54 protein-coding genes and 3 tRNA genes are annotated in these 55,282 nt (G+C 69.3%); 17 read left to right on the top strand and 40 right to left on the bottom strand.

The window, feature by feature from the left end; translation table 11 throughout:
* The first annotated feature begins 10 nt into the window (after positions 1-10).
* Positions 11-1,213, top strand: coding sequence for a cation:proton antiporter (locus QMK61_RS07435; protein WP_302071536.1), 1,203 nt, complete (start codon positions 11-13; stop codon positions 1,211-1,213).
* A 73-nt stretch (positions 1,214-1,286) separates the two neighbouring features.
* Here the strand turns inward: QMK61_RS07435 and QMK61_RS07430 are convergent.
* The 5 genes from QMK61_RS07430 to uvrC all read right to left on the bottom strand — a co-directional run bounded on the left by QMK61_RS07430 (position 1,287) and on the right by uvrC (position 4,276).
* A tRNA-Cys gene (locus QMK61_RS07430) sits at positions 1,287-1,360 on the bottom strand.
* A gap of 82 nt (positions 1,361-1,442) precedes the next feature.
* A tRNA-Gly gene (locus tag QMK61_RS07425) sits at positions 1,443-1,518 on the bottom strand.
* A 123-nt stretch (positions 1,519-1,641) separates the two neighbouring features.
* Positions 1,642-1,717 (bottom strand) — tRNA-Gly (locus QMK61_RS07420).
* A gap of 55 nt (positions 1,718-1,772) precedes the next feature.
* Complete coding sequence (gene pgsA / locus QMK61_RS07415; protein WP_302071535.1) at positions 1,773-2,381, bottom strand: CDP-diacylglycerol--glycerol-3-phosphate 3-phosphatidyltransferase; 609 nt, start codon at positions 2,379-2,381, stop codon at positions 1,773-1,775.
* Between the two features lie 68 nt (positions 2,382-2,449).
* Positions 2,450-4,276 carry an excinuclease ABC subunit UvrC gene (gene uvrC, locus QMK61_RS07410; RefSeq protein WP_302071534.1) on the bottom strand — a complete coding sequence of 609 codons (1,827 nt, stop codon included), beginning with the start codon at positions 4,274-4,276 and terminating at the stop codon, positions 2,450-2,452.
* A gap of 74 nt (positions 4,277-4,350) precedes the next feature.
* On the opposite strand from uvrC, the gene QMK61_RS07405 reads away from it, so the two are divergent.
* Positions 4,351-4,509, top strand: a complete 159-nt coding sequence (locus QMK61_RS07405) for a hypothetical protein (protein WP_302071533.1) — start codon at positions 4,351-4,353, stop codon at positions 4,507-4,509.
* Between the two features lie 5 nt (positions 4,510-4,514).
* On the opposite strand, the gene kdsB is transcribed toward QMK61_RS07405, so the two are convergent.
* From kdsB to QMK61_RS07380, 5 genes are all read right to left on the bottom strand, one after another.
* Positions 4,515-5,288, bottom strand: a complete 774-nt coding sequence (gene kdsB / locus QMK61_RS07400; RefSeq protein ID WP_302071532.1) for a 3-deoxy-manno-octulosonate cytidylyltransferase — start codon at positions 5,286-5,288, stop codon at positions 4,515-4,517.
* Positions 5,289-5,590: 302 nt separating this feature from the next.
* On the bottom strand, positions 5,591-6,901 hold the full coding sequence (gene aroA / locus QMK61_RS07395) for a 3-phosphoshikimate 1-carboxyvinyltransferase (protein WP_302071531.1): 1,311 nt from the start codon (positions 6,899-6,901) through the stop codon (positions 5,591-5,593).
* Positions 6,898-7,986 (bottom strand): prephenate dehydratase, encoded by a 1,089-nt coding sequence (pheA, locus tag QMK61_RS07390; RefSeq protein WP_302071530.1) that lies wholly within the window; start codon positions 7,984-7,986, stop codon positions 6,898-6,900. Before pheA ends, aroA begins: the two co-directional genes overlap by 4 nt.
* A gap of 59 nt (positions 7,987-8,045) precedes the next feature.
* Positions 8,046-9,131 carry a 3-phosphoserine/phosphohydroxythreonine transaminase gene (gene serC / locus QMK61_RS07385; protein ID WP_302071528.1) on the bottom strand — a complete coding sequence of 362 codons (1,086 nt, stop codon included), beginning with the start codon at positions 9,129-9,131 and terminating at the stop codon, positions 8,046-8,048.
* An 82-nt stretch (positions 9,132-9,213) separates the two neighbouring features.
* Positions 9,214-9,990, bottom strand: coding sequence for an FHA domain-containing protein (locus tag QMK61_RS07380; RefSeq protein ID WP_302071526.1), 777 nt, complete (start codon positions 9,988-9,990; stop codon positions 9,214-9,216).
* 102 nt (positions 9,991-10,092) lie between these two features.
* On the opposite strand from QMK61_RS07380, the gene QMK61_RS07375 reads away from it, so the two are divergent.
* Together QMK61_RS07375 and infA are read left to right on the top strand one after the other, a co-directional pair.
* On the top strand, positions 10,093-10,374 hold the full coding sequence (locus QMK61_RS07375) for a polyhydroxyalkanoic acid system family protein (protein WP_302071525.1): 282 nt from the start codon (positions 10,093-10,095) through the stop codon (positions 10,372-10,374).
* A gap of 133 nt (positions 10,375-10,507) precedes the next feature.
* The gene (gene infA / locus QMK61_RS07370) at positions 10,508-10,726 is read left to right on the top strand and encodes a translation initiation factor IF-1 (RefSeq protein ID WP_302071523.1); all 219 of its coding nucleotides are present in this window, start codon (positions 10,508-10,510) and stop codon (positions 10,724-10,726) included.
* A gap of 145 nt (positions 10,727-10,871) precedes the next feature.
* Here infA and clpA read toward each other — a convergent pair whose 3' ends face one another.
* Both clpA and clpS read right to left on the bottom strand, forming a co-directional pair.
* Entirely contained in the window at positions 10,872-13,145 is a 2,274-nt protein-coding gene (gene clpA / locus QMK61_RS07365; RefSeq protein ID WP_302071521.1) for an ATP-dependent Clp protease ATP-binding subunit ClpA, read from the bottom strand.
* A 59-nt stretch (positions 13,146-13,204) separates the two neighbouring features.
* Positions 13,205-13,531 (bottom strand): ATP-dependent Clp protease adapter ClpS, encoded by a 327-nt coding sequence (clpS, locus tag QMK61_RS07360; protein ID WP_302071520.1) that lies wholly within the window; start codon positions 13,529-13,531, stop codon positions 13,205-13,207.
* A gap of 88 nt (positions 13,532-13,619) precedes the next feature.
* Here clpS and QMK61_RS07355 point away from each other — a divergent pair, with 88 nt between their 5' ends.
* From QMK61_RS07355 to hflD, 3 genes are read left to right on the top strand one after another with little or no spacing between them, the layout of a single operon-like run.
* Positions 13,620-14,135: an NUDIX hydrolase gene (locus QMK61_RS07355; protein ID WP_302071518.1), complete on the top strand. Its 516-nt coding sequence runs from the start codon at positions 13,620-13,622 to the stop codon at positions 14,133-14,135.
* Positions 14,132-15,259: a tRNA 2-thiouridine(34) synthase MnmA gene (gene mnmA, locus QMK61_RS07350; RefSeq protein WP_302071517.1), complete on the top strand. Its 1,128-nt coding sequence runs from the start codon at positions 14,132-14,134 to the stop codon at positions 15,257-15,259. Before QMK61_RS07355 ends, mnmA begins: the two co-directional genes overlap by 4 nt.
* A gap of 10 nt (positions 15,260-15,269) precedes the next feature.
* Positions 15,270-15,893 carry a high frequency lysogenization protein HflD gene (hflD, locus tag QMK61_RS07345; protein ID WP_302071515.1) on the top strand — a complete coding sequence of 208 codons (624 nt, stop codon included), beginning with the start codon at positions 15,270-15,272 and terminating at the stop codon, positions 15,891-15,893.
* A 7-nt stretch (positions 15,894-15,900) separates the two neighbouring features.
* On the opposite strand, the gene QMK61_RS07340 is transcribed toward hflD, so the two are convergent.
* Positions 15,901-16,830, bottom strand: coding sequence for a LysR family transcriptional regulator (locus tag QMK61_RS07340; RefSeq protein ID WP_302071513.1), 930 nt, complete (start codon positions 16,828-16,830; stop codon positions 15,901-15,903).
* A 249-nt stretch (positions 16,831-17,079) separates the two neighbouring features.
* On the opposite strand from QMK61_RS07340, the gene acnA reads away from it, so the two are divergent.
* Complete coding sequence (gene acnA / locus QMK61_RS07335) at positions 17,080-19,830, top strand: aconitate hydratase AcnA (RefSeq protein ID WP_302071512.1); 2,751 nt, start codon at positions 17,080-17,082, stop codon at positions 19,828-19,830.
* Between the two features lie 180 nt (positions 19,831-20,010).
* On the top strand, positions 20,011-21,693 hold the full coding sequence (locus QMK61_RS07330; RefSeq protein WP_302071510.1) for an AMP-binding protein: 1,683 nt from the start codon (positions 20,011-20,013) through the stop codon (positions 21,691-21,693).
* A gap of 69 nt (positions 21,694-21,762) precedes the next feature.
* On the opposite strand, the gene QMK61_RS07325 is transcribed toward QMK61_RS07330, so the two are convergent.
* Complete coding sequence (locus QMK61_RS07325) at positions 21,763-22,134, bottom strand: PilZ domain-containing protein (RefSeq protein WP_302071709.1); 372 nt, start codon at positions 22,132-22,134, stop codon at positions 21,763-21,765.
* Between the two features lie 699 nt (positions 22,135-22,833).
* Between QMK61_RS07325 and QMK61_RS07320 the strand changes: the two genes are divergently transcribed.
* The 4 genes from QMK61_RS07320 to arsC are packed head-to-tail and all read left to right on the top strand — an operon-like array spanning position 22,834 to position 26,422.
* A complete protein-coding gene (locus QMK61_RS07320) occupies positions 22,834-23,748 on the top strand; it encodes a ScpA family protein (protein WP_302071508.1) in 915 nt (304 codons plus the stop codon).
* 28 nt (positions 23,749-23,776) lie between these two features.
* Positions 23,777-24,715 carry an SMC-Scp complex subunit ScpB gene (gene scpB / locus QMK61_RS07315; RefSeq protein WP_302071506.1) on the top strand — a complete coding sequence of 313 codons (939 nt, stop codon included), beginning with the start codon at positions 23,777-23,779 and terminating at the stop codon, positions 24,713-24,715.
* The gene (locus tag QMK61_RS07310; RefSeq protein ID WP_302071505.1) at positions 24,712-26,067 is read left to right on the top strand and encodes a pseudouridine synthase; all 1,356 of its coding nucleotides are present in this window, start codon (positions 24,712-24,714) and stop codon (positions 26,065-26,067) included. The genes scpB and QMK61_RS07310 overlap by 4 nt, the downstream gene beginning before the upstream one ends.
* Before the next feature lie 10 nt (positions 26,068-26,077).
* Entirely contained in the window at positions 26,078-26,422 is a 345-nt protein-coding gene (gene arsC, locus QMK61_RS07305) for an arsenate reductase (glutaredoxin) (RefSeq protein ID WP_302071503.1), read from the top strand.
* 87 nt (positions 26,423-26,509) lie between these two features.
* Here the strand turns inward: arsC and ftsH are convergent, their stop codons facing one another.
* Positions 26,510-28,447, bottom strand: a complete 1,938-nt coding sequence (gene ftsH / locus QMK61_RS07300) for an ATP-dependent zinc metalloprotease FtsH (protein ID WP_302071501.1) — start codon at positions 28,445-28,447, stop codon at positions 26,510-26,512.
* Positions 28,444-29,094 (bottom strand): 23S rRNA (uridine(2552)-2'-O)-methyltransferase RlmE, encoded by a 651-nt coding sequence (gene rlmE, locus QMK61_RS07295; protein ID WP_302071499.1) that lies wholly within the window; start codon positions 29,092-29,094, stop codon positions 28,444-28,446. Before rlmE ends, ftsH begins: the two co-directional genes overlap by 4 nt.
* Positions 29,095-29,178: 84 nt before the next feature.
* On the opposite strand from rlmE, the gene yhbY reads away from it, so the two are divergent.
* Together yhbY and QMK61_RS07285 are read left to right on the top strand one after the other, a co-directional pair.
* Positions 29,179-29,475: a ribosome assembly RNA-binding protein YhbY gene (gene yhbY / locus QMK61_RS07290; RefSeq protein WP_302071497.1), complete on the top strand. Its 297-nt coding sequence runs from the start codon at positions 29,179-29,181 to the stop codon at positions 29,473-29,475.
* A gap of 7 nt (positions 29,476-29,482) precedes the next feature.
* Positions 29,483-29,860 (top strand): Mth938-like domain-containing protein, encoded by a 378-nt coding sequence (locus QMK61_RS07285; protein WP_302071496.1) that lies wholly within the window; start codon positions 29,483-29,485, stop codon positions 29,858-29,860.
* Positions 29,861-30,040: 180 nt separating this feature from the next.
* Here the strand turns inward: QMK61_RS07285 and QMK61_RS07280 are convergent, their stop codons facing one another.
* From QMK61_RS07280 to surE, 4 genes are read right to left on the bottom strand one after another with little or no spacing between them, the layout of a single operon-like run.
* Positions 30,041-30,976, bottom strand: a complete 936-nt coding sequence (locus QMK61_RS07280; protein WP_302071494.1) for a peptidoglycan DD-metalloendopeptidase family protein — start codon at positions 30,974-30,976, stop codon at positions 30,041-30,043.
* A gap of 43 nt (positions 30,977-31,019) precedes the next feature.
* Positions 31,020-31,625 carry a DedA family protein gene (locus QMK61_RS07275; RefSeq protein ID WP_302071492.1) on the bottom strand — a complete coding sequence of 202 codons (606 nt, stop codon included), beginning with the start codon at positions 31,623-31,625 and terminating at the stop codon, positions 31,020-31,022.
* On the bottom strand, positions 31,625-32,320 hold the full coding sequence (locus QMK61_RS07270; protein ID WP_302071491.1) for a protein-L-isoaspartate(D-aspartate) O-methyltransferase: 696 nt from the start codon (positions 32,318-32,320) through the stop codon (positions 31,625-31,627). The genes QMK61_RS07275 and QMK61_RS07270 overlap by 1 nt, the downstream gene beginning before the upstream one ends.
* A gap of 2 nt (positions 32,321-32,322) precedes the next feature.
* Positions 32,323-33,108, bottom strand: coding sequence for a 5'/3'-nucleotidase SurE (surE, locus tag QMK61_RS07265; RefSeq protein WP_302071489.1), 786 nt, complete (start codon positions 33,106-33,108; stop codon positions 32,323-32,325).
* 148 nt (positions 33,109-33,256) lie between these two features.
* On the opposite strand from surE, the gene QMK61_RS07260 reads away from it, so the two are divergent.
* On the top strand, positions 33,257-33,802 hold the full coding sequence (locus QMK61_RS07260) for a Smr/MutS family protein (protein ID WP_302071487.1): 546 nt from the start codon (positions 33,257-33,259) through the stop codon (positions 33,800-33,802).
* Between the two features lie 376 nt (positions 33,803-34,178).
* Here QMK61_RS07260 and truD read toward each other — a convergent pair whose 3' ends face one another.
* The 16 genes from truD to QMK61_RS07180 all read right to left on the bottom strand — a co-directional run bounded on the left by truD (position 34,179) and on the right by QMK61_RS07180 (position 47,798).
* Positions 34,179-35,198, bottom strand: a complete 1,020-nt coding sequence (gene truD / locus QMK61_RS07255) for a tRNA pseudouridine(13) synthase TruD (RefSeq protein WP_302071485.1) — start codon at positions 35,196-35,198, stop codon at positions 34,179-34,181.
* A 132-nt stretch (positions 35,199-35,330) separates the two neighbouring features.
* A complete protein-coding gene (ispF, locus tag QMK61_RS07250) occupies positions 35,331-35,804 on the bottom strand; it encodes a 2-C-methyl-D-erythritol 2,4-cyclodiphosphate synthase (RefSeq protein ID WP_302071708.1) in 474 nt (157 codons plus the stop codon).
* A gap of 2 nt (positions 35,805-35,806) precedes the next feature.
* On the bottom strand, positions 35,807-36,496 hold the full coding sequence (ispD, locus tag QMK61_RS07245; protein WP_302071484.1) for a 2-C-methyl-D-erythritol 4-phosphate cytidylyltransferase: 690 nt from the start codon (positions 36,494-36,496) through the stop codon (positions 35,807-35,809).
* A gap of 1 nt (position 36,497) precedes the next feature.
* On the bottom strand, positions 36,498-36,824 hold the full coding sequence (gene ftsB, locus QMK61_RS07240) for a cell division protein FtsB (protein ID WP_302071482.1): 327 nt from the start codon (positions 36,822-36,824) through the stop codon (positions 36,498-36,500).
* Between the two features lie 16 nt (positions 36,825-36,840).
* Entirely contained in the window at positions 36,841-38,154 is a 1,314-nt protein-coding gene (gene eno, locus QMK61_RS07235) for a phosphopyruvate hydratase (RefSeq protein WP_302071480.1), read from the bottom strand.
* Positions 38,155-38,225: 71 nt separating this feature from the next.
* Entirely contained in the window at positions 38,226-39,059 is an 834-nt protein-coding gene (kdsA, locus tag QMK61_RS07230; RefSeq protein ID WP_302071479.1) for a 3-deoxy-8-phosphooctulonate synthase, read from the bottom strand.
* Positions 39,060-39,210: 151 nt separating this feature from the next.
* Positions 39,211-40,884, bottom strand: a complete 1,674-nt coding sequence (locus QMK61_RS07225) for a CTP synthase (RefSeq protein ID WP_302071478.1) — start codon at positions 40,882-40,884, stop codon at positions 39,211-39,213.
* A 178-nt stretch (positions 40,885-41,062) separates the two neighbouring features.
* Positions 41,063-41,410 carry a cytochrome o ubiquinol oxidase subunit IV gene (cyoD, locus tag QMK61_RS07220; RefSeq protein WP_302071477.1) on the bottom strand — a complete coding sequence of 116 codons (348 nt, stop codon included), beginning with the start codon at positions 41,408-41,410 and terminating at the stop codon, positions 41,063-41,065.
* Positions 41,410-42,036: a cytochrome o ubiquinol oxidase subunit III gene (gene cyoC / locus QMK61_RS07215; protein WP_302071476.1), complete on the bottom strand. Its 627-nt coding sequence runs from the start codon at positions 42,034-42,036 to the stop codon at positions 41,410-41,412. The genes cyoD and cyoC overlap by 1 nt, the downstream gene beginning before the upstream one ends.
* Before the next feature lie 3 nt (positions 42,037-42,039).
* Entirely contained in the window at positions 42,040-44,055 is a 2,016-nt protein-coding gene (cyoB, locus tag QMK61_RS07210) for a cytochrome o ubiquinol oxidase subunit I (protein ID WP_302071475.1), read from the bottom strand.
* A 4-nt stretch (positions 44,056-44,059) separates the two neighbouring features.
* A complete protein-coding gene (cyoA, locus tag QMK61_RS07205; RefSeq protein ID WP_345783623.1) occupies positions 44,060-44,995 on the bottom strand; it encodes a ubiquinol oxidase subunit II in 936 nt (311 codons plus the stop codon).
* A 374-nt stretch (positions 44,996-45,369) separates the two neighbouring features.
* Positions 45,370-45,705, bottom strand: a complete 336-nt coding sequence (locus QMK61_RS07200; RefSeq protein ID WP_302071474.1) for a hypothetical protein — start codon at positions 45,703-45,705, stop codon at positions 45,370-45,372.
* Positions 45,706-45,742: 37 nt separating this feature from the next.
* Positions 45,743-46,204, bottom strand: a complete 462-nt coding sequence (locus QMK61_RS07195; protein ID WP_302071473.1) for a hypothetical protein — start codon at positions 46,202-46,204, stop codon at positions 45,743-45,745.
* Entirely contained in the window at positions 46,188-46,796 is a 609-nt protein-coding gene (locus QMK61_RS07190) for an RHS repeat-associated core domain-containing protein (RefSeq protein WP_302071472.1), read from the bottom strand. The genes QMK61_RS07195 and QMK61_RS07190 overlap by 17 nt, the downstream gene beginning before the upstream one ends.
* Positions 46,793-47,518 (bottom strand): transglutaminase family protein, encoded by a 726-nt coding sequence (locus QMK61_RS07185; RefSeq protein WP_302071471.1) that lies wholly within the window; start codon positions 47,516-47,518, stop codon positions 46,793-46,795. Before QMK61_RS07185 ends, QMK61_RS07190 begins: the two co-directional genes overlap by 4 nt.
* Positions 47,460-47,798, bottom strand: a complete 339-nt coding sequence (locus QMK61_RS07180) for a hypothetical protein (RefSeq protein ID WP_302071470.1) — start codon at positions 47,796-47,798, stop codon at positions 47,460-47,462. Before QMK61_RS07180 ends, QMK61_RS07185 begins: the two co-directional genes overlap by 59 nt.
* Before the next feature lie 179 nt (positions 47,799-47,977).
* On the opposite strand from QMK61_RS07180, the gene QMK61_RS07175 reads away from it, so the two are divergent.
* Positions 47,978-49,783, top strand: coding sequence for an aminopeptidase P family protein (locus QMK61_RS07175; RefSeq protein WP_302071707.1), 1,806 nt, complete (start codon positions 47,978-47,980; stop codon positions 49,781-49,783).
* Between the two features lie 19 nt (positions 49,784-49,802).
* Here QMK61_RS07175 and QMK61_RS07170 read toward each other — a convergent pair whose 3' ends face one another.
* From QMK61_RS07170 to QMK61_RS07155, 4 genes are read right to left on the bottom strand one after another with little or no spacing between them, the layout of a single operon-like run.
* On the bottom strand, positions 49,803-50,753 hold the full coding sequence (locus QMK61_RS07170) for a fimbrial protein (protein WP_302071469.1): 951 nt from the start codon (positions 50,751-50,753) through the stop codon (positions 49,803-49,805).
* A 44-nt stretch (positions 50,754-50,797) separates the two neighbouring features.
* Entirely contained in the window at positions 50,798-53,560 is a 2,763-nt protein-coding gene (locus QMK61_RS07165; protein ID WP_302071468.1) for a fimbria/pilus outer membrane usher protein, read from the bottom strand.
* Between the two features lie 37 nt (positions 53,561-53,597).
* Positions 53,598-54,341 carry a fimbria/pilus periplasmic chaperone gene (locus QMK61_RS07160; protein ID WP_302071467.1) on the bottom strand — a complete coding sequence of 248 codons (744 nt, stop codon included), beginning with the start codon at positions 54,339-54,341 and terminating at the stop codon, positions 53,598-53,600.
* A gap of 59 nt (positions 54,342-54,400) precedes the next feature.
* Positions 54,401-54,967: a fimbrial protein gene (locus QMK61_RS07155; RefSeq protein ID WP_302071466.1), complete on the bottom strand. Its 567-nt coding sequence runs from the start codon at positions 54,965-54,967 to the stop codon at positions 54,401-54,403.
* Positions 54,968-55,282 lie beyond the last annotated feature (315 nt).

The following is a 55,282-nucleotide window of genomic DNA, read 5'->3' as shown; positions in this document are numbered from 1 at the left end:
GCGCTTCCGCATGCACCATGCCAGCGAGATCCTGCTCACCCTGTTCGTCGTGTTCGTGGCCGCCCAGGTGGGCGGCGAGATCGCGCAGCGCCTGAAGCTGCCCGGCGTGGTCGGCGAGATCGCCGCCGGCTGCGCGATCGGCCCCTCGCTGCTGGGCTGGATCACGCCGGACCAGGTCGCCGCCGGCACGCCGCTGGACGTGCTGTCCGAGCTGGGCGTGGTGCTGCTGCTGTTCGCGGTGGGCCTGGAGACGCGGCTGGAGGACCTGAAGAAGGTCGGCCGCTCCGCCTTCCTGGTCGGCGTGCTGGGCGTGCTGGCGCCGTTCGCGATGGGCGCGGCGTGGGCGCACGCCAGCGGCTTCAACTGGGACAAGTCGATGTTCGTGGCCGCCGCCTTCGTGGCCACCTCGGCCGGCATCACCGCGCGCGTGCTGCAGGAACTCGGCGTGCTGCAGCGGATCGAGAGCAAGGTGATCCTGGGCGCGGCGGTGATCGACGACATTCTCGCCATGCTGCTGCTCGGCGTGGTGGTGTCGCTGCAGGGCGGCGAAGGCTTCGACCCGCTGCACCTGCTGATGGTGCTGGCCGGCGCCGTGGGCTTCATCGCGGTGATCGGCTGGGGCGGCGCGCGGGTGATGCGCTGGAATTCGAGCTGGCTGGACAAGCCGCGTCATGCGCAGTCGCCGCTGCTGATCGTGCTGGCGCTGTGCCTGGGCCTGGCCTGGCTGTCCACCCGCTTCGGCCTGGCCGCGATCATCGGCGCCTTCCTCGCCGGCATGATCGCCTCCGAGACGCGCCAGCAGCACACGCTGGAGAAACAGACCCAGCCGCTGCTGGTGCTGCTCACGCCGTTCTTCTTCGTGATCACCGGCAGCAAGATCGACCTGCACCAGCTGGCCGGCCTGGACGCGCTGCTGATGCTGCTGGTGGTGACCCTGATCGCGATCGTCTCCAAGCTGGTCGGCGGCTTCCTCGGCGCCCTGTCGCTGGGCCGGCGCGGCGCCACCATCGTCGGCTTCGGCATGGTGCCGCGCGGCGAGGTGGGCGTGGTGATCGCCAGCCTGGGCCTGTCCGCCGGCGTGTTCAGCGACCGCGTCTACGCGATCATCGTGGCGATGTCCCTGCTCACCGCGATGGTGACGCCGCCGGTGCTGGCCTGGTTGCTTCGTCGCGCGGGCGCGGAGCCGCAACGGTCGGAAGCATCCGGCCGGTAATTGCCGGCACGGCGCGGACTGCAGCCCGCGCAACAAAAAAGCAGCCGGGCGAAGCCGGCTGCTCGATGTGCAATGGAGGCCAGGGTCGGAATCGAACCGGCGTACGCGGATTTGCAGTCCGCTGCATGACCACTCTGCCACCTGGCCATTGCATGCGATGCCGCCGGAAAAACGCCACGGCACCGCCTGAAAAAACAAAACCCCGGGAGACCGAGGCTTTGCGGAAAACTGGAGCGGGAAACGAGACTCGAACTCGCGACCCCGACCTTGGCAAGGTCGTGCTCTACCAACTGAGCTATTCCCGCATCGGAGCCCATCATCTTAGCAGAAGAACTGCGTATGGGAAGCCCCCTTGCGCACGGCCCACTGTCCGTTTTCCTGCCTCGGAAACGGCGAAGCCCCGGCAGAACCGGGGCTTCGTGGGAAACTGGAGCGGGAAACGAGACTCGAACTCGCGACCCCGACCTTGGCAAGGTCGTGCTCTACCAACTGAGCTATTCCCGCATCGGAGGCGCGCATTCTAATACGCCGAAACGGATCGTCAAGCCTTCCGCCGGCGTCACGGCTGCGGCTCGTCCGGCCGCAGCCGCGGCTTGTCGCCGCGCAGGGTCGGCCAGGCCGCGTGCAGGTAGTACAGGCCGGACCAGATCGTGAGCACGCCGGCGATCACCAGCAAGGCCTCGCCGATGTGGTACAGCCGCAGCGCCTCGGCTTCCTTCTCGTGCTGCACGATCAACACCACCAGCGCCACCATCTGCATCACCGTCTTCAGCTTGCCGATGAAGGCCACCTTCACCGTGGCGCGCATGCCGATCTCGGCCATCCATTCGCGCAGCGCCGACACGCTGATCTCGCGCCCCACGATGATCGCCGCCGTCACCGCCATCAGCACGCCCGACCAGCCGGCCGGGTGCGACTCCACCAGCAGGAACAGCGTCACCGCCACCATCAGCTTGTCGGCCACCGGGTCGAGGAAGGCGCCGAAGGCCGAGGTGAGCGCGAGCCGCCGCGCCAGGAAACCGTCCAGCCAGTCGGTGACCGCAGCCAGCAGGAACACCACCGCGGCGGTGATGTTGTGACCGTGGAACGGCAGGTAGAACACCACGATCATCACCGGCAGCAGCGCCACGCGGAACAGGGTCAGCCAGGTTGGAAGATTGATTCGCATGGGTCTCTGTCCACGGGGTCGGCCCAGTGTCGCACGGTTCGCATCGGGATCGCCGGCGACTATGCCGCTCAGCCGTGCAACGCCGCGTAAATGCGCTCGGCCAGGCCGCGGTCGATGCCCTTCACCCGCATCAGTTCCTCCACGCCGGCGGCCTCCACCCCGGCCAGGCCACCGAAGGTCTTCAGCAATGCCGAGCGACGGCGTGCACCGACGCCGGGCACGTCTTCCAGCACGCTGCGCTCGCGCGCCCTCTCGCGCCGCTTGCGATGGCCGCTGATCGCGAAGCGGTGCGACTCGTCGCGCACCGCCGCCACCAGGTGCAGCGCCGGCGAGCTCGGGCCGGGATGAACCTCGCGCCCCTGGTCGACCAGGATCAGGGTCTCCTCGCCCGCGCGCCGCGCGGGTCCCTTCGCCACGCCGACCACGTGGATGCCGGCGACGCCGAGTCCCGCCAGCACCTCCAGCGCCTGCGCCACCTGGCCCCGGCCGCCGTCGATCAGCAGCACGTCGGGCCGGGCGCCCTCGCCCTCGGCCACCTTGCGGAAGCGGCGGGTCAGCGCCTGGTGCATGGCCGCGTAGTCGTCGCCCGGCGTGATGCCGGTGATGTTGAAGCGGCGGTAGTGCGATTTCTCCGGCCCTTCCGGCCCGAACACCACGCAGGAGGCCACGGTCAGCTCGCCGCGGGTGTGGCTGATGTCGAAGCATTCGATGCGCCGCGGCGGCTCGGGCAGCTCCAGCAGCTTCTGCAGGTCCTCGAAGCGCGTGCCCAGGGTCTGCCGGCTGGCCAGGCGCTGGGTCAACGAGGCCTGCGCGTTGCGCTCGGCCATCTGCAGGAAGCGCGCGCGTTCGCCGCGCACGCGGCTCCTGATCTCCACCGCGTGGCCAGCCTGCTGCGCCAGCATCTCGGCGAGGATCGACTCGTCGGCCAGCGTCTCGCCCAGCACCAGCTCGCGCGGCACCGGGCGTTCCAGGTAGTACTGCGCCACGAACTGCGCCAGCACGTCGGCCGGCTCGGCGTCCAGCGGCAGGCGCGGGAAGAAGTCGCGCGTGCCCAGGCTGATGCCCTCGCGGAAGAACAGCACGCTGACGCAGGCCAGGCCCGCCTCGATGCGGCAGGCGATCACGTCCATGTCGGCGCTGGCGCCCTGCACGTGGTGCTGCGCCTGCAGCTGGCGCAGCGCCGCCACCTGGTCGCGCAGCGCGGCAGCGCGCTCGAAGTCCAGCCTGGCGCTGGCCTGCTCCATCGCCGTGGCCAGTTCCTCGATCACCGCGCTGCTGCGCCCTTCCAGGAACATCTCGGCGTGGCGCACGTCGTTGCGGTAGTCCTCCACCGAGACCAGCCCCACGCAGGGCGCAGTGCAGCGCCCGATCTGGTACTGCAGGCAGGGCCGCGAGCGGTTGCGGAAGTAGCTGTCCTCGCACTGGCGCACCTTGAACAGCTTCTGCATCAGGCCGAGGCTCTCGCGCACCGCGAAGGCGCTGGGATACGGTCCGAAGAAGCGCCCCGGCAGGTTGCGCGCGCCGCGGTGGAAGGCCAGCCGCGGGTAGTCCTCGCCGCCCGACAGGTAGATGTACGGGTAGCTCTTGTCGTCGCGCAACATGATGTTGTAGCGCGGCTTGAGCGACTTGATCAGCTGCGATTCCAGCAGCAGCGCCTCGCCCTCGGTGCGCGTCACGGTGATCTCGCAGCGCGCGATCTGCGCGATCATCGCGGCGATGCGCGGCTCCATCCGCGGCTTCAGGAAGTAGCTGCCCACGCGCTTCTTCAGGTTGCCGGCCTTGCCGACGTACAGCAACTCGTCGTCCGCGTCGAAGTAGCGGTAGACGCCGGGCGAGGTGGTCAGGGTGCGGACGAAGGCCTTGCCGTCGAAGGCCTGCGGCGATGTGGGCTGCATGGATCGATTCTAGCCGGTCCGGTGGACGATTCGCCGGTATCATGGGCTCCGGTTTTCGCTGCCGGAGACGAGGCATGGGCTGTCTGCCGATACCGGTGCTGTTCGTGCTCGGCGTGCTGCTCGGCTCGCTGCTCGGCGGCGACCGCGGCGCGCTGTGGGGCGCCGGCATCGGCCTGCTGCTGGGGCTCGGCCTGGCCGGCGCCTTCGTGGCCCTGGTGCGCCGTCGCCGCTGAGCGGCTCAGCACCCGGCGCGCAGCCAGCGCTCGGCGCGCTGCAGGTCGGCCTCGGTATCGATGCCCGGCGGGAACGGCTCCGGCGCCAGCCGCACCGCGATGGCGTGGCCGTGCTCCAGCACGCGCAACTGTTCCAGCGACTCGGCCTGCTCCAGCGGCGTGCGCGGCAACCGCGTGTACTGTGCGAGGAAGCCCGCGCGGTAGGCATAGATGCCGATGTGGCGCAGGAACGGCACGTCCGCCGGCAGCGCCTCGCGGTCCGTGGCGAACGCGTCGCGCGCCCACGGCAGCGGCGCGCGGCTGAAGTACAGCGCGCGGCCATCCGCACCGCGCACCAGTTTCACGATGTTGGGATCGAACAGCTCGTGCGCGTCGGCGACCGGGGTCGCCAGCGTGGCCATGGGCGCATCGTCCTCGGCCAGCGCGCGCGCCACCTCGCGGATGCCGGCGGCGGGAGCGAACGGCTCGTCGCCCTGCAGGTTCACCACGATGGCGTCGTCGGCCCAGCCGCACAGCGCGGCGCACTCGGCCAGCCGGTCGCTGCCGGAGGCGTGGTCGGCGCGTGTCATGCACACGTCCACGCCCTGCCCGTCCAGCGCCGCGGCCACGCGCGCATCGTCCACCGCCACCACCACGCGGGCGGCGCCCGCCTGCATGGCGCGCTGCGCCACGCGCACCACCATCGGCACGCCGTCGATGGCGCGCAGCGGCTTGGCCGGCAGGCGGGTGGAGCCGTAACGGGCGGGAATGGCGACGATGAAGGGCGGGACGGCAGGCATGGCGGGCTCGGACGGAAACCGGCTGCGACTTTAACCGAAGTGGCGCAGGTGGCCGTGGCGACATCGATCTCCCAGCCGTTCGTGCCGAGCGTAGCCCGCGCAGCGGGCGGAGTCGAAGCGCCGCCGCATGCGGCGCCTGTCGCCAGGGTGCCCTTCGACTCCGGCCTTCGGCCTGCGCCCAGGTAGAACGGGTTTGGGGTAGACCCAATGGGAGAGAAGAACCAGACGCTACATGGTGCCCACTCTCTCCCGGCGGGCGAGGGTTCGGCCGGAGCGCTGCGCCCCGTGCCGCCACGCCGCCGTCAGCCCACGGCGTCCAGCGCGAACCCGCTGCCGTTGGCCAGCGCCATGAAGCCCGGGAACGAGGTGGCCACGTGGCGGCAGTCGTTGATGCGCACCGGCGCCTGCGCCACCAGCCCGGCCACGGCGAAGCTCATCGCGATGCGGTGGTCGGTGAGGCTTTCCACCACGCCGCCGCCAAGCGAGCCGCCATGGATGGTGGCACCATCGGGGGTTTCGTCCACCGTGATGCCCAGCGCCCGCAGACCGGTCGCCATGGTGGCCAGGCGGTCGGACTCCTTGACGCGCAGCTCGGCCGCACCGCGGATGACGGTGCAGCCTTCGGCTGCTGCGGCGGCGACGAACAGCGCCGGGAATTCGTCGATCATGTCGGGCACCAGCGCCTCGGGCAGCTCGACACCGTGCAGCGGCGCATGGCGGACCACCAGGTCGCCGACCGGCTCGCCGCCGCTGGTCCGTTCGTCCTCGACGCGGATGTCGGCGCCCATCAGGCGCAGCGCCTGGAGCAGGCCGGTGCGTCGCGGGTTGAGCCCCACCGCGGGCAGGCGCAGCCCGGAACCGGGCACGATGCTGGCGGCGACCAGGAAGAACGCGGCGGAGGAAAAATCCGCCGGCACCTCGACATCGGTGGCGCGCAGCGCATGGCCGCCCGACAGCCTCGCCCGGCCGGGCATGAAGTCGATCGGCCAGCCGAACGCGGCCAGCATGCGCTCGGTGTAGTCGCGCGTGGGATGCGGCTCGATCACCTCGGTCTCGCCCTCCGCATACAGGCCGGCCAGCAGCAGCGCGGATTTCACCTGGGCGCTGGCCACCGGCAGCTCGTAGCGGATGCCGTGCAGGCGCTGGCCGCCGCGCACGTGCAGCGGCGGCAGGCCGTCGTGCGTGTCGATGCGCGCGCCCATCGCGAACAGGGGATCGGTGACGCGGCGCATCGGCCGCTTCGACAACGAAGCGTCGCCCACCAGGGTGCTGTCGAACGCCTGCCCCGCCAGCAGCCCAGCGAGCAGGCGCATGCCGGTGCCGGCGTTGCCGCAATCCAGCGGCCCGTCGCTGCCGCGCAGGCCGTGCAGGCCCACGCCGTGCACCACGCGCTCGCCCTCGCGTGGCGCCTCGATGCGCACGCCGAGCCGCTGCAGCACGGCGGCGGTGGCGCGGGTGTCCTCGCCCTCCAGGAAGCCGTGGATGCGCGACGTGCCTTCCGCCAGCGCCGAGAACATCAGGGCACGGTGCGAGACGGACTTGTCGCCCGGCACCCGCACGCTGCCCCGCAGCGGCCCCGCCGGGCGGCTGCGCCAGTCCAGCCGCCCGCTCACGGCAGCGCTACCGGGTAGGAGCCGAGCACGCGCAGCTGCGCCACGGACTGTTCGATCTCCTTCACCGAGGCCTGCAGCGCCTCGTCCTGGATGTGGCCGGACACGTCGATGAAGAACGCGTACTGCCACTTGCCCGAATGCGCCGGGCGCGATTCGATGCGGTTGAGGCTGACGTCGTGCCGCGCGAACGGACTGAGCACGTCGTACAGCGCGCCGGGCTTGTCGTTCACCGTGATCAACAGCGAGGTGCGGTCGTTGCCCGACGGCGGGAACAGGCTGCGGCCGATCACCAGGAAGCGGGTGGTGTTGTCGGCGCGGTCCTCGATGCCGGTGGCCAGGGTCCTGAGGCCGTAGACCTTGCCGGCCGTCTCGCCGGCAATGGCGCCGACGTCGTCGGCGTGCCGTGCCAGCCGCGCCGCCTCGGCGTTGCTGCTCACCGCCTCGCATTCCACGCCGGGCAGGTTCATGCGCAACCAGGTCTTGCACTGCTGCAGCGACTGCGCGTGCGCGTAGACGCGCTTGATGTCCTCCAGCCGCCCGGCCATCGAGTGCAGGCACTGGTGCACGCGCAGCTCCACCTCGCCGCAGATGCGCGCGTCGGAGGTGAGGAACATGTCCAGGGTCACCTGGATCATGCCCTGGCCCGAATTCTCCACCGGCACCACGCCGAAGTCGGCATGCCCGGCGGCCACTTCCTGGAACACTTCCTCGATGCTGCCCAGCGGCAGGCCGTAGGCGGCGTGGCCGAAGTGCTTGCGCACCGCCTGCTCGCTGAAGGTGCCTTCCGGGCCCAAGTAGCCTATCTTCAGCGGATCCTCCTGCGCCAGGCAGGACGACATGATCTCGCGGAACAGCCGTACCATCTCGGCGTCGGGCAGCGGCCCCTGGTTGCGGTCTACCACCATGCGCAGCACGTGGGCCTCGCGCTCGGGGCGGTAGTAGTCGATGGCGGACAGCCCCTCGCCCTTCACCTTGGCCACTTCGCGCGCCCAGTTGGCGCGCTCGGAGATCAGCTCCTGGATCTGCCGGTCGATGCTGTCGATGCGGTCGCGCACCTGGGACAGGGGGTTCTTCGTATCGCTCATCTCGGGTGTCTGGAAGGAAAGCCGTCCAAATGCGGAAATGCCATCATGCCTGAAAAAGCTCAGCCGTGCCGTGCGGCGAAGTCGCGCATGAACGCGACCAGCGCATCGACCGCCTCCGGCGGCACCGCGTTGTACAGCGAGGCGCGCATGCCGCCCAGCGCCTTGTGGCCCTTCAGCGCCATCAGCCCGGCGGCCTCGGATTCCCTCAGGAAGTCGGCGTCGAGCGCACTGTCGTGCAGGGTGAACGGCACGTTCATGCGCGAGCGCGCGGCCGGGTCGACCGGATTGCGATAGTAGCCGCCGGAGCCGTCGATGGCGGCGTACAGCCGTTCGGCCTTGGCGCGGTTGCGCTCGCCCATCGCGGCGAGGCCACCCTGCTCCTTCAGCCATTGGAAGGTGAGCCCGGCCAGGTACCAGCCCCAGGTGTTGGGCGTGTTGAGCATGGAATCGGCGGCGGCGTATTCGGCGTAGCGGAAGATCTTCGCCATCGGCCGCGGCGCGCGCTGCAGCAGGTCGCGGCGCACGATCATCAGCACCAGGCCGGACGGGCCGATGTTCTTCTGCGCACCGGCGTAGACCAGGCCGAAGCGCGACACGTCCAGCGGCCCGGACAGGATGCTGGAGGACATGTCGGCGACCAGCGGCACCCCACCCACCTCGGGCACGTCGCGGTATTCCACGCCGTGAATGGTCTCGTTCGGCGTGTAGTGCACGTAGGCCGCGTTCGGGTCGAGCCTCCATTCCGCGCGCGGCGGCAGGCGCAGGTAGCCGTCGGCCTGGCTGCTGGCCGCCACGTTCACGCGCACGTAGGCGGCCGCCTCGCTGGCCGCCTTGGCGCCCCAGTGGCCGTTGACGACGTAGTCGGCGACGTCGCCCTCGCCGGCCAGGTTCATCGGGATCTGCGCGAAGTGCTGGGTGGCGCCGCCCTGCAGGAACAGCACGGCGTAGTCGGCGGGGATCGCGGCCAGTTCGCGCAGGTCGGCCTCCACCTGCGCGGCCATCGCGACGAAGCGCTTGCCGCGGTGCGACTGCTCCATCACCGACATGCCGCTGCCGTCCCAGTCCAGCAGCTCGCGCTGCGCGCGTTCGAGCACCGGTCGCGGCAGCGCCGCCGGACCCGCGCTGAAGTTCCACACCTGTGTCACCGGTCGATTCCCGTAGCTGCGTGATCGCCGCATTATGCCGCGCCGCAGCAACGGCGCGTCAATGGCGATTCGGCACAAGCGCTCAGAAACGCACCAGCAACACCAGCGCGATGCCGAGCGCGATCACCGCGGCGGTGGCGATCAGCCACCACACCTCGCCGCGCGGGCCGGCCGCCGCTTCCGGCAGCGGCGAGGCCGGCGGCTCGGGCGGCGGCACGATCTCCGGCTCCGGCTGCATGCCCGGCGCATCGACCACGAAGCGGTGCATGGCCACGCCGATCTGGTCGTCCGGCGCCAGCGCCACGGACGCCTGCACGGCCACGCCGTTGAGCAGCAGCGGATAGCGCGGCGAGACCTGTGACCCGTTCTCCAGCAGCAGGCGGCCGTCGCGCCAGCCCACGCGCAGCGAGGCGAGCTCGTCCTGCGGCAACTGCAGCGGCAGGCGCCCGCCCGGGCCCAGCTCCAGCCGCTCGCGCACCGGCAGCACGCGACCGGACAACGGCCCGGCCACCGCGCGCAGGGCCACCGTGCAGCGTTGCGGCGGCGGCACCTCGGGCGGCTCGTCGCCCCCCCGGGCCGTATCGGCGCACAGCAGCAGGCGGCAGCTGCCCACGCTCAGCACGTCGCCGGGACGCAGCAGGGCGCGCTCGCGCACGGGGCGTGCGTTCACGTAGATGCGTCCGGCATCGGGCAGCACCTGCAGCACCAGGCCGCGCCGGTCCTGCCGGATGCGCAGGTGGTGCGCATCCGCCTGGCTGGCGTCCAGCACCAGGTCGTTGTCCGGCGCGCTGCCGATGCGCAGCTGCGGCTGGGACCAGCAAAAGGGTTCGCGGGTGGATTGGGGAAACTCGATGCGCATGAGGGACAACCGGCTGACCGGCGCACTCTAGCAGGATGCCGCGCGCACGCCGCCAGCCGCTGCTCGCGTATCATGGCGCGCCCAGCCGCCCCGAGCCTCGCCATGCCCAGCATCGACATCCGCCGCCCGCATGCCCTGCCCCCCGCCGAAGCCCGCGCCGTGGTGGACAGGGTCGCCGCGCGCATGCGCGAGAAATTCGGCATGGAAGGGAACTGGCAGGGCGACACCTATGCGTTCTCCCGCCCCGGCGTGAAGGGCTCCATCGCGGTGGGTGCGGACGAGATCCGCGTCGGTGCCGAGCTGGGCCTGATGCTGGCCCCGCTCAAGGGCATGGTGGAGCAGGAGATCCGGCGCAAGCTGGACGAGCACTTCGGCGCCGCCTGACGACAGGCAACCACCCGCCGGGCATCCGGCAGCGGCCGACCCGGCAGGCTGACGAATCTTTAACCACCCTTGCGAACGTGGCATAATCGACGGCTTACGCGGCCACGACGGCCGCGCGCGACCCCGGGAACACATGGCCAAAGACGACGTCATCGAAATGGAGGGCACGGTCCTCGAGACCCTGCCCAACACCATGTTCCGCGTGCAGCTGGAAAACGGGCACGTGATCATCGCCCACATCTCCGGTCGCATGCGCAAGCACTACATCCGCATCCTGACCGGCGACAAGGTCAAGATCGAGATGACGCCCTACGACCTCACCAAGGGCCGCATCACCTACCGCATGAAGTAAGGGCGGACCATCCGTGCGCCGGGCGGCCCGCCGCCGGCGCGGCATCGCCGTCCGGGTCCATCGACCGCAGCACGGAAGCGGCCAGGCAGAAGAAAGCCGGAGCGGTTTCCCGCCCCGGCTTTTTCGTGCGCGCGTCCCGGCGTGCTCAGTCGACCACGGCCGGCAGCTTCTCGGCGGCCTCGGTCTCCACGCTCAGTTCGCCGTCCCGCACGCCCAGCTTCACCTTGCCGCCGTCAGCCAGCTTGCCGAACAGCAGCTCGTCGGCCAGCGCGCGCTTCACCTTCTCCTGGATCACGCGGGCCATCGGGCGGGCGCCCATCTGCGGGTCGAAGCCGTGCTCGGCGAGCCAGCGGCGGGCGTCGGCGTCCACGTCCAGGCCGACGTGCTTGTCGGCCAGCTGGGCCTCCAGCTCGATCAGGAACTTGTCCACCACGCGCAGGATGTGCTCGAAGTCCAGCGCGTTGAACTGGATGATCGCGTCCAGCCGGTTGCGGAACTCCGGCGTGAAGCTGCGGCGGATCACCTCCATCGCGTCGGTGGTGTGGCTCTGCTCCACGAAGCCGATGCTGCGCCGCGCCGCCTGCGCCGCGCCGGCGTTGGTGGTCATCACCACGATCACGTTCTTGAAGTTGGCCTCGCGCCCGTTGGTGTCGGTGAGCACGCCGCGGTCCATCACCTGCAGCAGGATGTTGTAGACGTCCGGGTGTGCCTTCTCGATCTCGTCCAGCAGCAGCACCGCGTGCGGATGCTTGGTGACCGCCTCGGTCAGCAGGCCGCCCTGGTCGAAGCCCACGTAACCCGGAGGCGCGCCGACCAGGCGCGAGACCGAGTGCGCTTCCATGTACTCGGACATGTCGAAGCGAATCATCTCGATGCCCAGTTGCAGCGCGAGCTGGCGGGTGACCTCGGTCTTGCCCACGCCGGTCGGGCCGGCGAGCAGGAAGCTGCCGATCGGCTTGGACGGGTCGGCCAGGCCCGAGCGGGCCATCTTGATCGAGGCGGCCAGCGCCTCGATCGCCGTGTCCTGGCCGAACACCACCATCTTGAGGTTGCGCTCCAGGTTCTTCAGCACGTCGCGGTCGGAGGCCGAGACCTGCTTGGCCGGGATGCGCGCCATCTTGGCGACGATGTACTCCACCTCCGGCACGTCGATCCGGCTGACGCGCTGGTCCTCCGGCAGCAGGCGCTGGCGCGCGCCGGCCTCGTCGATCACGTCGATCGCCTTGTCCGGCAGCAGGCGGTCGGGAATGTGCTTCACCGACAGGTCCACCGCGGCCTTCAGCGCCTCGTTGGTGTAGGCGACGTTGTGGTGTTCCTCGAAGCGGCTCTTCAGGCCCTTGAGGATCTCGATGCTGTCGGCCACGCTGGGTTCGACCACGTCGATCTTCTGGAAGCGGCGCGCCAGCGCGCGGTCCTTCTCGAAGATGCCGCGGAATTCCTGGAAGGTGGTCGAGCCGATGCAGCGCAGCTCGCCCGAGGCCAGCATCGGCTTGATCAGGTTGGACGCGTCCATGGTGCCGCCGGAGGCCGAACCGGCGCCGATGATGGTATGGATCTCGTCGATGAACAGGATCGCGCCCGGCTGCTTCTTCAGCTGGCCGATCACGGCCTTGAGGCGCTTCTCGAAGTCGCCGCGGTACTTGGTGCCCGCGACCAGGGCGCCGAGGTCCAGCGACCAGATCACGGCGTTCTCCAGCACCTCGGGCACCTCGCCCTCGACAATGCGCTTGGCCAACCCTTCCGCCAGCGCGGTCTTGCCCACGCCGGCCTCGCCCACGTAGAGCGGGTTGTTCTTGCGGCGGCGGCAGAGCACCTGGATGGTGCGCTCGATCTCGTCCTGGCGGCCGATCAGCGGGTCGATCTTGCCTTCCAGCGCCAGCTCGTTGAGGTTGCTGGCGTACTCGGCGAGCGGATTGCCTTTCGACTCGCCGCCCTCCTCGCCCTCGCGCTCGACGCCGGACGAGCCCCCCACCGCCGGTTCGTCGCCGATCTTGGCGATGCCGTGCGAGATGTAGTTGACCACGTCGAGCCGGGTGATCTCCTGCTGGTGCAGGAAGTACACCGCATGGGAATCCTTCTCGCCGAAGATCGCCACCAGCACGTTGGCGCCGGTGACTTCCTTCCGCCCGGAGGATTGCACGTGGTAGACCGCGCGCTGCAGCACTCGCTGGAAGCCCAGCGTGGGCTGGGTATCGCGCTCGTCGCCGTGCGGCAGCACCGGCACGGTCTCGGCGATGATCTTCTCCAGCTCGGCCGACAGGCGCGGCAGGTCGGCGCCGCAGGCGCGCAAGGCGCCCAGCGCGGACTGGTTTTCGGTGAGCGCGAGCAGCAGGTGCTCCACGGTCATGAACTCGTGGCGCTGTTCGCGGGCCTGCTTGTAGCACTGGCCGATGGTGACTTCGAGATCCTTGCTGAACATCCGGACCGTCTCCGTTCAATGCGATGGGCGCTTGCCCGATGACCACGAAATGGGGGCGCTCAGAGCTTTTCCATAGTGCACAACAGGGGGTGCTGATGGGCGCGTGAATATTCGTTGACCTGGGTGACCTTGGTCTCGGCCACCTCGCGGGTGAACACGCCGCATACCCCCTTGCCGCGGGTATGCACGTGCAGCATCACCTGCACCGCCTTTTCCTGGTCCAGCCCGAAGAAGCTGCGCAGCACCTCGACCACGAAGTCCATCGGGGTGAAATCGTCGTTGAGCAGCACCACCTGGAACAACGGCGGCCGCATCACCTCGGGGCGCGAGGTTTCCACGGCCAGGCCGTGACCGTTGCCGTGCTCGTGTTCGGGTTCGTGAGCCATGACGCCTCTGGGGAAGATCTCGATGCCGATTATACGCCGCGGCGCTTCCGAGCCAGCGGCGGCAAGGCATGCAAGGTGATGGCACAATATGGCCTTTTCCAGTCCCCCTTCCGCCGTGCCCGGATCGCCTCCCGCCCCCAGCGAACGCTGGCGCCCGCATGTCACCGTCGCCTGCGTGGTGGCGGACGGCGCGCGCTACCTGATGGTCGAGGAAGAGGTGGACGGCCGGCTCGCCTACAACCAGCCCGCCGGCCACCTGGACGAGGGCGAGAGCCTGGTCGCGGCGGCGGCGCGCGAGGCGCTGGAGGAGACCGGCTGGACGGTCGAGCCGCAGCACCTGGTCGCCGTGCACCAGTGGCGCAGCACCGAGCATGGGGAGGCGGTGCTGCGCTTCAGCTTCGCCGCCCGTGCGGTGTGCCATGACCCGGCGCGCCCGCTCGACGCCGGCATCCGCCGCGCACTGTGGCTCACCCGCGACGAGATCGCCGCGCTGGGCGGGCGCCTGCGCAGCCCGCTGGTACTGCACAGCATCGACGCCTGGCTGGCCGGTTCGCGGCTGCCGCTGGACGCATTGCACTGGCTGTCCGACCCGGCCGCGCCATGAAGGTGATGCTGGGTATCTCCGGCGGCGTCGACTCCTCGGTGGCGGCGCTGCTGCTGCAACAGGCCGGCCACGAGGTCGAGGGCCTGTTCATGCAGAACTGGGAAGAAGACGAGCGCAACGGCCCCTGTACCGCCGACGCCGACCGCAAGGACGCCGTGGCCGTGTGCGGGCGGCTGGGCATCCCGTTCCATGCGCGCAATTTCGCCGCCGAGTACTGGGACGGCGTGTTCGGGCACTTCCTCGCCGAGTACCGCGCGGGCCGCACGCCCAACCCCGACGTGCTGTGCAACCGCGAGATCAAGTTCAAGACCTTCCTCGACGAGGCGCGCGCGCTGGGCGCGGAGAAGATCGCCACCGGCCACTACGCCCGCGTCGATCACCGCGACGGCGAGTACCGCCTGCTGCGCGCCGTCGACACGGCCAAGGACCAGACCTACTTCCTGCACGCGCTGGGCCAGGCGCAGCTGTCGGCCACGCTGTTCCCGGTCGGCGAGATCGACAAGCCGCGGGTGCGCGCGATGGCCCGCGAGGCGCAACTGCCCACCCACGCGAAGAAGGATTCCACCGGCATCTGCTTCATCGGCGAGCGCGACTTCCGCAGCTTCCTGGCGCAGTACATCCCGGCCCGGCCCGGCGAGATGCGCACGCCGGAAGGCACGCGCGTCGGCGAGCACCAGGGCGCGATGTACTACACCCTCGGCCAGCGCAACGGGCTGGGCATCGGCGGGCGCCAGGGCGCCAGCGGCGAGCCGTGGTACGTGGTCGGCAAGGACGTGGCCGCCAACGTGCTGTATGTGGCGCAGGGCAACGCCAACCGCTGGCTGGATTCGCGCCGGCTGCGCAGCGAGGCGCCACAGTGGGTGGCTGGCCGCGCGCCGGCCTCCCGCTTCCGCTGCACCGCCAAGACGCGCTACCGCCAGGCCGACCAGCCCTGCGAGGTGCTCGTGCTGGACGGCGCCCTTGAAGTCCGCTTCGACGCCCCGCAACGTGCAGTGACGCCTGGGCAGTCGGTGGTGCTCTACGACGGCGAGGCCTGCCTCGGCGGCGCGGTGATCGCCGCCACCGACGCGCCCTATGGCGGCCTTCCCCCCATTACGGAACGAGAGTTGAACGACGGTGCTTGAAGCCTTTGCCATGAACGAGGAGCGCGTGCTCGCCCTGGCCGGCCTGTTCCAGGCCACCGCGCTGGCCCAGCAGCTGGCCAACGAGGGGCGCTGCGACGAGCAGGCGCTGGAAGCCAGCCTGGCCAGCGTGTTCCGCATCGACGCGCCCTCGGTGGTCGGCGTCTACGGCAACGTCGGCGGCGTGCGGCTGGGCCTGCGCACCCTGATCGCCCAGCTCGACGAGACCGGCCGCGACATGGCGGTGACGCGCATGGCGGTCACCGTGCTGCGGCTGGAGCGCAGCCTGTCGGCCCGGCGCGAGCTGCTCGACCGGCTGCAGCAGGGTATCCTCGCCGCGAAGCGCCAGGTGGACCATTTCGGCCAGGCCTCGCCGCAGGTGAGCGGCCGGCTGGCGGAGCTGTACGCGTCCACCCTCTCCACGCTGAAGCCGCGCGTGATGGTCACCGGCAACCCGCAGGTGCTGCAGCAGGCGGCCGTCGTCGAGCGCGTGCGCGCCAGCCTGCTGGCGGCGGTGCGCTCGGCGGTGCTGTGGCGGCAGGTCGGCGGCCGCCAGTGGCAACTGCTGCTGCACCGCAGCCAATGCAGCATGCTGGCCCGCGGCCTGCTCACCGGCACCACGCTGGACAACGGCTGAGAGCCGGTCAACCGCCCAGCCGGCGCAAGCCCGGCAAGCGCGCGGCCAGGCCGGCCAGCAGGTCACCGAACAAGGCCAGGTCTTCACGCCAGGGCATCGCGTCGCGCCAATACAGATCAATCTCGCGGCCCTGCTCCGGACCCTTCAGCCGCGCCAGCACGATGTCGGGAATCGAGGCCAGCCGCCCGCAGGCCAGCGCGGGCACCAGCGCGTAGCCGCCGCGCAGCACCACCAGGGCCGCCAGGCTTTCCAGGCTGACGTCCTGGACGTGGCCGTGCTCGGCGCCGTCGCCGGGCAGGCCCTCGGCATGGCTCTCGGCCATCAGCGTGGCCTCGCCGGGATCGAGCTGCTCCAGCGCCACCTGGCGGCGCCCGGCCAGCGGGTGGTCGGCGCGCAGCATCAGCTCCCACGGCTCGAAGAACAGTGGCCGCACCGCGATGCCGCTGGCCGGCTGCATCGGCGGCGCCAGCACCGCGTCCAGTTCGCCTTCGTGCAGGCGCCGCAGCAGGCCGCGCGGCTTGCCTTCGGAAAGGCTCAGCCGCGCACCCGGGAAATGCTGCGGGAACGGCGCGATCAGGTGCGGCAGCAGGTAGGGGCCCAGCGAGGCCGGCACGCCCAGGCGCAGCTCGCCGCCGAAGGCGGCGGCGCCGGCCCGCGCCACCTGCTGCAGGTGCTCGGCGGACGCCAGCACGGCGTCGATCTGCTGCAGCAGGCGCTGGCCGCCCGCGGTGGGCACGACCTTGCGCCCGCCCCGCTCGAACAGCGGCGCGCCCAGCGCCTGCTCTACCTTCTGCACCTGGTGCGACAGCCCGGACGGGCTGATGTGCATGGCCCGCGCCGCGCTGTTGAAGCTGCCGTGGCGATGCACCGCCTGCACCAGCGCGAGGTCGCGCAGCGAGACGGCCGCCAGGTTCAACGAAATCATCGAATGCTGCATGTCATCAAATGCGTTTGTGCGCGACGGCGCGCGGTCCCATGCTATGCGGCAACCCCACCACATGCCCCGGCGAAGACGCAGTCTACCCGTGCGGAACGGTGCCGCCGCAAGGCGCGCGGACGATCCACGCCCCCCCGCTGCTTAACGGCGCCGGCGCGTTTGCGCGATAATCGCGGCCTTTTCCGGCCCGAGCGGCGTCCGCGCCGCCGCCCTCCCCATCCCAGCCGCAGGATCCAGCCAGGAGTTCCCATGAAAGATTCATTCTCGGTACGCGACACGCTCGAAGCCAACGGCAAGCGGTACAGCTTCGCCAGCCTCGCCAAGCTGGGCCAGCGCTTCGACATCAAGCGCCTGCCCTACTCGATGAAGATCCTGCTGGAGAACCTGCTGCGCCACGAGGACGGCGTCAATGTCACCACCCGGGAGATCGAGGCGGTCGCCAACTGGGACGCGAAGAAGGAACCGGATACCGAGATCGCCTTCATGCCGGCCCGCGTGGTGCTGCAGGACTTCACCGGCGTGCCCTGCGTGGTGGACCTGGCCGCGATGCGCGACGCCGTGGTGAAGCTGGGCGGCGACGCCACCCAGATCAACCCGCTGGCGCCGGCCGAGCTGGTGATCGACCACTCGGTGCAGGTGGACGTGTACGGCAGCGAGTCCGCCCTCGAGAAGAACGTCGAGATCGAGTTCGAGCGCAACCAGGAACGCTACGCCTTCCTGCGCTGGGGCCAGAAGGCGTTCAACAACTTCAAGGTGGTGCCGCCGCGCACCGGCATCGTGCACCAGGTGAACCTGGAGCACCTGGCCCGCGTGGTGTTCACCCGGGAAGGCGCCGACGGCCACTGGGCCTACCCCGACACCGTGTTCGGCACCGACTCGCACACCACCATGATCAACGGCGTGGGCGTGCTGGGCTGGGGCGTGGGCGGCATCGAGGCCGAGGCCGCCATGCTGGGCCAGCCCTCGTCGATGCTGATCCCGCAGGTGGTGGGCTTCAAGCTCTCCGGCAAGCTGTCCGAGGGCGTCACCGCCACCGACCTGGTGCTCACCGTCACCCAGATGCTGCGCAAGCTGGGCGTGGTGGGCAAGTTCGTCGAGTTCTTCGGCCCCGGCCTGAAGCACCTGGCGCTGGCCGACCGCGCCACCATCGGCAACATGGCGCCGGAATACGGCGCCACCTGCGGCATCTTCCCGATCGACCAGGAGGCGCTGAACTACCTGCGCCTGTCCGGCCGCGACGAAGCCCAGATCACGCTGGTGGAGGCCTATGCCAAGGCGCAGGGCCTGTGGCACGACGAGAACACCGCCGAGCCGGAATTCACCACCGTGCTCGAGCTGGACCTGGCCGACGTGAAGCCCTCGATGGCCGGCCCGAAGCGCCCGCAGGACCGCGTGCTGCTGGAAGGCGTGCAGCAGAACTTCCACGAGGTGATCGGGCCGCTCACCGCGAACCGTCGCCCGCGCGACAACGCCACCGCCAACTTCATCGCCGAAGGCGGCTCGTCGGCGATCGGCAATCCCGCCAATGCGCTCACCAACGGCGGCGTGCTGGTGGAGAAGGACGGCGAGAGCTTCAAGATCGGCGACGGCTCGGTGGTGATCGCCGCGATCACCTCCTGCACCAACACCTCCAACCCGGCGGTGATGCTGGGCGCCGGCCTGGTCGCCAGGAAGGCCGCGGCAAAGGGCCTGAAGGCCAAGCCGTGGGTGAAGACCTCGATCGGCCCGGGCTCGAAGGTGGTCACCGACTACCTCGAGCAGACCGGCCTGCTGAAGGAACTGGAGAAGGTCGGCTTCTACATCGTCGGCTACGGCTGCACCACCTGCATCGGCAACTCCGGCCCGCTGCCGGCGGAGATCAGCAAGGGCATCGCCGAGGGCGACCTGGCGGTGGCCTCGGTGCTCTCCGGCAACCGCAACTTCGAGGGCCGCGTGCACCCGGAAGTGAAGATGAACTACCTGGCCTCGCCGCCGCTGGTGGTCGCCTACGCGCTGGCCGGCACGCTGGACATCGACCTCACCAAGGATCCGATCGGCACCGGCAGCGACGGCCAGCCGGTGTACCTGAAGGACATCTGGCCGAGCAACAAGGAAATCTCCGACACCATCGCCGGCGCGATCAGCCCGGCCATGTTCGAGAAGAACTACGCCGACGTGTTCAAGGGTGACAGCCGCTGGAACCGGATCGCCTCGCCGGACGGCGCGGTGTACGCGTGGGACGATTCCACCTACATCAAGAATCCGCCCTACTTCGACGGCATGACGATGGCGCTGAACGCGGTGGAGGACATCCACGGCGCCCGCGTGCTGGGCCTGTTCGGCGACTCCATCACCACCGACCACATCTCGCCGGCCGGCTCGATCAAGAAGGACAGCCCCGCGGGCCGCTTCCTGATCGAGAAGGGCGTGCAGCCGAAGGACTTCAACTCCTACGGTTCGCGCCGCGGCAACGACGACGTGATGGTGCGCGGCACCTTTGCCAACATCCGCATCAAGAACCTGATGCTGGACGGCGTCGAGGGCGGCTACACCCGGCACGTGCCCTCGGGCGAGCAGATGGCGATCTACGACGCGGCGATGAAGTACAAGCAGGAGCAGACCCCGCTGGTCGTGATCGCCGGCAAGGAATACGGCACCGGCTCCAGCCGCGACTGGGCGGCCAAGGGCACCCTGCTGCTGGGCGTGAAGGCGGTGATCGCCGAGAGCTTCGAGCGCATCCACCGCTCCAACCTGGTCGGCATGGGCGTGCTGCCGCTGCAGTTCAAGGACGGCGAGAACGCCAGGTCGCTGGGCCTCACCGGCGACGAGAGCTTCGACATCACCGGCCTGGACGGCGGCGAGTCGAAGACCGCCAAGGTGGTCGCCACGGGCAAGGACGGCAGCCGGAAGGAGTTCTCCGTGCACGTGCTGCTGCTGACCCCGAAGGAGCGCGAGTTCTTCCGCCACGGCGGCATCCTGCAGTACGTGCTGCGCCAGCTGGCCGGCAAGAAGGCCGCCTGAGCGCAACCGCGGGACGCGTGAATCCCGGCCGCCCCGACCCCGCGTCGGGGCGGCTTTTTTGTGGCCGCCGGACGGCGCGGCGCGGCTTGCCGCTGTACGCGGGCGTATGCTCCAATGCCGGCGGGGGCGTCGCCATCTCCACTCGCCTTGGCGACCACGATTCAGGAGTCGAGCAAGCACATGAGCAACGAGCGTCCGTGGCTGGACCACTATCCGCAAAGCGTGCCCGCCGAGATCGACCTCGATGCCTATGCCTCGGCGGTCGCCGTGCTGGAGGAAGCCTTCCTGCGCTTCCGTGACCGCCCGGCCTTCGCCAACTTCGGCAAGCAGCTCAGCTACGGCCAGATCGACCAGCTCAGCCGCCAGTTCGCGGGCTACCTCACCGGCGTGCTCAAGCTCGGCAAGGGCGATCGCATCGCGATCATGCTGCCGAACGTGCTGCAGTACCCGATCGCCCTGTTCGGCGCGCTGCGCGCCGGCCTGGTGGTGGTCAACACCAACCCGATGTACACCGCGCGCGAGCTGAGGCACCAGCTGGAGGATTCCGGCGCCAAGGCCATCGTGGTGCTGGACAACTTCGCCGCCACGCTGCAGCAGGTGGTGGCCGAGACGGACGTGAGGCACGTCGTCACCACCGGCATCGGCGACCTGCTCGGCTTCCCCAAGGGCGCGCTGGTCAACTTCGTGCTGAAGCGCGTGAAGAAGATGGTGCCGGACTACGACCTGCCGCAGGCGGTGCGATTCCGCGACGCACTGGCGCAGGGGGCCGCGCATCCGCCGCCGAAGGTCGAGCTCGGCCATGACGACCTCGCCTTCCTGCAATACACCGGCGGCACCACCGGCGTGGCCAAGGGCGCCATGCTGACCCATGCCAACATGGTCGCCAACATGCTGCAGGTGGGCGCCTGGATCGGCGACGCATTGAAGCCGGGCGAGGAAGTCGCCATCGGCGCCTTGCCGCTGTACCACATCTTCTCGCTGACCGCCTGCGGCATGGTGTTCGTGCGGTTGGGGGCGCGCACGCTGCTGATCACCAATCCGCGCGACATGCCCGGCTTCGTCAAGGAACTGAAGAAAACGCCCTTCTCGATCCTGCCCGGCGTCAACACCCTGTTCAACGGCCTGCTCAACACGCCCGGCTTCGCCGAGGTGGATTTTTCGCGCCTGAAGATTTCCCTCGGCGGCGGCATGGCGGTCCAGCGTTCCGTGGCGGAACGCTGGAAGAAGGTGACCGGCTGCACGCTGGCGGAAGCCTACGGCCTCACCGAAACCTCGCCCGGCGTGTGCATCAACCCCACCGACCTGCGGGACTACAACGGCTCGATCGGCCTGCCGCTGCCCAGCACCGACGTGGCGATCTGGTCCGAGGACAACCGGCCCCTGCCGATCGGCGAGGTGGGCGAGCTGATGGTCCACGGTCCGCAGGTGATGCGGGGTTACTGGAACCGCCCCGACGAGACGGCCAAGGTACTGGGCGCCGACGGCTGGCTGCATACCGGCGACATCGCCAGGATGGACGCCAACGGCTACGTCTACATCGTCGACCGCAAGAAGGACATGATCCTGGTGTCCGGCTTCAACGTGTATCCGAACGAGGTCGAGGACGTGGTGATGCAGCACCCCGGCGTGCTGGAAGTGGCCGCGATCGGCGCGCCCGACGAGCATTCCGGCGAGGTGGTGAAGCTGTTCGTGGTGCGCAAGGATCCCAACCTCACGGTCGAGGCGCTGAAGCAGTTCTGCCACGACAACCTCACCGGCTACAAGCGGCCGAAGGTCATCGAGTTCCGCGATTCCCTGCCCAAGAGCAACGTGGGCAAGATCCTGCGCCGCGAGCTGCGCGACGCGAAGAAAACCGGCACCTGAGCGCCTTCCGCGCCTGGCACGCAAACGCCCGCTTGCGCGGGCGTTTTCTTTCCGGCAATGGCGTGCGGCCTACTCGTCCTGCCATTGCTCCAGGATGTCGGCGTAGCCGCCCAGCAGGTTCCACAGCGGCACCTGCTTGTCTTCCGGGATGCGCGTGTAGGCGAAGCCGATGTGGCGCGGCGAGACGCGCGCCACCTGCGCTTCCAGGTGGATGTGCAGGTCGTGCCCGAAGATCATGTCCAGCATCCAGCTCTGGCCCGGTTCGCCGTGCCAGCCCAGCGGGCGGCGCAGCAGGGCGCCGGTGGCCGAGATGTCCACCAGCTCGGTGGGATGCGATTCGTTGCCGCGGCTCATCAGCACCGTGGTCTGGATGCGCATGCGCGCCGGCCGCAACTGCTCCATCCCTGGACCCTCCCTGGCTTCCTCGTCGTTCATCGCCATCATTTCGTCTCCCGTCCGCATCGCGAATCCAGCGATGCGCCTGGTGTCACCCCGGCCTCCGCATGCCCGGCGGGTTCGATCTTCCCCGCCGGCACCGGTCTTCGCCAGCCCCTCCCCGCGCGCACTCCCGGAAAGTGAAGCAGCGCACGGGAGTGGGCAAGCAAAATGTGTGCCTCATCACGCAATACGCCTCGCGGCACGCGGGATGGCGCAAGTCCGGCACGCATGCGGCCAGCAACCGACGCAACGGGTCACTTGCTGCCCATGCCCCCGCCGGCCCGCCACGGCAGCGTATGCCGGCGCTGGACTTGGCACGGCGCAGCCATTACCCTGTAGGCCACGCGTGGCTTCGCGGCCAGCCGCTGACCGATCGCCTCCGGCAGCCACCGCGACCACGGATTCCGTAGTCGACCGCTCGAACCGCTCGCACCGCCTGCGCGTTGCGCCGCCCCATGCCCGTACCGCGGCCGCCGGCCGTCTGGACACATGGCGCCGCGACGCCGGGCCTGGCCGAAGCCGCACTGTCGTGCTTCGCCAGCCACGTCCGCGACGACACTCCTGCGCACCGACCGGTAATCGAACACAGGCCTTTCCCATCCGGAACGGACGCCTCGCGGGGTCCGCCGGCCAGCGGCAGGGTCCGGGTGGTTTGAACGAACGCACTGCCAGCCGCCATGCGCGGCCCGACGACATGCATCGATGAGCACTGAGCCAGAGCCTCAGCCGGCAGCACAGCCACAGGGCGCCTTCGCGCCGGTCCCGCAGCAGCAGGAAATGCCGCTGGCGATCGTGCGTGGCGAACCGGTGCTGCAGATGCCGCAGGATCTGTACATCCCGCCGGACGCGCTGGAAGTCTTCCTGGAGACGTTCGAGGGCCCGCTGGACCTGCTGCTGTACCTGATCCGCCGCCAGAACCTGGACATCCTGGACATTCCGATTGCCGAGATCACCCGGCAGTACATGGAATACATCGACATGATGCGGGACGTGATGCGGCTGGAACTGGCCGCCGAGTACCTGCTGATGGCCGCGATCCTGGGCGAGATCAAGTCGCGCCTGCTGCTGCCGCGGCCGCCCGCCGAGGAAGGCGTGGAGGACGACCCGCGCGCCGAGCTGGTGCGCCGGCTGCAGGAGTACGAGCGCTTCAAGAAGGCCGCCGAGGACATCGACGCCCTGCCCCGGCTGGAACGCGACACCGTGGTGGCGCAGGCCGATACCGGCGAGCGCAACGTGGTCCGGCTGCCGCCGCCGCTGGACCTCAAGGAAATGCTGCTGGCGCTGAAGGACGTGCTGCGCCGCGCCGAGCTGTTCGGCCACCACGCGATCAGGCGCGAGGCGCTGAGCGTGCGCCAGCGCATGGGCGAGCTGCTGAGCCGGCTGGACGGCTCGGCGTTCAGCCGCCTCGAATCGCTGTTCGACGTCAGCGAGGGACGTCTGGGCGTGGTCGTCACCTTCCTCGCCATGCTGGAGCTGGCAAAGGAAATGCTGGTCGAGATCGTCCAGGAGGAGCCGCTGGCGCCGATCTACGTGCGCGCCAGGGCGGCCAGCCGCGAGGACGCCCTCGAAGAATCGCCCGAACCCGCCGCCGATACCGCGGCGGCATCCGCCGACTAGGCGACGCCACAGTCATCCCAGACAGGCCATGCAGATCGAGCAACTCAAACCCATCATCGAGGCGGCCCTGCTCGCCGCCAGCCAGCCGCTCACCGTGGCGCAGCTGGGCGACCTGTTCGCCGAGGAGGACGAGGTCGGCCGCGACGACATCGCCCGCTCGCTGGAGCTGCTGGCGCAGGAATGCGAGGGCCGCGGCGTCGAGCTGAAGGAAGTGGCCTCCGGCTTCCGCTACCAGGTGCGCCAGTCCGTGCACCCATGGATCTCGCGGATGTGGACCGAGAAGCCCAGCCGCTACTCGCGCGCCCTGCTGGAGACGCTGGCGCTGATCGCCTACCGCCAGCCGATCACCCGCCCCGAGATCGAGCAGATCCGCGGCGTGGTGGTGTCCAGCAACATCATCAAGACGCTGGAGGAACGCGAGTGGATCCGCGTGGTCGGCCACCGCGACGTGCCCGGCAAGCCCGCGCTGTTCGGCACCACCCGCGCCTTCCTCGACTACTTCAACCTGAAATCGCTGGACGAGCTGCCGCCGCTGTCCGAGATCCGCGACATGGAGGACCCGCAGCTGCGCCTCGACCAGGAGCCCCTGCCGGTCCCGGTGGCGAAGGACCTGCCGGTCGATCCCGACGAAGCCGACGAAACCGCCGCGGACGCCGGCGAAGCCACCGACGACGCGATCGTGGCCCACGTCGAGGCCCCCGAAACCGCCGAGGCGGCTGACACCGGCGCTCCGGCCGGCGACGAAGCCGCTTCCGACCACGACACCGCTGCCGCCGACGCGCGCGACACGGACACCCCTCCGGCCCCGGCCGACGCCGAAGCCGCACCCGACCACGACGCCTCCGACGCCGACGCGCATGACGAGGACGCCATCCCATCCATCCCCACTGCCGCCGAGGCAGCGGACCGCGCGGACGCCGGCGATACCGGCGACGCCGAGCAAGACACCGAGGAGCAACGCGCATGACTGCGCCGCAGAAATCCGTCCTGACCCTGAAGCGCGCGCCGCGCAACGAAGACACCCCGACGCTGGAGGAACGCCTGCACAAGGTGCTCGCCAACGCCGGCCTCGGCTCGCGCCGCATGCTGGAACAGCGCATCCAGGCCGGCGAGGTCGAACTCAACGGCAACCCTGCCGGTACCGGCGCCAGCGTGCACGCCGGCGACCGCGTGGCGCTGGACGGCAAGCAGTTCGTGGTCGCCACCGACAGCCGCGACGCCACCGAGGTGCTGGCCTACCACAAGCCCGAAGGCGTGATGACCACCCGCGACGACCCGGAGGGCCGCCCCACCGTGTTCGAACAGCTGCCGCGCCTGAAGGGCGCGCGCTGGATCGCCGTGGGCCGCCTGGACATCAACACCACCGGCCTGCTGCTGCTCACCACCGACGGCGAGCTGGCCAACGCACTGATGCATCCGAAGAACGGCATCGAGCGCGAATACCTCTGCCGCGTGCACGGCGAGGTTCCCGACGAGGTGGTCGAGAAGCTCAAGGCCGGCGTGGAGCTGGAAGACGGCCCCGCCCGCTTCGACGAGATCGCCGTGATCAGCCGTGGCGGCAGCCACAGCTGGTTCCGCGTGGTGATCCGCGAGGGCCGCAACCGCGAAGTGCGCCGGCTGTGGGATTCGCAGGGCTACCTGGTCAGCCGGCTCAAGCGCATCCGCTACGGCAACGTCGAGCTGCCGCGCCTGCTGCGCCGGGGCGACTGCGAGACGCTGGGCGAGGACGCAGTGAGGCAGCTGCGCCAGCTCAGCGGCCTGGGCGCGCCGCAGCCGGTGCTCACGCTCAGCCCGGTGCTTCACCAGCGCCGCGCCAGCCGCAGCGTCACCGAATACCGGCCCGAGCGCGGCGCGCCGAGCGCCTGGAGCGGCGCCTACCACGACGAGGCGCGCGAGCTGCGCGCGTTCGACCGCATCCGCGAGGAGCCGGCGCGCGGCCGCCAGAAGCAGCGCCGCCCCGGCAAGGAAGTGAACGGCAACGTCGCCCGCCCCGAGCGCCCGGCCGGCGCCAACCGCCGCAAGAACAAGCGCGGCGTGGCCCCGGGCCAGGAACTGCCCTCGGTGCGCACCTGGTTCGCCGGCGACAGCCGCGACGGCGGCCGGCCGGCGCCGGGCGGCAATCGTCACGCCGGTGCCGCCAACAAGGGGCCCGGCCGTGGCCAGAACGCCGGCGGCCGCCCGCAGCAGGGCCGTGGCGGCAATCGTCCGCAAGGCCAGGGCGGCAACCGCCCCCAGGGCCACGGCGGCAACCGTCCGCAAGGCCGCGGCGGCAACCGCCCGCAGGGCAACCGCGGCCAGCGCCCCGGCGGCAAGCACTGAGCGCCCGCCGGTGGTCCGCATCTACCACAACAGCCGCTGCTCCAAGTCGCGTGCCACGCTGGCGCTGCTGGAGCAGCGCGGCGAGCCGGTCGAGGTGGTGAACTACCTCGACACGCCGCCCAGCGTCGCCGAGCTGAAGCGGCTGCTGGGCCTGCTCGGCCTCACCGCGCGCGGACTGATCCGCACCGGCGAGGACGAATACGCCACGCTCGGCCTGGACGATCCCGCCCTGGACGAGGACGCGCTGCTGGCGGCGATGGCCGCCCATCCGCGGCTGATCGAGCGCCCCATCGTGGTGGCCAACGGCAAGGCCGCGATCGGCCGGCCGCCCGAGGCGGTGCTGGCCATCCTCTGACCGCCTGCCCTGGCGTATCGCGACAACCAACGAAAACGAAAAGGCCGTCCGGGAGGCGGCCTTTTCGTTGCAAGCGCTGCAGCAGGCTCAGAGATGGCTCTGCGTGGCCGGGTCGCCCACCTTGGCGCCGGCATCGCCGCCGCGCGGCGGCGGGGGCGGCGGCGTGCTACCGGTGCCGGACTTGCCCCAGTCGGCCGGCGGTCCCGGGACGCGGCCGGCCATGATGTCGTCGATCTGGCGCGCGTCGATGGTCTCGTACTGCAGCAGCGCGTCGGCCATCACGTGCAGCTTCTCGATGTTCTCGGTCAGCAACTGGCGGGTGCGGCCGTAGGCGGTGTCCAGGATCTCTCGCACCACCTCGTCGATCTTGCGCGCGGTCTCGTTAGAGACGTTCTTGTGCTGGGTCACCGAACGGCCCAGGAACACCTCGTCCTCGTCCTCGCCGTAGGTGACCGGGCCGAGCTTGTCGGACAGGCCCCACTTGGTGGCCATGTTGCGCGCCATCTTGGTGGCCCGCTCGATGTCGTTGGACGCGCCGGTGGTGACCTTGTCGGCGCCGAAGATCAGCTCCTCGGCCACCCGGCCGCCGTACAGCGAGCACAGCTGCGACTCGATCGCCACCCTGTTCATGCTGTACTTGTCGCCCTCGGGCAGGTACATGGTGACGCCCAGCGCCCGACCGCGCGGGATGATGGTGACCTTGTAGACCGGGTCGTGCTCCGGCACCAGGCGGCCCACGATGGCGTGGCCGGCCTCGTGGTAGGCGGTGAGCTTCTTCTCGTCCTCGCTCATCGCCATCGAGCGGCGTTCGCTGCCCATCAGGATCTTGTCGCGCGCCTTGTCCATGTGGACCATGCGCACCTCGCGCGCGTTCTCGCGCGCGGCGAACAGCGCCGCCTCGTTGACCAGGTTGGCGAGGTCCGCGCCGGAGAAGCCCGGCGTGCCGCGGGCGATCACCATCGGCACCACGTCGCTGGCGGTGGGCACCTTGCGCAGGTGCACCTTGAGGATCTGCTCGCGGCCCTTCACGTCCGGCAGGCCGACCACCACCTGGCGGTCGAAGCGGCCCGGGCGCAGCAGCGCCGGGTCGAGCACGTCCGGGCGGTTGGTGGCGGCGATCACGATGATGCCTTCGCTGCCCTCGAAGCCGTCCATCTCGACCAGCAGCTGGTTCAGGGTCTGCTCGCGCTCGTCGTGGCCGCCGCCGAGACCGGCGCCGCGATGGCGGCCGACCGCGTCGATCTCGTCGATGAAGATGATGCACGGCGCGTGCTTCTTGGCCTGCTCGAACATGTCGCGCACGCGGCTGGCGCCCACGCCCACGAACATCTCGACGAAGTCGGAGCCGGAGATCGAGAAGAACGGCACCTTGGCCTCGCCCGCGATGGCCTTGGCCAGCAGGGTCTTGCCGGTGCCGGGCGGGCCGACCATCAACACGCCGCGCGGGATCTTGCCGCCCAGCTTCTGGAACTTGCCCGGGTCGCGCAGGAACTCGACCAGTTCGCCGACCTCCTCCTTGGCCTCGTCGCAGCCGGCCACGTCGCTGAAGTTGACCTTGATCTGGTCCTCGCCCTGCAGCTTGGCGCGCGAGCGGCCGAAGCTCATCGCGCCGCGGCCGCCGCCGCCCTGCTGCATCTGGCGCATGAACCAGATGAACACGCCGACGATCAGGATCACCGGCAGCCAGCTCACCAGCAGGCTGAGCAGGGAGAAGCCGTTGCCGGCGTCCTGCGTCACGGTGACGCCCTTGCCTTCCATCTTGTGCACCACGTCGCTGCTGGACGAGCCCAGCCAGGGCGCCACGGTGCGGTAGGTACTGCCGTCCTTGAGCTTGCCGGTGATGGTGGCCGGGTTGTCGGCGCTGATCGTGGCGGTGGCCACGTTGCCGTTGTCCACGCTCTGGACGAAGCTGCTGTAGGGCAGTTCGGACGAGCCGCCGCCGTGCGGGTTGAAGCTCTGGAACACCGTGATCAGCACGATGGCGATGACCACCCAGAGCAGCAAGGTCTTGACTGTTTCGTTCATGCGCGGTTCTCGCCGTTCTGCCCGCCCGGGGCCTTTCGCCCCGTGGCAAGCGCATATACCTCCCGCGAACGCGCGCGCGAGGCCTTGGGTTTACGCATGGTCACGCGCGCGAACTCGGCGCGCAAGCTGCGCAGGTAATCATCGAAGCCGGCGCCCTGGAACAGCTTGATCAGGAACGCGCCGCCCGGCTTCAGCCATTGCCGGGAAAAGTCCAGCGCCAACTCGGCCAGGTCCATCGCCCGGATCTGGTCGGCCAGGGCCACACCACTCATATTGGGGGCCATGTCGGACAGCACAAGATCCAGCTTCTGCCCGCCCAGCCGGCTTTCCAGCTCGCGCAGCACGCTTTCCTCGCGGAAATCGCCCTGCAGGAAGTCCACCCCGGCGATGCCCTGCATCGGCAGGATGTCCAGCGCCACCACCGTGCCGCTGTCGCCCAGCCGCTGGCGCACCAGCTGCGACCAGCCGCCCGGCGCCGCGCCCAGGTCCACCACCCGCATGCCGGGCTTGAGCAGGCGGTCGCGGTCGATCAGCTCCTCGAGCTTGAACACCGCGCGCGAACGCAGACCCTCCGCCTGCGCCTTCTTCACGAAGGGGTCGTCGAAATGTTCCCGCAGCCAGCGGGAACTGCTTTTGCTGCGGGACATGGTCGGCGACGGCCACAGATACGGGGGATCGGGCACGCATGATACCCTTTGCCGTCCCCCGACCGCGAATCCGAGACTGAACGCATGGCCCTTTCCCCCTCGCAGCGGCGCTACCTGCGCAGCCTCGCCCACGACCTGAGTCCGGTCGTCCTGCTCGGCGCCAAGGGCGCCACCGAGGCGGTGCTGAAGGAGCTGGACGGCGCGCTCAGCCACCACGAGCTGGTCAAGGTGAAGCTGTCCGGCGGCGACAAGGAAGAGCGCGAGGCGCAGATCGCCTTCCTCGCCGAAGGCACCGGCGCCGAGAACGTGCAGCAGATCGGCCACACCGTGGTGCTGTTCCGCCGCAACGAGGACGAGCCCAAGCTCGCCCTGCCGCGCTGAGGCGGCCGTGGATCTCTCGCTCGACCGCCCCGGCGACTACCTGTTCGTGCGCCGCGTGGACGCGCACGCCATCACCGTGGTCGACCGCGAGCTGCGCCGCAGCTTCCTGCTCACCCCGACCCGGGCGGTGGAAGACTGGCCGGTGGCCGATGCCCGCGCGCTCGACGCCGGCCACGTCGATGCAATCCTGGCGCTGGAGCCGGAACTGGTGATCCTGGGCACGGGCACGCGGCAGGTCTTCCCCGCGGCCGCCTTTATGGCCGGCTTCCTGCGCCGCGGCATCGGCGTGGAGGTGATGGACAACGCCGCCGCCGCGCGCACCTACGACCTGCTCGCCGGCGAAGGACGCCGCGCCGTGGCCGCCTTCATCCTGCCGGAAGGCTGAGCGGCGCGACGGCTTCCGGCCGGGCCTCGCGGAATCTGTTCCCAAGGCTGTCGTCCACACGCTCGCGGCATCCACCCTCAAGGCCGTCATTCCCGCGAAAGTGCACTGCTGCCCGGAATAGGTGTTGATGCCGGTTAAGAGCTTGCATCGAAGATCGGCAAACAGGCTCTCAGGGTTCCCCTAACGCGACGGCAGGTAGTCCATCGGATCGACCGGGTTGCCGTCCTTGCGGATCTGGAACTCCAGCTCGTCGCGCGAGGCGCCGGTGGAGCCCATCTCGGCGATCTGCTGCCCCGCCTTGACGCGCTGGCCCTCGGTCACCAGCCGCTTGCGGTTGTGCCCGTAGGCGGACAGGAAGCTGTCGTTGTGCTTGATGATGACCAGTTCGCCGTAGCCGACCAGGCCGTTGCCGCTGTACACCACCACGCCGTCGGCCGCCGCGCGCACCGGGTCGCCGGCCTTGCCGGCGATCTCGATGCCGGGGATGGAATCGCCGCCGCGGAAACGCTTGACCACCGCGCCCGAGGCCGGCCAATGCCAGCTCACCCCACCCACCGAGCGGCTGCCGCCGGTGCTGGCCACCGGCGTGGGCACGGGCGGCAGCGCGGCATGCACCGGTTCGCCGGCGACCGGCACGGTGGTCGAAACCGGCTGCGCCGGCGCCGCTATGGACGTGGCCGCCGGAGCAGGCGACGCGGCCTTCGCCACGCTCGTCCCCGTGGCCGGCGTAGGCGTCACCGTCTGGAACACCGGTGCGGCGGGCGCTGGCGGCGCGCTGGCCGGACGGGCGGGGTGGCCGTGGTGCGCGGTCGTCGCGACGGCCGTTCCCGCACCCGGCTGCGAGAGGCGCAGTTCCTGCCCCGGCCAGATCGTGTACGGCGCCGCGATGCCGTTCCAGCGCGCCAGGTCGCGGAAGTCCACGCCGTTGCGGAAGGCGATGGAGTACAGCGTGTCGCCGTGCACCACGCGGTAGCTGCCGCCCGGCGCCCGTGCGGGTGCCGTGGCGTGGGCCACGGTCGCGTGCGCCCCGGGCGCCGGCTCCACCACCACCGTGCTGCAACCGGCCAGCGCCCCGGTCAGGGCCACCGGCGCGAGCCATCGACGGATCAGTTTCATGGCCTTGAGCATAGCGGGGGAATGCCTCCTTTTCATGCGCCCGTCACCGCAGGAGAAACCATCCGGCCAGCGCCGCCAGCACGGCCAGCGCGCCCCAGCCGATCCATTCGATGTGCCGGTGCAGGATGCGCTCGGCGCGCTCGCCGAACAGCCGGATCAAGAGCGCCAGCAGCCACACCCGCTTGCCGCGCCCCAGCGCGACGCAGACCAGGAACGGCAGCACCGGCACGCCGACGATGCCCGAGGCCCAGGTGATGAACTTCATCGGCACCACCGGCTGCAGCGCGGCCAGGAACAGCACCATCAGCAGGCCCAGCCAGTGCTGGTTCATCTGCGTGCGCAGGTGCTCCACGCCCTGCTCGATCGGCGCCAGCAGGTGCAGCGAGCCCAGCAGCGGGCTCAGCGCGTGGAACGCCCAGTGCCCCAGCGCATAGCCCACCAGCGAGCCCAGCAGCGAGAACAGCAGGCTGATGTTGGCGTAGAAGAAGGCGCGGTGCCGGCGACCCAGCATCATCGGCGCCAGCATCACCTCCGGCATCACCGGGAAGATGAAGGCCTCGACGAAGCTCAGGCCGCACAAGTAATAGACCGCCCGGGGGTCCCGCGCCCAGCCCAGGGCGCGCGCGTACAGGCTGCCGAAGAGGCGCATCAGCCGATGCCGCCAAGCAGCGGCACGAAACTCACCGCCCCGAGTTCTTCCTGCGCGAAGTCGCCCTGCCCGTCGCCGCGCATGCGCAGCAGCACCTGGCGGCTGGGCGAGCCCACCGGCGCCACCAGCACGCCGTCGGGCGCGAGCTGGTCCAGCAGCGGCGCCGGGATCGCGTCGCCGGCGGCAGTGAGGATGATGGCGTCGAACGGCGCCTCGTCGGCCCAGCCCAGCTTGCCGTCGTCGTAGCGCGAGCGGACGCCGGTGAGGCCCAGCTGGCGGAAGCGGCGACGGGCCTGGCGCAGCAATTCCTCGATGCGCTCCACGGTGTACACCTGCTCCACCAGCGCGGCCAGCACCACCGACTGGTAGCCCGAACCGGTGCCGATCTCCAGCACCTTGCGCGGTGCGCCGCCGCGCTCGGCGAAAGGTTCCAGCAGTGCCTCGGTCATGCGCGCCACCACCCACGGCTGCGAGATGGTCTGGCCGTGGCCGATCGGCAGCGCGGTGTTCTCGTAGGCGCGCGCGTGCATCGCCTGGTCGATGAAGTGATGGCGCGGGGTGTTGCGGATCACGTCGATCACGCGCGGGTCGCGGATGCCGCCTTCCTTGAGCTGCGTGGCGAGCCGGTCGCGCGCACGCTGCGAGGTGACGCCCTCGCCCTTCAGCGCCGATGCGGGCAGCGGATGTACATTCATGCTCAGGCCGCCTTGTGGCCGGCGCCGGCCATGTCGGAGAGCGACTGCATCCAGCTGCTGACCTTCTCCAGCGCCTGGAAGCGGGTGAGGTCGACGTGGATCGGTGTCACCGACACGAAGCCGCGGCGCACCGCGTCGAAGTCGGTGCCGGGACCGGCGTCGTCCACCTCGCCCGAGGGACCGATCCACCACACCGTCTTGCCGCGCGGGTCGGTCTGCGCGATGCACGGCGAGGAGCGGTGGCGGCGGCCGAGCCGGGTCACCTCGAAGCCGCGGATCTCGCTCCACGGCCGGTCCGGCACGTTGACGTTGAGGATGGTGTCGGCCGGCAGCGGATCCACCAGCAGGCGGCGCATCAGCAGCAGCACGGCCTGCGCCGCCGAGTCGTAGTGCTCGCCCTTGTGGTCGCGGCTCACCAGCGATACCGCGATCGCCGGCAGGCCCAGGAAGCGCCCTTCCATCGCCGCCGACACGGTGCCGGAATAGATCACGTCGTCGCCGAGGTTGGCGGAGTTGTTGATGCCGGAGACGACGATCTCCGGCTCCTCGTCCAGCAGGCCGGACAGCGCCAGATGCACGCAGTCGGTGGGCGTGCCGGCAACGCGGTAGCGGCCGTCGTCCATCCGCGCGGCGCGGATCGGCACGTCGAGCGTCAGGGAATTGCTGGCGCCGGAGCGGTCGCGGTCGGGCGCCACCACCGTCACCTGGCCGACCGCGCCGAGGCGCTCGGCGAGCACGCGGATGCCGATCGCATCCACGCCGTCGTCGTTGCTTACGAGAACTCGCATGATGATCCGTACAGTGCCTTCCATCGCGTGCGGCCGGCGCGGCGGCGCACGCACCCTCGATGCCCCGAGTCTACCGGAGCGGGCAGGCGGTTTCACGGCGCGGGTACGCGAAGCGGCCATATTTCCCGCGCATTGGTAGCATGGCCGCATGAAGCGCCGTGGCCCCGCCCCGATCAGCGACGACGACGCCCGCCTGTTCCGCGAGGCCGTGGGCGAGGTGCGCCCGATCGAGGCCGACGCACCGCCGCCCACCGCGCCGAAACCGGCACCGCGCCCGCGCATGTTCGAGGCCGACGAGGCCGCCGTGCCGGGCGAACTGCTCGACATGGCGTTCGACCCGGCCAGCCTGGAAGTGGGCGAGGAACTGGCCTACCTGCGCGAGGGCTACCCGCCGAAGCTGCTGCGCCAGCTCAAGCGCGGCCAGTACAGCGTGCAGGACGTGCTCGACCTGCACCAGATGAACGCCGCCGCGGCCCAGGCCAGCATCGCCGACTTCCTCGCCGAGGCGCGGCGGCAGGGCCTGCGCTGCGTGCGCATCATCCACGGCAAGGGACTGCGCTCGAAGGCGGCCGGACCGGTACTGAAGGCGTTGACGGACCGCCTGCTGCGCCGGCGCGACGACGTGGTCGCCTTCGCCTCGGCGCGGCCCGCGCAGGGCGGCACCGGCGCGGTGGTCGTGCTACTGAGAGGCTGAGTACCCGCCAGGCAGGAGGCGCCGGGTCCCGGCTTCCGCCCATTGCTGTCCGGAATAGTGGTTGACATCGGTCAAGAGCTTGCACTGAAGATCGGCAGACAGAGTGCGGGGAAGACTCCCGGCTGCTTCGAAGGGAGAGCGAAGAAGGCTCCCTCCCCTGCGCGCAGGGGAGGTTTGGGGTGGGGTGGGGTGTGCTTCTGGCTTGAAAGCCAAAGCGCCCCCCCTCCCAGCCTCCCCCTGCGAGCAGGGGGAGGAGCTCATCCAGCGGCAGGAAATAGTCCGGACAGCCGTGGGCTTCCGCCGGGATGACGGGCAAGACGCCTGCCGGGTCCGCCGTCTTTCGCATCCGCTGGCATGGCGCACAAACAGGTGCGCACTACGAAGTCGCCGCCAGCTCCCTCACCACCACGGTGGCATAGGCGCCTGCCGGCAGCTCGAACGACAGCTCCAGCGCATCGTCCGCCAGCCAGCGCCAGTGCAGGTCCTTCGGCGACAGCCGCAGCGGACGGCGTTCCTGCTCCATGCGCGCGGCGGCCAGTCCTTGGGCCAGGTCGGCATGCATGGCGGCGACCTCGCGCTCCAGCGCGCCCGCGACATCGGCCGCGGGTGGCTCGCCCTGCCCCCACAGCGGGCCGCTCGGATGGATGTCCCCGCGCGCCAGCCGCTGCGCCAGCGCATCATCGAACGGCTCCGGGCCGAACCAGGAACGCGAGCCGGCCAGCGACCAGATCTCGCCATCCAGCGGCGCGTCCCAGGCGCCACGTTCGACACGCGCGGCGAGCACGGCATTGAAGATCTGCGAGCGCGCGGCTGACAGCAGGATCGAACGCCTGGCCCGGTCCACCCGCCGCCCCGCGAACATCGCCCGCGCCTGCGCCACGTTGCCGCCCTCGCGGCCGAAGCGCTGTTCGCCGAAGTAGTTGGGGACGCCGCGCGCAGCAATGGCGGCAAGCACGCCTTCGGTCCGCGCGCGGTCGCCCTGCACCTCGCGCAGCACCAGCACGAAGCGGTTGCCGCGCAGCGCGCCGCGCTTGAGCTTGCGCGCATGGCGGGTGGCGGCCAGCACCTTCACGCCTTCGTGCGGAAAAGCCGACCAGTCCGGGTCGGGCTTGCCCGCCAGCTGCACGGTGAAGGCCTGGCGGGTCACCGCGTGGCGATCCTTCAGGCCGGCATAGCCCACGTCCAGCGGCGGCACGCCGGCGAACCTCGCCAGCTCGCGCGCCACCCAGTCGGTGTTGGCGTCGCGCTTCTCCACCCACAGCAGCGCGTGCTCGCCGCTGCCGTCGGCGTCGTAGCCGAGGATTTCCTCGACGCGGAAATCCTCGGGGATACTGCGCAGGCGGGCGGTGAGCGGCGGAACGGCGCCATGGGCGCGGGGAAGTTCGAAGTCGGACATGAGTACCTCGAAATGCAGGATCGTCGTCCCGGCGCAGGCCGGGATCCAGTAGCGAAGCTGGCCCGGCTTTCGCGACAACCGGACCTGCCCGCCGCTGGATCCCGGCCTGCGCCGGGATGACGGGCGAAAAGGCTAGCGACGCTCCAGCAACACGCAGGCCTGTGCGGCGAGGCCTTCGCCGCGGCCGGTGAAGCCGAGCTTCTCGGTGGTGGTGGCCTTGATGCTGACGCGATCGATGGCGCAGCCGAGGTCGGCGGCGAGGTTCTCGCGCATCGCCTGCGCGTGCGGGCCGACCCTGGGCGACTCGCCGATCACGGTGACGTCGGCGTTGCCCAGCGCGTAGCCGTGCTGCGCCATCAGCGCCGCCGCGTGGCGCAGGAACTGGCGGCTGTCGGCGCCACGCCAGCGTTCGTCGGAGGGCGGGAAGTGCCGGCCGATGTCGCCCAGCGCCAGCGCGCCGAGGATCGCGTCGCACAGCGCGTGGATCACCACGTCGCCGTCGGAGTGCGCCACCACGCCGCGGCCGTGCGGCACGCGCACGCCGCCCAGCGTCACGTGGTCGCCTTCGCCGAAGGCGTGCACGTCGAAACCCTGGCCGATGCGCATGTTCATGTCGTCCTCGCGAGCAGGAATTCGGCCAACGCGAAATCCGCCGCCGTGGTCACCTTGATGTTGTCCTCGGCGCCCTCGACCAGCAGCGGCGCGTGGCCGGCCAGCTCCATCGCCATCGCCTCGTCGCTGACCTGCACGCCGCGCCGCGCCGCGTCCCGCAGGGCCCCGGCCAGTGCGCCGCGGCGGAACATCTGCGGGGTGAAGGCGCGCCAGCGCCGGTCGCGCGGCTCGGTGCGCTCGCTGCGGCCTGCCTCGTCCGCATGCTTCAGCGTGTCGCGCAGGGGGGCGCCGAGCAGGCCGCCTTCCGCGGCGCCGGCCCGTTCGATCAGTCGGTCGATGTCGGCCAGCCGCACGCAGGGACGCGCGGCGTCGTGCACCAGCACGAAGTCGCCCTCGCCCACCGCCGCGGGCAACGCGTCGAGCCCGGCCAGCACGGAGTCGCAGCGTTCGGTGCCGCCGATCGCGGTGCGCACCGGCTTGCCGCCGATCGCGAAGGTGCCCGGCCAGCGCCCGTCATGCGCACCCAGCACCACCATCAGGCCGGCGATGCGCGGGTGCGCGGCGAGGCGCTGCAGGGTGTGCTCGATCAGCGGCCGGCCGGCCAGCGGCAGGTACTGCTTGGGGCAGTCGCCGCCGACCCGCGTGCCGCGTCCCGCCGCCGGCACCACGCACCACAACCCGGCCATCTCAATGCCTGCCCGTGCCGTCGTCGACCGGCGGCGCAGTAGCGCTGGCGGCCGACTTCGGCACCACCTGGTAGAACGTCTCGCCGGGCTTGATCAGGCCCAGCTCGGCGCGCGCACGCGCCTCGATCGCCTCGTCGCCGTGCTTGAGGTCGTGCACGTCCGCCTCCAGCGCCTGGTTGCGCTGGATCAGGCGGGCGTTCTCGTCCGCCTGCTTCTTCACCTGTGCGCGCAGGCTGGCCACCTCGGGCATGCCGCCGTGCCGCGACCACAGCTTGACCTGCAGGCCGAGCAGCAACAGCAGCAGCAACAGGGCGATCCAGCGCAGCATGCGCGTGCGGCCCGGCTCAGCCCGGCAGGTGGGCCAGGTTGGGGAAGGCGTCGCGGCCGGCGTAGCGCGCCGCCGAGCCCAGCGCCTCCTCGATGCGCAGCAGCTGGTTGTACTTGGCGATGCGGTCGCTGCGGCACAGCGAGCCGGTCTTGATCTGCGTGGCCGTGGTGGCCACCGCGATGTCGGCGATGGTGCTGTCCTCGGTCTCGCCGGAGCGGTGCGAGATCACCGCGGAATACTTCGCCGCATCGGCCATCGCGATCGCTTCCAGCGTCTCGCTCAGGGTGCCGATCTGGTTCACCTTGATCAGGATCGAGTTGGCGATCTTCTTCTCGATGCCCTCGCGGAAGATCGCCGGGTTGGTCACGAACAGGTCGTCGCCGACCACCTGCACGCGCTCGCCGATGGCGTCGGTGAGCAGCTTCCAGCCGTCCCAGTCGCCTTCGGCCATGCCGTCCTCGATGGTGACGATGGGATACTGCCTGGCCCAGCCGGCCAGCAGCTCGACGAACTGCTCGGAGCTGTACTGCTTGCCTTCGCCGGCCAGGTCGTACTTGCCGTCCTGGTAGAACTCCGAGCTGGCCGCGTCGAGGCCGAGCAGGATCTCGGCGCCGACCTTGTAGCCCGCCTTGCCGACGGCCTCGAGGATGGTGTCGATCGCCTCGACGTTGGAGCGCAGGTCCGGTGCGAAGCCGCCCTCGTCGCCCACCGCGGTGTTCAGGCCCTTGCCCTTCAGCACGCCCTTCAGCGCGTGGAAGATCTCGGCGCCGGCGCGCAGTGCCTCGGAGAACGTGGGCAGGCCCACCGGCAGGATCATGAACTCCTGCACGTCCACGTTGTTGTCGGCATGGGCGCCGCCGTTGATGATGTTCATCATCGGCACCGGCAGCGCGCCCGGCTTGCCGGTGGTGCCGTTGATCTCGGCCAGGTACTGCCACAGCGCCAGCTTGCGCTGCGCCGCCACCGCGTGCGCGGCGGCCATCGACACGCCGAGGATGGCGTTGGCGCCGAGCTTGCCCTTGTTCGGGGTGCCGTCGAGCTGGACCAGCTTGGCGTCCAGGCCGCCCTGGTTGGCCGCGTCGTAGCCCTTCAGCGCGCTGGCGATGGCGCCGTTGACGTTGCCCACCGCGTTCTTCACACCCTTGCCGCCGTAGCGCGCCTTGTCGCCGTCGCGCAGTTCCACCGCCTCGCGCGAGCCGGTGGAGGCGCCGCTGGGCACCAGCGCGCGGCCGAAGCCGCCGCCCGCCAGGGTCACTTCGGCTTCCAGCGTGGGGTTGCCGCGCGAGTCGAGGATTTCACGGGCGTGGATGCGGGTGATGGCAGTGCTCATGGCGGTCCTGTGGGTTGGGTGGGCGAAACGGGAAGATACGCAAAAACCGGCGCGGCGGGTGGCCGCGCCGGTCAGGTCGACTGTTCTAGGAAGCCACGCCGCTTGGTCACGGCATCCAGCTCCATCAGGGTTTCCAGCAGGGCTTCCATCTTGCCCAGCGGCCAGGCGTTGGGGCCGTCCGACAGCGCCTTGTCCGGGTCCGGGTGCGTCTCGGCGAACAGGCCGGCCACGCCCGCCGCCACTGCGGCACGCGCCAGCACCGGCACGAACTCGCGCTGGCCGCCGGAACTGGTGCCCTGCCCGCCCGGCAACTGCACCGAGTGGGTGGCGTCGAACACCACCGGGCAGCCGGTGTCGCGCATCGCGCTCAGCGAGCGCATGTCCGAGACCAGGTTGTTGTAGCCGAAGCTCGCGCCGCGCTCGCACACCAGGATGTCGTCGTTGCCCACGGCCCTGGCCTTGGCCACCACGTGCTTCATGTCCCACGGTGCCAGGAACTGGCCCTTCTTGATGTTCACCGGCTTGCCGGCGCGCGCCACGGCCTGGATGAAATCGGTCTGGCGGCACAGGAAGGCGGGCGTCTGCAGCACGTCCACCACCGAGGCGACCTCGGCGAACGGGGTGTACTCGTGCACGTCGGTGAGCACCGGCACGCCGACCTGGCGCTTCACCTCGCCCAGGATGCGCAGCCCCTCTTCCATGCCCAGCCCGCGGAAGCTCTGGCCGGAGGAGCGGTTGGCCTTGTCGAAGCTGGACTTGAAGATGAAGTTGACGCCGAGTCGGCCGGTGATCTCCTTCAGCGTGCCGGCGGTGTCCACCTGCAGTTGCTCGGACTCGACCACGCAGGGGCCGGCGATCAGGAACAGCGGACGGTCCAGGCCGACTTCAAAACCGCAGAGTTTCATGGGTGTTTCCTGTTCAGTCGCTGCACTTCGATGCCCCTCGAACCGCCATTCCAGCGCAAGCGGGAATCCACGTTCTTAGGGCCGTCCAAAGCACATTGGATTCCCGCTTGCGCGGGAATGACGGCCACCTGCACGGCACCGGGGCGACGACTCATGCCGTCGCCTTCGCCACCGCCAGCTTCTCGCCGTCGCGTACCGCCTTGTGCTCGCGCGCAGCGCGCACGAAGCCGATGAACAGCGGATGCCCGTCGCGCGGTGTGGAGGTGAACTCCGGATGCGCCTGGCAGCCGAGGAACCACGGGTGCTGCTGTTGCGGCAGCTCGACGATCTCCACCAGCAGGTCGTCCATCGACTTGCCGGAGATCACCAGGCCCAGGTCCTCGAACGACTGCCGGTAGCGATTGTTGAACTCGTAGCGGTGACGGTGGCGCTCGCGCACCACGTCCTGGCCGTACAGCTCGCGCGCCAGCGTGCCGGCCTTGAGCCGGCATTCCTGCGCGCCCAGGCGCATCGTGCCGCCGAGGTCCGAGCGCTCGTTGCGCTGCTCCACCTCGCCGCTGGCGGTGGTCCACTCGGTGATCAGGGCGATCACCGGGTCGGGCGTGTTGCGGTCGTTCTCGCTGGAATCGGCCTCGGCCAGGCCGCCCACGTGGCGGGCGAAATCCACCACCGCCGCGTGCATGCCGTAGCAGATGCCGAAGTACGGCACGCCGTGCTCGCGGGCGTACTTCGCCGCCAGCACCTTGCCCTCGAAGCCACGCTTGCCGAAGCCCCCGGGTACCAGGATCGCGTCGGCGCCGCCGAGCACCCTGGCGGCGCCCTCGGCCTCGACCTGCTCGGAATCGATCCACTGCAGGTTGACCCGGGTGGCCTGCTTGATGCCGCCGTGGCGCAGCGCCTCGCCCAGCGACTTGTAGGCGTCCTTGTGCTCCACGTACTTGCCGACGATGGCCACCGTGACCTCGTCCTTCGGGTGCTCCACCGCATCCACCGTGCGCTGCCAGGCGGACAGGTCGGCCGGGCGGGCGTCCAGGCCCAGCCGCTTCACCACGATGTCGTCCAGGCCCTGCTGGTGCAGCCACAGCGGCTGCTTGTAGATCACGTCCACGTCGGCGGCGCTGATCACGGCGTTTTCCGGCACGTTGGTGAACAGCGCGATCTTGCGGCGCTCGCCTTCCGGCAACGGCTCCTCGCAGCGGCACAGCAGCACGTCCGGCTGGATGCCGATCGAGCGCAGCTCCTTCACCGAGTGCTGGGTGGGCTTGGTCTTGATCTCGCCGGCGGCCTTGATGTACGGCACCAGGGTCAGGTGCATGAACAGGCACTTCTCCGGGCCGTGCTCGATGCGCAGCTGGCGGATCGCCTCCAGGAACGGCAGCGACTCGATGTCGCCCACCGTGCCGCCGATCTCCACCAGCGCCACGTCGAAGCCGCGGGTGGCCTCGTGGATGCAGTGCTTGATCTCGTCGGTGATGTGCGGGATCACCTGCACGGTGGCGCCGAGGTAGTCGCCGCGGCGCTCCTTGCGGATCACGCTCTCGTAGATCTTGCCGGTGGTGATCGAGTTCTTGCCGGTGAGGCGGGTGTGGACGAAGCGCTCGTAGTGGCCGAGGTCGAGGTCGGTCTCGGCGCCGTCGTCGGTCACGTAGACCTCGCCGTGCTGGAAGGGGCTCATGGTGCCCGGATCCACGTTGATGTACGGATCGAGCTTCATCATGGTGACCGAGAGGCCACGCGCTTCCAGGATGGAAGCCAGCGACGCCGCGGCGATGCCCTTGCCAAGCGAGGACACCACACCGCCGGTGACGAAAATCAGGGGGGTCATGGGATGCAGCCGTGCTGGAAAGTCGCATTTTAGCGGCAGACGGCCTCCGCCGCGAGATGCTGCGCCGGCCCGGGTTCAGGCAGGCGCCCGGCAGCCTGCCGCCAGGCGCCCGAACGAACGAAACCGGCGGCCCCCTCGCGAGGGCCGCCGGCAAGGCATCTGGCGATGGGAAGCGACCTCAGCCGTGCGACATCCCCGGCATCATGTAGGCGTTCATGTTGTGCAGCACCCACAGCGAGCCGACCACCACGATGGCGATGAACACCAGCGCGCAGGCCGCCACCATCAGGTTCTCGCGCTGCTCCGGCGCGATGCCCATGTGCAGGAAGAAGCCGAGCTGCACCAGCACCTGCGCCACGCAGAACACCATCAGGCCCGGCACGATCAGGTGGTGCGGCACCAGGCCGGTCATCACGCAGCCGAACGACAGCAGCGTGAGCACCAGCGACAGCCCGAAGCCGACCAGGTAGGACTTCAGCGTCCCGTGGTGGCCGCCGTGGGCGGCCTGTTCATGCGCATGCGACATCACAGCACCCCGTGCAGATAGACAAAAGTGAACACGCAGATCCAGATCACGTCGAGGAAATGCCAGAACAGGCTGAGGCAGGACAGCCGGCGCCTGACGATGCCGTCCAGGCCGTGGCGACGCACCATGTCCAGCATCACCGCGATCCAGGTCAGGCCGCAGGTGACGTGCAGGCCGTGCGTGCCGACCAGGGTGAAATAGGCCGACAGGAACGCGCTGCGGTCCGGGCCGGCGCCCTCGTGGATCAGGCCGGCGAACTCGTGGATTTCCATGCCCACGAAGGCCGCGCCGAACAGGAAGGTGACCACCAGCCAGGCCAGCACCCTGTTGCGCCGGCCGGCGTGCATGTTCAGCATCGCCATGCCGAAGGTGAAGCTGCTGACCAGCAGCAGCATCGTCTCGCCCAGCACGTACTTCAGGTCGAACAGCTCCTTGCCGGTGGGCCCGCCCGCATAGGCGTGGGCCAGCACGGCGAAGGTGGCGAACAGGCCCGAGAAGATCAGGCAGTCGCTCATCAGGTAGATCCAGAACCCCAGCAGGGTCCTGGAACCGTCGTCGTGGTGGGCGTGGTCGGCGTCGTGGCCGTGGATGGCGATGCCGCCGGCGGTAATCGCGGAACTGGTCATGGCTTAGGCTACCCTCTGTTCGGACGAGGCCACGTCGACGCGGTCGATCAGGTTCTTCAGCGGCACCAGGCGGGCGCGCTCGATCCGCTCGACCTCAGCGGCCGGCACGTAGTAGTCGACGTCGCGGTCGTAGGCGCGGGCGACGAACGAGGCCACCATGCCCACCAGGCCCGCGATGGCCAGCCACCAGATGTGCCACACCAGGGCGAAGCCGAGGACCGTGCCGAAGGCGCCCATGAACACGCCCACGCCGGTGTTGCGCGGCATGTGGATGTCCGCGTAGTGCGCCGGCTGGCGGTAGGCGGTGCCGCGCTCCTTGTCCGCCCAGAACTGGTCCAGCTGGTCGATCTTCGGCAACTCGGCGAAGTTGTAGAACGGCGGCGGCGAGCTGGTCGCCCACTCCAGGGTGCGGCCGTTCCACGGGTCGCCGGTGAGGTCGCGGTTCGCCTCGCGGTTGCGCACGCTCACGAAGATCTGCAGCACGGTGAAGAAGATGCCGGCCATGATGATCGCCGCGCCGACGAAGGCCACCACGAAGTACGGCTGCCACGCGGCGTTGTCGTAGTGCTGCATGCGGCGGGTGGCGCCCATCAGGCCGAGCACGTACAGCGGCATGAAGGCGACGTAGAAGCCCACCAGCCAGCACCAGAACGACCACTTGCCCCAGCGCTCCTCCAGCTTGAAGCCGGTAGCCTTCGGGAACCAGAAGTTCAGCGCGGCCAGGCAGCCGAACACCACGCCGCCGATGATCATGTTGTGGAAGTGCGCGATCAGGAACAGGCTGTTGTGCAGCACGAAGTCCGCGCCCGGCACCGCCAGCAGCACGCCGGTCATGCCACCGATCACGAAGGTCACCATGAAGCCGATCGTCCACAGCACCGGCACGGTGAAGCGGATGCGGCCGCGGTACATGGTGAACAGCCAGTTGAACACCTTCACGCCGGTGGGAATCGAGATCACCATCGTGGCGATGCCGAAGAACGCGTTGACGTTGGCACCCGAGCCCATGGTGAAGAAGTGGTGCAGCCACACCAGGAACGACATCACGCCGATCGCCACGGTGGCCCACACCATCGACTTGTAGCCGAACAGCGGCTTGCCCGAGAAGGTGGAGATGATCTCGGAGAACGCGCCGAAGCACGGCACCATCAGGATGTACACCTCCGGGTGGCCCCACACCCAGATCAGGTTCACGTACATCATGGCGTTGCCGCCGAGGTCGTTGGTGAAGAAGTGCATGCCCAGGTAACGGTCGGCGCCGAGCAGCGCCAGCGCCACGGTCAGCGCGGGGAACGCGGCCACGATCAGCACGTTGGTGACCAGCGCGGTCCAGGTGAACACCGGCATCTGCATCAGGCGCATGCCCGGGGTGCGCATGCGCAGGATGGTCACGACGAAGTTGATGCCGGAAAGCGTGGTGCCCAGGCCCGACAGCTGCAGGGCCCATATGTAGTAGTCCACGCCCACGGTGGGGCTGAACTTCAGCTCCGACAGCGGCGGGTACGCCAGCCAGCCGGTGGCCGAGAAGTCGCCGATGAACAGCGACAGCATGATCAGCACCACGCCCGCCGCGGTGAGCCAGAAGCTCAGCGAGTTCAGGAACGGGTACGCCACGTCGCGCGCGCCGATCTGCAGCGGCACCACCAGGTTCATCAGGCCCACGATGAACGGCATCGCCATGAAGAAGATCATGATCGTGCCGTGGGCGCTGAAGATCTGGTCGAAGTGGTGCGGCGGCAGGTAGCCCTGGGCGCCGGCCGCGGCCAGCGCCTGCTGGCCGCGCATCATGATCGCGTCGGCGAAGCCGCGCAGCAGCATCACCAGCGCCACGATGATGTACATGATGCCGATCTTCTTGTGGTCCACCGTGGTGAACCACTCCTTCCACAGGTAGCCCCACTTGCCGAAGTAGGTCACCGCACCGAGCAGGGCCGCGCCGAGGACCAGCACCGCCGCCAGGGTGCCCATCACGATGGGCTGGTCGAATGGGATCGCCGAAAGGGAAAGCTTGCCGAACATGGGTTTACTCCGCGGCCTTGGCGTGGGTGGGATGCACGGGGGCGACGGCCATGCCGGCCATCGCGGGCATGGCTTCCATCGGCTGGCCGGCGGCGGCGGTGGCCGCATGCGGGTGCAGGATGTGCTCGAACATGCCCGGCGCCACCGAGCCGTAGTACGTCACCGGCACGCGCTCGCTGGGCTGCTCCAGCACCTGGTAGGCGGCCACGTCCAGCGCGGCCGGCGCAGCCTTGGCCTGGCGGATCCAGTCCTGGAAGCCCTGCTCCGAGGTCGCCACGGCCTTGAAGTGCATGTCCGAGAAACCCGCGCCGCTGTAGTTGGACGACAGGCCCTCGTAGCTGCCCTGTTCGCGCGCGATCAGGTGCAGCTTGGTCTGCATGCCCGCCATCGCGTAGATCTGGCTGCCCAGGCGCGGGATGAAGAACGCGTTCATCACCGAGCCGGAGGTGATCCTGAAGTTCACCGGCGTGTCCACCGGGAACGCGATCTGGTTGACGCTGGCCACGCCGTAGTCGGGGTAGATGAACAGCCACTTCCAGTCGAGCGACACCGCCTCGATGGTCACCGGCTTCACCTGCGACACCAGCGGACGGTACGGGTCCAGCTTGTGCGTGGACGTCCAGGTGATCCAGCCGAGGATGGCGATGATCACGCAGGGGATGCCCCACATCACCGCCTCGATGGCGGTGGAGTGCGACCACTTCGGCGCATACGTGGCCTTGGTGTTGGAAGCGCGGTAGCGCCACGCGAACCACAGCGTGAGCGCGATCACCGGCACCACCACCACCGACATCAGCGCCATGGCGATGTAGATGAGCGAACGCTCATGCATGCCGACGTCGCCGGCGGGCGACAGGACATCCAGGCGACAACCGCCAAGCAAAAGGGCGGCACTTGCGCACAGCCAGCGCAAGCAGGCAACGAGGGGACGCTTGTTCACGAACAACCCTTGAACGGACCAACGGGAGGATGTGCCGGGGGGAAACGGCGGCGCATAGCCTAACGATGCGGCGCACCAAAAGACACGGGCCGAGACACAATGCCGCAGCCGCGCGCTCAGGCACCGGAGCGGATCTACAGCGAGATCCACTGCTGCTGTAACGCGGCGGCCATCACCATGTTTGCCGACTGCAGGCCGGCGGGCTGGTCGAACATGCCGGCGTTCGCCACTTGCTCCACCATCATGTGGTGCATGGGAGAAAGGTGCTCCGTGTAGCCGGGCGCCTGCCTGCGGTCGATCAAGAACAGGTTTTGCAGAGGCAGGTAGTGTGGCGAGCCAGTGCAGAGACGCACTGTCACGGGTAGCTACTACGGTCAGGGCGAAAGGACGTGGTCGGTATGCATTACGTGCCCGCTGGCATCAAGTTCCACAGACCATGCCTCACCAACCAGGCCCAACTTGTTGAGATACCACAGGCGTTGGACGCACGGCGCCTGGCATTCAGGTAGACCGTATTTCGCCAAACGGTTACTCGCTGTCTCCCGGTCAGAAGGCTCACCCATCGCGGCAATTACCTGCTGCTCGGTGTCACCTTCTTTCACCTGAGCGAAGCCACGATCTCGTTGGTGCGAAATTGCACTGCAAGCCCCAATGTAGAGCAAGGGAACCAAGATAACGCTCACCACGATGATCTTGGCAGTTGTGCTCATTGACGGGATTCGAAGCCTAGTAACAGGTTGAGCAGATTCATTTGCTCTTACAGCGCATGAGCGCATCGCCAACTTGCCGAACTAGGTGGGCGTTAGACCGACCATCGTCCGCGCTCACCAAGATCAGGATTTGATCGCCCGCAGCACGGTCATATCCATAAAGTCGAACCAATCCGTGGCCATTGGCACGAGTTGACTCCGCAATGAATTGGAGTCGCAATCCCAGTTCGCGCGGCACATATCTGGTTTTGTCGCGCCGTATGTTCATCCCTGGCGGGATGTCTGGGTGTTGCCCTATATAGATAGTGGCAATTGCCTCTTGACTGTGGGCATGGATGACATCTGCGTCAATGCCCGAGTTCAGATTAAATGTGACGCCCTTGATAGTCTTAGCGCACAAATCAAAGGGGGCGCTTAACGTGACCGTTCGCGCTTGGCAGCCTAACGTAATGCTGCACAACAGCACGCTTAACGCAATACGTTCAATGAAGATGAACATTTACGGGGCTCGTGAGGATGGCTCTAATGAGATCGGCATTCGGTGTCGCGTTAGTGTAGACTGGATCCATCGTTGTGAAACTATCAGGCATGTCGGGTAGTCCGAGAAGATGGCCAGCCTCATGTCCATAGTCCAAGCCATTGATACGACTAGGTTGTGCAAACCATTTACCGTGCGTGGAATCACCGCAGACACGAGAAAGCCCTAGGCTGTCATGCGATCCAGGCGCAATCTGAATGTGGTTCACATCCATTCCAGTCATATTGGTGGCATCGATCACCATGGTCTCAACGTTGTAATCGCCAAACTTTCCTGTCCAAGTCTGGGTTATGCCCTGCGCCATTGCTGCTGCTTGGTCAAATGTTCCGCTCTGGAATGCAATGGGCAATAGAATTCGAATGTTATTGCCATTTTGGATGATGTAGCCGACCATGCCAAATGGATCCACCATGGTCAATGGATTGCTGTTCACGTAGGTATATGTATTGGTGCCGCCGGCTAATCCGATGGGGTCGGATTGCACGTAACGCGCGTGTGCGGGGCCTATTGTGGCAAGACATAGGAGCACTAAGCCCAAGAGTGCCTTCTTCATTGTTCCCCTCCTTGTTTCGCTTTAATGTTCTGGATCTGTTGGAGATAGGCCTTATCTTCCTCGGGTGTAGGCTGTCGCCACCCCAGGCTTTCGGCTTTGGCAAAGAGCATCTGGTTGTTGTGGCCAAGCATTTGATAGTCGGCCTGCTTATTGGCCGGGATGTCTTCCGGTCGCGGATAACGGCTCATGTAGCGCGCTTGCAGCAAGTGGTAGTAGGCCTCTCCTCGCTCCAACAGGGATGGGATATCCTTGGGGTTGTTCCTCAGTTCCAAGGCCGTCAACCCTAGTTGAAACTCCGGCGCCCTGTGGTGAGCGTAGAACTCTTCCAGCGTGTCGATCATCACACCCACACTTTCCTTGTGGCTCAATGGACGCAGGTAAATCCCCGTGAACAACGCACGTGGCTGGATGTGGAACTGGTCCACATAGCCCTGATCGCGGAGCGTACCTCCGCTGGTGGTCTCGATGTTGATCCAGATGCCATCGTCCCGGCGAAACTTCACGAAGACGTGGAGAGGCGCGGTGGCCAGCGTCACGTCCAAGCCGAGTTTCTGCCCCAAGATGACGTAGAGCAGGGGCATGGACACGCAGTTGCCCTTGCGGGTGTCGAGGTAGGTCGAAAGCAACTTGTTCTGGATGTTTTTGCCCAGCGGATCGTTGAAGTCATAGGTAAACGGGCGGTTGTCGTTCCATGGGCCCGCCTGGTACAGCGTAGTGTTCAACGCCACCAGTTTCTGCAGGTTCGTAGCGCCAAACGGGACGCGCCCGCACTCGATCCGCCCACACATCCAACTCTTTCAGAGTAGTGGCTTGGTTGACCGTCGGATCAATCATCCGCTCAATCGTTACCTCGGCGCGGGCGAGATCAATCTGGCCATCAGGCGGTTGTAACAGCAAAGTGAGCGTGTGGAGGTTGGGGTCCTTGGGCAGGACAATACCTACTGATGAGCCAGCAACGCCCGTGAGCGACACGGCCCAGGCAATCGCCACGATCCACTTCATTCCCCTGTGACGCATCCTGCTCTCCTACGTCCACTGTTTCACAGATTACCGCTGGCGTTTCCATGCAAGCAACCGCAACCCTAGTTGCCGTCTCGGGGATTCTCATTTCCCAATGCCATTGCGGCATTTTGACGCCAAAAGCCGGGGTTGCAGGCATGACTCGCTGCTACCATGCGCGCATGAACGCCACCGTCCCCGCCCGCCTCGCCGCCCTGCGCCACGCCATGCAGCAGCATGGCGTGGCCGCCTGCATCGTCCCCAGCGCCGACCCGCACCTGTCCGAATACCTGCCTGGGCACTGGCAGGCGCGGGCCTGGCTGTCCGGCTTCGACGGCTCGGCCGGCACCCTGGTGGTGACCGCGCAGCACGCCGGCCTGTGGACCGACTCGCGCTACTTCTCGCAGGCCGAGAAGCAGCTCGACGGCAGCGGCTTCGCGCTGATGAAGCTGCGCGTGCCGCACACGCCGGAACACCTGCTGTGGCTGGCCGAGCGCCTGCACGACGGCGACGTGGTCGCGGTGGCCGGCGACAGCCTGCCGCTGTCCGCGCAGCGCCAGATGGAAGCGGTGTTCGGCGAACGCGGCGCGCGACTGCGCACCGACCTGGACCTGCCCGGCGCGATCTGGACCGACCGCCCCGCCCTGCCCCGCGCCCCGGTGACCGAGCACCCGCCCGCCTACGCCGGTGCCACGCGCGCCGACAAGCTGGCGCGCCTGCGCGCTGCGATGCGCCGGCAGGGCGCCAGCCACCACCTGTTGTCCAGCCTGGACGACATCGCCTGGCTGACCAACCTGCGCGGCAGCGACGTGGAGTGCAACCCCGTCTTCCTGGCCCACCTGCTGGTGCCGGCCGAGGGCGGCGCCACCCTGTTCGCCGGCCGCGGCAAGTTCGACGACGCCCTGGTCGCGCGGCTCGCCGCCGACGGCATCGCCGTGGCCGACTACGCCGCGACCAGCGACGCCCTGGCCGACCTGCCCGCCGACGGCGCGCTGCTGTACGACCCCGCCCGCGTGGTCGCCGCGGTGGCCGCCGCCATCCCGGCGCGGACCAAGCGCGTCGAGGCCGCCAATCCCAGTACCGCGTTCAAGGCGGTGAAGAGCGCGGACGAGCTGGACCACATCCGCGAGGTGATGCGCCGCGACGGCGCCGCGCTGGCCGGCGCGTTCCGCGAGATCGAGCAGCAGCTCGCCGCCGGCAAGCCGCTCACCGAGCTGGACGTGCACCGCCTGGTGCACGCCGCGCGCGCCGCCCAGCCCGGTTTCGCGGGCGAGAGCTTCGCCACCATCGCCGGCTACCAGGCCAACGGCGCGCTGCCGCACTACCGCGCCACGCAGGCATCGCACAGCGCGCTGAAGGCCGAGGGCCTGCTGCTGGTCGACTCCGGCGGCCAGTACCTGGGCGGCACCACCGACATCACCCGCGTGCTGGCGCTCGGCCCCACCACCGCCGAGCAGCGCCGCGACGCCTCGCTGGTGATGAAGGGCATGATCGCGCTCAGCCGGGCGCGCTTCCCGAAGGGCGCCAGCGGCCCGCAGCTCGACGCGCTAGCGCGCGCGCCGCTGTGGGCGGCCGGCTGCGACTACGGCCACGGCACCGGCCATGGCGTGGGCTACTTCCTCAACGTGCACGAGGGGCCGCAGTCGATCCGCCCGCCGGTAGCCGGCGGCGCGCTGGTGGCGCTGGAACCGGGCATGGTCACCTCGATCGAGCCGGGCCTGTACAAGCCCGGCCGCCACGGCATCCGCCACGAGAACCTCGCCGTGGTGGTCGAGGCCGACCGCACCGAGTTCGGCGACTTCCTCGCCTTCGAGACGCTGACCCTGTGCCCGTTCGACCGCCGCGCGCTCGACCTGCAGCTGCTGGGCCCCGACGAGCGCGCCTGGCTGGACGACTACCACGCCACCGTGCGCGCCGCGCTGGCCCCGCTGCTGAAGGGCGCCGACCTGGCCTGGCTGGAACGGCACTGCGCGCCGCTGGGCGGCTGAACGCGTCCGCCGCTACTGGTTACTGGTAGTCGATGGTGAAGGTGGCGATGCCGTCGGCCACGCCGGCGGCGACCGTGCTGCCGGTCTGGTAGTAGCGCGCCTTGAACGGCACCTGCAGGGTGCCGGGACCGGCCGGGCTGCTGCCCGCGCCGATGTCGCTGCCGTAGCTCACCGGCTGGCCGTCGCGGGCATCCAGCAACTGGATGCCGACGCCCTGGGCCGCCTGGCTGCCCTGGGTGATCTGCAGCACGCCCGGGCTGTTCGACGGATCGGGCGTGGCGTCCATCCGCACATACACGCTACCCGGGCTCTGCTGGCACTGCAGGCTGATGGTGAAGTCCCGCTCCGCCGCGGTGGTGCCGACGCCATGGAACTGCGCCTGCGACACGTTGCCGAAGTTCACCGCGATGTTCTTCGAGCCGGCGTCGACCGAACACGATGGCGAGACGATGGTGATGCCCTCGCCTTCCACCCAGGTGGTGAGCAGCGGGTGCGCGGGATCCGAGGCGAGGTGGTAGCTGGAGTACTGGCCCGCCACCAGCGGCCCGCTGCCGGTCGTCGGCGCGGTCTTGACCAGCTCGACGATGAAGGTGCTGGCGTCCAGGGTGTAGCTCGCGTTCGCCTGGGCGGTGAAGGTGGCCGGATACACCATCGTGGTCGAGGCGTTCGCGGTCTTGCGCGACATGCGGATGCCGACGCCCGCCACGCCGGTGGTGTACACCTTGCCGTAGCCGGGCACGGGCTGGCCCTGCACCACGTTGGCGTACACGGTGGCGCCGCCGCTCGAGTCGCAGCTCATCACCGTGCCGGGCTGGCTGATCTGGGTCTGCCAGGTGGTGATGATGGCGCCCACCGGCAGGTCGCCGGGGATCACCACGCGGCCGAGGTTCATGTCGACGTGCGGGTCGCGCCAACTGGGGTTCATGCTGCATGCCGCCCATGCCGAGGGCATCGCCAGCAGCAGGAGCATGGCCGCCAGCCATGGAAACAAAGCGGTACGCGGCAATCGGGAGATCATGGCGGACTCGTCGGCCTGGAGAGGGAGGTTGCGGGTGCATCGCCTTGCGGGCGGCACGTGGCGTCGAGGCGGTCGTAGTAGGCATGGCCGTCGCGCGGCGGCAGCGCGTAGTCGATCCGGCACTGCTGGCCAGGCTGGTCGCCCCACTTCACGCGCAGGCTGCCGCGGTCGGCCAGGCCGCGCAGGAACAGCCGGCTGGCCTGCCCGACCACGCCCACGTCCTGCCCCTGCTCGTCCAGCACGTCGGCGCCGAACGGCAGCGGACCGCCGTGCGCGTCGCGCGCCTCGATCAGCGCCGAGCGCCCCTGGTCGGTGTGGAACACCACCTTCACCACCGCGCCCGCATACGGCGCCACCTGCTGGCTGGTGCTCTGCAGCTGGACGTCGGTGGCGGTGCCTTCCGGGTCGAGCTGCACCGTGTTGTAGCGGTACGGGATGAGGTACGGCACCAGCGCGTAGCCGTTGCCGTCCACGCGCACGCCGGCGTAGTTGGTCACCCGCGCGCCCTTGGCGCCCTTCGCCTCGACCAGCGCCATGGTCTCGCCCTGCTGCGGGCTGAAGGTGACCCCGCCGGCATGCACCACCAGGGCGCCATTCGCACCGACCGAGGCCTGCCGATAGCCCGAGCCCTGCGCATAGGAGGCGCTGAGCGTGCTGTACGGGCTGCGGTACTGCGCATTCACCGCGCCGCTGCCGCCGCTGCGGGTGTCGTCACTGGCGGTGGCGCCGTAGCTGAATTCGTCGTCGCGGCCGGCGCTGCCGCTCACGCCCAGCTGGCTGGTGCCGTAGCCGCGGTCGCTGTGCGCGAACAGGCCGTTGAGCGACGGCGCGTGCGCCTCGTGCCCCAGCGGCAGCGAGAAATTCAGGAAGTACCGCGTCTCGCGCCGGCCCAGCGCGTCGCGCGTGCGCGAGCCGGACAGTGTATAGCTGAGGCTGCCGACGTGGTTGGTGTAGCCGGCCTGGTACTGGATGTCCGCGCCGGGCGCGTTCCAGTAGTGCGCCAGCGAACCGGTGATGTACAGCGCGCCGGCGCCGCCCAGGGTCTGGTTCAGGGTCAGCTCGAAGCGGCTGCGCTGGCGGCGGATGGCCTGGGTGCCCAGGCCGCGCCGGTCCAGGTCGCGGCTGAGCAGCGCATCCTGCAGGCCCAGGTAGCCCGCGGTGGAATAGCGATACGCCGCCACCGAGAAGTTCGTGCCGGTGCCGGCCAGGAACTTGCTGTAGCCGAGCTTCAGGCTCTGCCCGGCGGAACCGCCCTGCCCCGGCAACTGGGTGTGCGCGTGGGTGAGGTCCAGCGCGAAGGCGCCGGCCCGCGTGTTGAAGGCCGCGCCCGCCAGCACCGCGCCGTAGCCCTGGCTGAACACCACGCCGCCGTAGCCCGTCACCAGGTTGGTGAGGCCGCGCTGGTAGGTGCCCTGCAGCAGGTACGGATGGCCGTGCAGGTAGGTGTCGCGCACCTGGCCCACGGTGACGCCGTAGCGGCCGATGCCCGGCCGCAGCAATTGCGCCACCGAGGAATACGGCACGGCGAAGCGATGCCGGCTGCCGTCGGCCTCGGTGACGGTCACCTGCAGGTCGCCGCCGTAGCCGGTCGGGTACAGGTCGTCGATCTCGAACGGCCCCGGCGCCACCGTGGTCTGGTAGATCAGGTAGCCGTTCTGGCGGATCTCCACCCGGGCGTTGCTGGCCGCCACGCCACGCACCACCGGCGCGTAGCCGCGCAGCGAATCGGGCAGCATGCGGTCGTCGGAGGCCAGCCGCACGCCGCGGAACGAGACGGTGTCGAAGATCTCGCCGCTGGTGCTGGACTCGCCCACGGTGAGCTGGCTGCGGATGCCCGGGAAGTTGCGCTGCGCGTAGGTGGCGATGTCCTGCCAATGCCGGCCGCCGCCGCTCTGCCAGGTCAGCGACGAATCGTGGCGGAACTGCCAGTCGCCGATGTTCAGGCCGGCGTTGAGGCCGAGGTAGGCGGAATCCTGCACCACGCGCCGCCCGTGCACCGGCGGCGCCAGCGGCGTGCCGTCCGGACCGATGACGCGGCCGTCGGCGCCGAACACGCTGCCTGGCGGGATGGCCATGCCGTCGAGGGTGCTGCCGGCGGGTATCGCGGCGCCGGTCGCGACCGTGCTGCCGTCCGGCGCGAACACGCGGCCGTCGCCGGTCACGTCGCCGGCGTCGCTGCGCATGCGGAAGGCGTTGAAGGCGTAGCCGAGGATGCCGGCGGTGACGCCGCGGTCCCAGTAGCGCGGCGCCACGTAGCCGCGCGCCCTGCGGCGCATCGCCGCCTGCGGCACGCCCAGATCCAGGCGCAGCTGAGAGCCGTCGTAGCTGGCGGTCGCGTCGGGGATCCACTGTTCGATGCGCCTGCAGTTTCCCTGCCGCGCCGTCGCCCCGGCCAGCCGGGACGTGTCCACGCCATAGCGCTGCAATTGCGCCGTGTCGAAACAGGGATGCGCGCCGCCGCGCGCGCCGTCGCCGCGGAACCGCACGTCCTCGTTGCCCACGCGATCGCCGTTCACGTAGACGTCCACCGGGTAGACGCCGGGTTGCACCGGGTTGCCGCGCTCGAAGCGCGACAGGTCGACGTGCCGCGTGCCGCCCATCAGGAAGGCGCTGTTGAACGAAGCCTCGGCCGGCTCGACGGCCGCCGTCGCATCCGCCGCCGCGGCCGCGAACGACGTCGCGCCCAGCGCACCGGCGATCAACACCGCCAGCGGGCGCTGCCAGAGTGCATGGGGGGCGTGGATCGGCTGTCTGCTCACGGGTCAGGGTCCATTCCTGGGGTGGCGGCGGGCGCCGTCAGGGCGCCGGCACCGCCTCGTGCGGCACGTCGGCGCCGTAGTCGTTGATCGAGGTGAACTCGACCCGGGCGCCGGGGGCCGGTGCCGCCGACAGCCCGTCCAGCGGGAACACCGCCTTGGCCATCGGGTCGACCATGCCGCCCCTGCCGTGGCGATAGTCGCGGCCGCCCGCCGACAGGCCGATGCGGCTGAAGGAAACGTGGTAGGGCGTGGGGTTGTCGCACTCCAGCGCGTAACCGTGTCCGTCCGGCGCGGGCACCACCCGCCAGCGCAGCTGGTCCGGCGCGTCGTTGGCCCTGCCCGGCAGCTTCGGCGGCCGGAAGAACACCTTGAGGCGCGAGCGGAACGCCAGCTGCAGGTAGTTCTTCCCCGCCTCGCCGCGCGGCGCCGGCGGCACTTCCAGCACGTTCAGCCAGAACACGCTTTCCCGGTCCCGCGGCAGCGGGCCGCCGGTGTACATCAGTCGCAGCGTCTGGCCCTTGTGCGGGTCGATGCGGAAGATCGGCGGCGTCAGCACGAACGGCGCATCGCTCTTGTCCGGCGCCACCTTGGGGTTGCCGCCGTCCAGCCAGGCCTGCACCAGCGAAGGCGTGGCGCCGTTGTTGGTGAGCTGGACGGTGACCTCGCGCGCCTGGCCCGGATAGATCACCCGGGTGCCGCTGACCACCACGTCCGCGCGGGACGGCAGGGCCAGGCACGCGGACAGCACGAGGCCCGCCGCGAATTGCAGCAATGGTTTCATCGATGGGTTTGCCCTGGGGCCGCGGAAGGCGGCCGGCACGCGCCGGCCGCCCGGTTCCGTCAGTTGTAGACGAGGGTGTAGTTCACCCGGCTGGCGACGCTGCCTTCCGTCGCGGCGCCGTTGTAGGCCACGTACTGCACGTAGTAGTTCAGCGTGGCCGCGCCGCTGGAGAGCGCGACGCTTTCCGAGCCCGAGCTGTCCGCGCCGGCGGTGGTCGCGCCGACGTGGATCTGGCTGGTGTCGCCATTGAGCAGCGCCAGTTCGACGTTGGTGGCGGCGTTGGCGCCGCTGTCCACGATCAGCTGGCCGGTGGCCAGGTCCACGCTGGTGCCCGGCTCGAAGTAGGTCGAGACATTGCCGTTGGCCGGCGAGCAGTTGCTCAACCCGATGGTGAAGGGCGTGCGGCCCGCCCACGAGCCGGCCGAGGCCAGCGTGCTCTTGGACACGGTCGGCAGGGTCACGGTGAAGTCCTTGCCGCCGGTGCCGTTGCCGTTGATGTCGCAGGTCTGGCCGGTGATGTCGCCGTTGAAGGTGATGGTGCCGTCGGCGGCGCGGGCGGCCATCGGCGACGCCAGCAGCGCCGCAGTCGCCACGACGAGGGTGGAAGCGAGAATCGAGATTTTCACTGGTATTTCCCTATGAATGCCATGTATTGGAAAACGCAGGGGATGATTTTCTATGGCACCCGGCCATGCGCCGCATCGCGACGCATGCAAAAGCCACACCCCTGTCCGCGCGGATCGGGAGATCCACGCCCGGTCATTAACCGGCGACGGCACATTAACGTGATGCAACTCACAAAATGAACCAGACGATTCCGGAATTGCATGGCGTGGAGAGATAAAAAAAGGTTCTTCTCCCAATCGAGGGAGAGGCGCACGGCCGACCCGGCAGACTTGCTGTTCTCTAGGCAACAAATCGGGGACGGCCGTGGCCGACGG

Source organism: Fulvimonas sp. R45, from assembly GCF_030504985.1.
Lineage (GTDB): Bacteria > Pseudomonadota > Gammaproteobacteria > Xanthomonadales > Rhodanobacteraceae > Rhodanobacter_A.
The sequence above is the reverse complement of the archived record's forward strand: the minus strand, read 5'-3'. Positions and strand labels throughout refer to the sequence as shown.

Excerpts from the sequence above, each read along its gene's own strand:
- ispD (WP_302071484.1), bottom strand. The coding sequence starts at position 36,496 with ATGGCCGGGTTGTGGTGCGTGGTGCCGGCGGCGGGACGCGGCACGCGG.
- ispF (WP_302071708.1), bottom strand. The coding sequence starts at position 35,804 with ATGCGCATCGGCCAGGGTTTCGACGTGCACGCCTTCGGCGAAGGCGAC.
- QMK61_RS07200 (WP_302071474.1), bottom strand. The coding sequence starts at position 45,705 with ATGAGCACAACTGCCAAGATCATCGTGGTGAGCGTTATCTTGGTTCCC.
- QMK61_RS07405 (WP_302071533.1), top strand. The coding sequence starts at position 4,351 with ATGGGCTGTCTGCCGATACCGGTGCTGTTCGTGCTCGGCGTGCTGCTC.
- pheA (WP_302071530.1), bottom strand. The coding sequence starts at position 7,986 with ATGAGCGATACGAAGAACCCCCTGTCCCAGGTGCGCGACCGCATCGAC.
- ftsB (WP_302071482.1), bottom strand. The coding sequence starts at position 36,824 with ATGCTGCGCTGGATCGCCCTGTTGCTGCTGCTGTTGCTGCTCGGCCTG.
- QMK61_RS07380 (WP_302071526.1), bottom strand. The coding sequence starts at position 9,990 with ATGCGCATCGAGTTTCCCCAATCCACCCGCGAACCCTTTTGCTGGTCC.
- cyoC (WP_302071476.1), bottom strand. The coding sequence starts at position 42,036 with ATGACCAGTTCCGCGATTACCGCCGGCGGCATCGCCATCCACGGCCAC.
- clpA (WP_302071521.1), bottom strand. The coding sequence starts at position 13,145 with ATGTTCAGCAAGGATCTCGAAGTCACCATCGGCCAGTGCTACAAGCAG.
- eno (WP_302071480.1), bottom strand. The coding sequence starts at position 38,154 with ATGAGCACTGCCATCACCCGCATCCACGCCCGTGAAATCCTCGACTCG.
- QMK61_RS07280 (WP_302071494.1), bottom strand. The coding sequence starts at position 30,976 with ATGAAACTGATCCGTCGATGGCTCGCGCCGGTGGCCCTGACCGGGGCG.
- QMK61_RS07310 (WP_302071505.1), top strand. The coding sequence starts at position 24,712 with ATGACTGCGCCGCAGAAATCCGTCCTGACCCTGAAGCGCGCGCCGCGC.
- QMK61_RS07375 (WP_302071525.1), top strand. The coding sequence starts at position 10,093 with ATGCCCAGCATCGACATCCGCCGCCCGCATGCCCTGCCCCCCGCCGAA.
- QMK61_RS07275 (WP_302071492.1), bottom strand. The coding sequence starts at position 31,625 with ATGCGCCTCTTCGGCAGCCTGTACGCGCGCGCCCTGGGCTGGGCGCGG.
- scpB (WP_302071506.1), top strand. The coding sequence starts at position 23,777 with ATGCAGATCGAGCAACTCAAACCCATCATCGAGGCGGCCCTGCTCGCC.
- QMK61_RS07170 (WP_302071469.1), bottom strand. The coding sequence starts at position 50,753 with ATGCTCCTGCTGCTGGCGATGCCCTCGGCATGGGCGGCATGCAGCATG.
- truD (WP_302071485.1), bottom strand. The coding sequence starts at position 35,198 with ATGTCCGACTTCGAACTTCCCCGCGCCCATGGCGCCGTTCCGCCGCTC.
- infA (WP_302071523.1), top strand. The coding sequence starts at position 10,508 with ATGGCCAAAGACGACGTCATCGAAATGGAGGGCACGGTCCTCGAGACC.
- QMK61_RS07340 (WP_302071513.1), bottom strand. The coding sequence starts at position 16,830 with ATGCAGCATTCGATGATTTCGTTGAACCTGGCGGCCGTCTCGCTGCGC.
- ftsH (WP_302071501.1), bottom strand. The coding sequence starts at position 28,447 with ATGAACGAAACAGTCAAGACCTTGCTGCTCTGGGTGGTCATCGCCATC.
- QMK61_RS07225 (WP_302071478.1), bottom strand. The coding sequence starts at position 40,884 with ATGACCCCCCTGATTTTCGTCACCGGCGGTGTGGTGTCCTCGCTTGGC.
- QMK61_RS07320 (WP_302071508.1), top strand. The coding sequence starts at position 22,834 with ATGAGCACTGAGCCAGAGCCTCAGCCGGCAGCACAGCCACAGGGCGCC.
- QMK61_RS07190 (WP_302071472.1), bottom strand. The coding sequence starts at position 46,796 with ATGAAGAAGGCACTCTTGGGCTTAGTGCTCCTATGTCTTGCCACAATA.
- mnmA (WP_302071517.1), top strand. The coding sequence starts at position 14,132 with ATGAAGGTGATGCTGGGTATCTCCGGCGGCGTCGACTCCTCGGTGGCG.
- clpS (WP_302071520.1), bottom strand. The coding sequence starts at position 13,531 with ATGGCTCACGAACCCGAACACGAGCACGGCAACGGTCACGGCCTGGCC.
- QMK61_RS07260 (WP_302071487.1), top strand. The coding sequence starts at position 33,257 with ATGAAGCGCCGTGGCCCCGCCCCGATCAGCGACGACGACGCCCGCCTG.
- hflD (WP_302071515.1), top strand. The coding sequence starts at position 15,270 with ATGAACGAGGAGCGCGTGCTCGCCCTGGCCGGCCTGTTCCAGGCCACC.
- yhbY (WP_302071497.1), top strand. The coding sequence starts at position 29,179 with ATGGCCCTTTCCCCCTCGCAGCGGCGCTACCTGCGCAGCCTCGCCCAC.
- cyoB (WP_302071475.1), bottom strand. The coding sequence starts at position 44,055 with ATGTTCGGCAAGCTTTCCCTTTCGGCGATCCCATTCGACCAGCCCATC.
- QMK61_RS07195 (WP_302071473.1), bottom strand. The coding sequence starts at position 46,204 with ATGTTCATCTTCATTGAACGTATTGCGTTAAGCGTGCTGTTGTGCAGC.
- QMK61_RS07160 (WP_302071467.1), bottom strand. The coding sequence starts at position 54,341 with ATGAAACCATTGCTGCAATTCGCGGCGGGCCTCGTGCTGTCCGCGTGC.
- QMK61_RS07330 (WP_302071510.1), top strand. The coding sequence starts at position 20,011 with ATGAGCAACGAGCGTCCGTGGCTGGACCACTATCCGCAAAGCGTGCCC.
- acnA (WP_302071512.1), top strand. The coding sequence starts at position 17,080 with ATGAAAGATTCATTCTCGGTACGCGACACGCTCGAAGCCAACGGCAAG.
- QMK61_RS07270 (WP_302071491.1), bottom strand. The coding sequence starts at position 32,320 with ATGAATGTACATCCGCTGCCCGCATCGGCGCTGAAGGGCGAGGGCGTC.
- QMK61_RS07180 (WP_302071470.1), bottom strand. The coding sequence starts at position 47,798 with ATGAAGTGGATCGTGGCGATTGCCTGGGCCGTGTCGCTCACGGGCGTT.
- kdsB (WP_302071532.1), bottom strand. The coding sequence starts at position 5,288 with ATGCCTGCCGTCCCGCCCTTCATCGTCGCCATTCCCGCCCGTTACGGC.
- kdsA (WP_302071479.1), bottom strand. The coding sequence starts at position 39,059 with ATGAAACTCTGCGGTTTTGAAGTCGGCCTGGACCGTCCGCTGTTCCTG.
- QMK61_RS07325 (WP_302071709.1), bottom strand. The coding sequence starts at position 22,134 with ATGGCGATGAACGACGAGGAAGCCAGGGAGGGTCCAGGGATGGAGCAG.
- QMK61_RS07435 (WP_302071536.1), top strand. The coding sequence starts at position 11 with ATGCACCATGCCAGCGAGATCCTGCTCACCCTGTTCGTCGTGTTCGTG.
- QMK61_RS07175 (WP_302071707.1), top strand. The coding sequence starts at position 47,978 with ATGAACGCCACCGTCCCCGCCCGCCTCGCCGCCCTGCGCCACGCCATG.
- cyoD (WP_302071477.1), bottom strand. The coding sequence starts at position 41,410 with ATGTCGCATGCGCATGAACAGGCCGCCCACGGCGGCCACCACGGGACG.
- surE (WP_302071489.1), bottom strand. The coding sequence starts at position 33,108 with ATGCGAGTTCTCGTAAGCAACGACGACGGCGTGGATGCGATCGGCATC.
- pgsA (WP_302071535.1), bottom strand. The coding sequence starts at position 2,381 with ATGCGAATCAATCTTCCAACCTGGCTGACCCTGTTCCGCGTGGCGCTG.
- uvrC (WP_302071534.1), bottom strand. The coding sequence starts at position 4,276 with ATGCAGCCCACATCGCCGCAGGCCTTCGACGGCAAGGCCTTCGTCCGC.
- QMK61_RS07355 (WP_302071518.1), top strand. The coding sequence starts at position 13,620 with ATGGCCTTTTCCAGTCCCCCTTCCGCCGTGCCCGGATCGCCTCCCGCC.
- rlmE (WP_302071499.1), bottom strand. The coding sequence starts at position 29,094 with ATGTCCCGCAGCAAAAGCAGTTCCCGCTGGCTGCGGGAACATTTCGAC.